The organism is Clostridium cibarium, assembly GCF_014836335.1.
In the GTDB taxonomy this organism is placed as follows: Bacteria; Bacillota; Clostridia; order Clostridiales; family Clostridiaceae; genus Clostridium; species Clostridium cibarium.
On the sequence record NZ_JACSRA010000009.1, the window covers coordinates 1 to 57671 of the forward strand.

The window sequence follows — 57671 nt, forward strand, 5'->3', positions numbered from 1 at the left end:
TTACCATTATATCAATATATAGGTGGGGTAAATGCAAAGGTATTGCCTGTACCTATGATGAATATTATAAATGGTGGCTCTCATGCTGATAACTCAGTAGACTTGCAAGAATTCATGGTTATGCCAGTTGGTGCAGGAACATTTTCAGATGCCTTAAAGATGTGTGCAGAAGTATATCATACATTAAAGAAGACTTTAAATGAAAAAGGTTATTCAACTGGAATAGGTGATGAGGGGGGATTTGCTCCTAATCTAAAATCTAACGAAGAAGCTATAGAAGTTATAATAGAAGCTATTACTAAAGCAGGTTATAAACCAGGAGAAGATATGTTCATAGCAATAGATGCTGCATCTTCTGAATATTATAAGGACGGAAAATATGTTTTAGAACATGAAGGAAAGACATTAACAGCTGCAGAGATGGTTGATTTCCTTGAAAAATGGGTAGATAAATATCCTATTATCTCAATTGAAGATGGAATGGCAGAAGAAGACTGGGAAGGTTGGAAGCTAATAACCGATAGATTAGGTAAAAAAGTTCAATTGGTTGGTGATGATTTATTTGTTACAAATACAAGCAGATTAGAGACAGGAATTGAAAAAGGTGTAGCTAATTCAATTCTTATAAAACTAAATCAAATAGGAACTCTAACAGAGACATTAAATGCTATAGAAATGGCAAACAGAGCAGGATATACAGCAGTAGTATCACATAGATCAGGAGAAACAGAAGATACAACTATAGCAGATCTTGTAGTAGCAGTAAATGCAGGGCAAATAAAAACAGGAGCTCCAGCAAGAAGCGAAAGAGTTGCTAAGTATAATCAATTAATAAGAATAGAAGAAGAACTAGAAAGTGTTGCTGAATATAGAGGAAGAAAAGCTTTCTTCAGTATTAGATAACAAGGCTACTACTAAGACAATATATTGTCTTAGTAGTTTTCTATTTTTAATATCTTTTATTAATAAACATACGGTTTTTTTTAGTTAATCATTTCTAACTCAATTTATTCAAAAAAACATTCACTACAAAATTTTCCTTAAATCCCCAACTTAAGTTTCAGCAAAAAATCACGATAATAATTTAATCAACTAAATTTTTGAAAATAAAGTGAGGTACACATGAAACTACAAGAATTAAAAAATGTCGTATTTGCAAATTTGAATAAATCTTTATTTGATTTAGCCATAGAAAACATAAAGAATGCTCTTGCAATTGATCTTTATGACAGTGACTTATATTTTTATATGGGTTTAGCTTATGCTGGAAAGAAAAATTATAATTGCGCATATTTATGCTTTGAAAATGCATTGAATTATTGTAAAACTAATGAATCTAAAGATAATATTCTATTAGAAATCAATAAGTTAAAAGATCTTAACGCAATTTCAGTAAGTGACTTTTCAATTATTATAATAACAAATAATAACTTAGAATATTCAAAGAACTGCATTGATAGCATAAAAAAATATAATACTTTGGACAACTATGAAATTATTATAATAGATAACAACTCTAGTGATGGTACATCTGAATGGTTGAAGTCTGAAGAAAGTATAAAATACATACTTAACAGTGAAAATAAAGGAATTCCTGCTGGATATAATCAAGGAATAAATCTTGCTAAAGAAACTAATGATGTATTTGTGTTAAATAATGATGTCATAGTACTTCCAAACTCAATATTTAATTTGAGAATGGCATTATACTCTGAAAACTCAATAGGTGCTGTTAGTCCAGTTAGTAATAATGTTGGATATTATCAAGCAATACCAGAAGGGTTTAATGATATCTCTGAATATATTAATTATTCATTAACATGCAACATCCCAAATGATAACCAGTATGATTTTAGATTAAAGTTAGTTGGATATGCTCTATTCCTTAAAAGAACTGTTTTAAACAAAATAGGATTATTTGATGAACAATTTAATCCTAGGAATTTTGAAGATGATGATATTTCTTTAAGGGTGCTAAAATCTGGTTATAAGAATATCCTTTGTAAAGATAGTTTTGTATTAAATTTAGGTGTTACAAACTCCCAAGTATCACTAGATATATTTAAAACTAATGAAAATAAATTTAAAACAAAGTGGGGATTTAATCCTTTTTATTCTCTCCTTATAAGAAATGAGATAATAGGGCTTTTAGATAAGCCTGCTGATACAAGTATTAATGTCCTTGAAATTGGATGCGCTTGCGGCGCTACCCTGTTAGAAATAAAAAATAAATATCCTAATGCCAATCTTTATGGTATTGAACTTAATGATAATGCTGCTGAAATAGCAAAAACTTTCGCCACCGTTACAGCTGAAAATGTTGAAACTTCTTCTCTTAATTATGATGAAGGTTTTTTTGATTATATTATTTTTGCAGATGTTTTAGAACATTTAAATGATCCATTGAGAACATTAGAAACTGCAAAAAAATATTTAAAAAGCAACGGATATATTTTGGCTAGCATACCAAATGTCTTAAACTATACAGTACTAAAAGATTTAATTAATGGTAATTGGACTTATACAGATGCCGGAATTTTAGATAGAACTCATTTAAGATTCTTTACATTAAATGAAATACAAACTTTATTCACAAAGGCACAATACAATAATCTATCAATATATTCCGTTAATAATGCACCACAAAATAATGAAGATATTGATTTTATAGAAAAGATAAGCAGTATATCTAGTAAAAAAGAAACTATAAAAGGAGAATTAACTACCTATCAATATATAGTTAAAGCTCAAAATTATGATAAGACCAATGAGTTACTAGAAAAAGCACAAAACATAAGAAACGAAGTTAACTTTTTCTTACGAAAATTGGATATAAATTCTGATAACAACAAGGTATTAACTAAACTTATCGATTTGATTAGAATTGAAAATATAAGCTTTGAATACATTATCGAAGCTGTTGAAAAAAATACAATATTAAAAAGCAAAATATTAAACTCTCTAGGAATCAAGTGTTTTGAATGTGGATTAGAAGGCTATGTAATACCTCTCTTGGAAAAAGCCTACAAGTTAGATCCTAAAGATTTAGAAATAGTTTATAACTTGGCTTGTGCTTTAAGCCTAGCAAAAGAACATAAACTTGCATTAGAATATATAAATTCTCTAGATAAAAGCAATGATAATATAGAAGAATTAAAAGCTTTTCTTATTAATCAACTTGCCTAAATGTTTAAAAAACCTACGATTTTGTTTATCGTAGGTTTCCTTATTCTAATTATTTTTCACAACTACTGCTCCTAATTTACTTACATTAATTATATGAAAATATTCATTATCCTCTAATATGAGGTACTTATCTGTTCCGCTATAATATTCTTTTACTTCCCCATAGTAAGTTAACTCAATAGCCTTTTCTGAATTATAATTAGCTAAAGTATCATATAGGTAAGCTGTTTCACTATTAATTTCATAACCATTATTGTACTTTTTTAATGTTATTGCCATTACATATTTTAAATTTATATAGTGTTTATATTCTTCACTTACGTAGAGCAAAGTATTATCCATTAATTTTACACAATTATATGAGTTGCACTCTGCTGTTACCTCTGGATTAGATTTATCATAATCAGATAGTGTCATAAATATATTCACCTCTGATACCATATCTAAAATTTCAATTTGTGAATTTGAATCATTTAAACTTTTTATATTAATCATAAATTTTCCCCTTTCCTTTAATCATTTATAGAAACTTCTTTTACTTTGTCTTTAAGAACATATACCTTATAAACATTTCTTTTAATAGTTTCTGAATCACTTAATTTATAAGTTCTCTCAAAAAAATATACTTTTCCTAACTTATCCTTATAATCTACATCTGTATTATCTGCATAATTTGTAGTACAATCAAGATCTGTTACTTCAATGTCAACGGACTCTTTATTGTCCTGGTTTATCTTAAAACGATAGTATGTCTTATCTTTTGAACTATTATATAATTCTGAAAACATAAACCCCTCAACATCAACCAAATTTGCTTCTCCTTTATACTCCTCTGTATAAGGAGGTAACTCTAAAGTTTCACTTTTCTTATGTTTATAAACACCATAGACTACAATACCTACTATGACCACAATCACACAAATTATAATATACTTCTTCTTATTTGATGTATTTTTGTTTAGCATCATATTTCCCCATCCTCCATTTCTACATAAGTAGGTGTGTACATACAGTTCACATCTGTTATCTCTGTACCAACTCTGGTATATATTCCTGCAAATTCAGTTCCACATAAATACGTACCAAACACTGGATACCTATTATCACTCGTCTCTGAAAATATATATTCCTGAAATATATAACCTTCATTAAACTCATCTATATTTATAATATTTCTAGACAAGGTGATCCCCTTCCCCTCTCTAGATAAGATTGGTTTTACTACAAAATCATTTGTTCTCATTTCACTTGCTTCTAAAGTTGTGTATGGTATATGCTTTTCTATGAGTAAGGCTTCTTTTTCATTAAAGAAATTGAATTTTAGAAGTTCGTAAATTAAAGCAAAAAACATTTTGTTTTGAGATATAATGCTACTAGTATTATTTAGAGAGATTACATTATTACTTTCTAAGGCATACTTTAACCTTGCTAAATCTTCTGTTTCTTTGTACTCTAACCAATCTAAAGGATAGTATCTAAAAATGGCATCAACTTTCTCACCATACAAAGATACCTCTCCTTTTTCACTAACCTTTAGATCATAAATATTCCCTAAAGTTATAGTAATACCATTAAGCTCTGATAAGATATTCTTTATAGTATTGATAGTATACCAATCTTCATAATATAAACTTCCTACAATAGCAATTTTCTCTATTCTTTTCACCTTAGAATATTCATCTATCATCTTATTAACTTGTTTTAATACTTTTTCTTTAAATTCACTATTAATGTTCTGTAAGTTAGATATCTTAACTTCTTTTAGTAACTCTTCTGAAATATACATTGTTTCACATATACCAGCTGGAGTTTCTGAATTAATTTCAAGTACTTTCCATACTCCATTTGTATCTAAAATCCAATCCATTCTTCCAAGTAAACAAAGTTCTTCAGTATTTGAATTCTTAATCACTTTTTCTAAGTATTCTAAATTAAATGCATCTTTATAAATAGAAATGTTATCTCCTACAAAGCTTTGAACTTTTTTAAATATTAAAGCTATTTCATTTGTAAGACTTTTCAATTCTTCATATTTGCTTTTATTTAATACTAAAGGACTGGTTTTGATATATTCAGAAATCCTGCAATAACTGCCACAAAATCCAAATCTAATTAGAGAACTAGTAAACTTTCTATAATCTATATTTGTATTAATAGTTTTAAAACATTCTTTTTTATTCAAAATAGGGGTTATCCATGTATTCTCCTCTTCTGTTAAGTAAGAAGGATTAAACCTAACACAGGTTCCTATATAATCTTTTATAGATATAAAAATCCCTAAATTAGCAAAAGCTTCTACCCTCTTTGTGAAAATACCATTGCTGTATGGAGCCATATCCTCTCTGATTTTACAAAACTTTTGCAAAATGAAAGATTTTCCACTTTTCAAAGCTTCAATCACATAATCAATACATTGTTTCCACTCTTCTTGTGAATACAATTCACCAATAAACACATCTATACTATACCTTCCATATACAGGCTTTATCACCCATCTATCCTTATCTTCAACAGCCTTTTGTATATTATCTATATTTAATAATTCAGTATAAGGCAAACTTTTATTTATTACGTCTACCTCACTTTCAGACAACCTAGAATCTTTTTCTTTTACCAACTTCCAAAGATAACTATAAAGATTTTTGCATTGCCCAATAATCACCCTCGGATCATTCAATAGTAGCAGCTTTCCATTTTCAAATAACCTTAGCATTTCAGAAAAGCAACTTACTTCCTTAAAGTATTCAGTAGGATATAACCTTAATATTACATCAATCTTTTTCTCAAAAGAATATATAGAATTATCAATATATTGAAAATTAGTATTATTACATATTACAAACTTAAAATTTTCATTTTGAAATAATTCTTTAAATAACATCATTAGATGAGTTTCTTCTGCTCTCGAAGATGAGCTTAGAAGAGCTATAGTAAGCTTATCCTTATCTTTAAAATAATCATTGCATATACTATAGAAGTTATTTTTAAGTTTTTCTATAAATCCTATATTTATATTCTCCTTACTGTTAACTAGAGATTCCATTACCATTATTTCTCTTTGTGCACAGGGCTTATCATAGTTTAATTCACTATAAAACACTCCTGAACCATCGTCTTTTACAAATCCATCATATCTTGTCCAAAGTAAAGGTGCTAGAGGATTTTTAAGTGCCAATATTTCTTCTTTATAAGGAAACTCTGGTATATAAGGAACTAAATCATTGAACTCTCCATTAATTCCTTCTATAATTCTATTAACAAGATTATTTATTTTAGTAGATGTCTCATTAAAAATATTATGATACTTATCTTCTAAATAAAAGGGCTCTTTAGTGAAAATATCATGATTCCTTGTCGAGTGGACCATATGATATTTAAATAAAAGTTCATTAATAAATTTATTATCCAATTTATCTATCTCCTAACCTGTAAAGCTAGTAGATTTTGATGAACTATAACTGCCATCTGAAGATACTACAGAAGATGCACTAGAAGGTTTGCTTGACCAACTTTTCCATCCAGAACTTGTTGAAGAATCAAAATGAGAATTACCACTACCAGGTAAATAGAAAAATGAATGTCCCATATATCCTCCTCTAAAGATATTATTATTTTGTGCTTCTTGATCTTCTTTATCTTGTTCTTTTACAACTTCTTTGAAATTATTATATTTTGCATTGCCACAGCCTGTTAATACAGCACCCCCGCTAATAGCCATAACTGTAGCCATAGTTAAAGATAGAACTTTTTTATTCTTCATTTTTACCACCCCTATATTTCTAACTTTCTAAATCAATAAAAACTATATTTATTTTTTCTCCCTTTAAATAGTCTAAGTATTTTTGTATATCTTCTTTAATTCTGTTTCTATATATGAACATTAAGCTGTCTATATTCATCATTTTCAAAACTTCGCTATGTGGTAATTCTTCCTCAGTTACTTCATATTGATTATTAAAGACAAGAGGATCTAAATAATCATCATTATCTTTATATCTTCCATTATCTAAAATAAAGCAATATCCTTTTACTTCTTCTATATCCTTGAACTTCAAGGAATAATTCACCAATTTATTATGAATTACATTGTTACCTATTAATCCATAATTATGAGCTATATGATTAATTGATAAAATAGGCTTTATACTTAAATTATTATTTAGCATTATACTAAAATCCAAATTCTCTTCTGCCTCAAGATCACTAATTATTAATACATTATCTAAACTAGTTTTTATCTTAGCCTCTAGTAATTTAAAGCTCTCTTTATTTTCTTCTTTAATATCCTTACACTTTGTAATATCTACTTTTTCTAAATCTACTGTTGATAATGATGCTAATGTTGTACTTTTTACATAACATTCAAAAATGCTGCTGTTTTTACGCCAGTTATCATAGCTTTCTATCAATCTATCCAATATTATTCATCACTTTCCTTTACATGAATTTATTAAAATATATGAAGAATATTATAGCATACTTTTCAATGTTTTACATATATTTCGAAAATTCATTCTAACTTGCCATGAATATTTTTTTTAAACCTTCTTAATTCCAAGTATTTTCTGCTGATTCTATAAAAAAAGAATGTAGCAATTTTATAAAAATCCAACTACATTCTCAAAGCAAGTATATTTTATTATAATATTATTCTTTATAAATTATTTTATTCAAACCCATTAAATCTGAAATATCAATTGCTCCATCACCATTTAGATCTGAATTTTCGTTCACTATTTTCACATCAGAATCCATAAGGTATGCCTTTAAATTATTAATATCTTTCTCATTAACAACTCCATCACCATTAACATCACCTTTTATATTGATAGTAAGCTTTTCATTTAGCTCCACCAAATCCGCAACATTTATGACATCATCACCATTTAAGTTCCCATTTTTTTGTACTATTGACTTCTCCTTTCCAGTAATATACTCTTTCAAAAGCATATAATCATCTGTATCAAGAACGCCATCACCATTTACATCACCTTTTATATTAGTATTAAGTTTTTCATATAAAAGCTGTAAGTCTAAAATATCTATAGAATTATCTCCATTAAAATCTGTATTTTCTTTTACAAATTCCACCTTTGTACCAACTAGATATTTCTTTAAACGATTAGCATCATCAATATTAACAATACCATTTCCATCTACATCACCTTTTATTTTTGTAATAACTTTAGTTTGTAAAATGGTTAAATCATTATTATCTATATTGCTATCTTCATTAATATCTCCATTATCATAAACTAAATCAATATCATCATCAGCATTTAAATATCTATTTAATAATGATAAATCATCCACATTTACAAGACCATCCCCATTAACGTCCCCAGGTAAAAAATTTGCTGTTTTTGCACAAGTGCTAATAGGACTTACAAGTACAGCACTGCATACTAATGTTGCAATAAATGCAATAAGCTTTTTCTTCATAAATAACTCCCCCACCCATAATATGTATCTATAATCAACATTTTCCTTAAAGTTAATTATATACTATATATGAGTTTAAATCAATTTTTGTAAATATATAGGGTGTGTTGTTAAATTGAAAAACCTGTTATTTTCTAAAAGATTCTTATCGATCAGATACTAAATCTGATTTATAATTTTTAATTTTATCAAGTAAAGCACTATTTACATTGTAATCAGAATCATCATATTTTGTAAAAACCCATGTAAAATCTCCACCATTGACTCTTCCTGCATAAGTGGTAACATTCCCTTCTATATCTTCTGGCGCATCTGGTGCATAGTCATACATAGCTGCACTTGTATCAAAATTATTATAAGTATTTTTCCCATTTACAGACTTAAAGGCACTTGTTACCGCCTCATTTCTTGTCGTTGCCAAGTAAGCATCAAATTCCTTAGAATTATCATTAGCATAAACAAGTCTTTCAGCACCTTCTACCTTATTGTTATATGCCTTAATCATGCCCCCTTCTTCACCTGAAAAATTTCCTCTTGCCTTGTTATAAATATCAGTCCCTTGCAAAGATGTTAACATTGGATATTTACAATTTCTAAAATAATTAGCTTCAACAAAAGCAGATGAGCCTTTAGTAACTCCAACTCCATATTTTGAATTACCATCAAAATAGTTATTATATACATGAACTGTACCAACTCTTATACGTGGATGTCTTGAATCTGAATGATCAAACCAATTGTGATGATATGTTACATGGAAATCTTCTGTATCATTCATTCCACAAAGTGAGCACTTTCCAGAATCATAGTAGTGATTATATGAAATTGTAACATAATCTGATTTTTTCACATCACTAGATCCATCACCTTTCTCTTGATCATTATCACTTCCTTCTGCTCCATAAAAAATATCATTATTATGTATCCAAATATTCTCATTGTCTGTGTCAAGTGAAATAGCATCATCTGGGAACATCATAAAACCAACATTTCTTATTTCTACATTGTGAGCATCTCTAACAAGAATTCCCCATCCATAAGCTGTAGCATCTTCTCCTACCCCTTCAAATGTAACATTATAACAACCTTTTAATTGCAAGTATCCATTGCTATTAAGACTATCAATATCAGATGACTTTACTTCTCCTATCATACGAATAATAAGTGGCCTTTTATCATAACCTTTTTGACGTTTTGCTAAAATATCAACAAGTCCTGTACAAGTAACTCTTGTTCCTTTTTTATTTGCTATAACGTCTGCTTCCACTGTATTTACTGTATCTTTTGTAATATATATTATTTGAGCATCTCTTGCTACAGTACCGTCATTATTATATCCTCCAGAGCCTGTCCTCATTGGTGACTCTAAAGAAAAAGCAAAACCTTCCCTAGTATTTGCTTTTACCTTAATACTTTGTGTAATTTCCTCCTTTGAGGTTACTTCTTCGTTATTTATTATAGGCACTATTTTTATTAAATAGTTTCCTTCTGAAAGGCCTAAAATATCTGCTCTTAAATATGTTTTATATTGTCTAACTAACTTATTTTCTATTAGTTTATACTCAGAGTCTATATCATTTGCTAATTTATAATAAACATTATATCCTGTAGCCCCCTCCACAGGAGCCCATTTAACATTAGCTGATTCTAACCATCCTTTACTATCTAATATAGAAACTGTAGGATTAACATTTCCCATTACTTCCATCAATGAAGAGCTTGTACTATAAACCGAAGCACTTGCATGTACTAAAGGAGTCATAATAATTGCAGACACCAAGGTAGTTACTATTATACCTTCTGAAACTTTTTTTAATTGAAAGTTCTTCTTCAATCTTTTTCCCATTTCCCCACTCCTTTCTTATTCTTATTATATATATTAAGCACAACCAAATTTTCACAGTTCTATTTATATTTAACCAAATTAATATGTTAATGGTATTATAATTGTCACAAATAATATAAATATTGTCAATATAGAATGACAATATTATTCCAATTGAGCTAATTATTTTCACAAAAAAACCTTAACAACGCCTCTATCTACATTGTTAAGGTTTAATAACTTAAATTATTTTTACTCTAAATCTTCTCCATTTGTATTTATAACCTTCTTATACCATTCAAAACTCTTCTTTTTCGATCTTTTCAAAGTCCCATTTCCTTCATTATCTTTATCTACATAAATAAATCCATAACGTTTCTTCATTTCTCCTGTTGATGCACTTACTAAATCTATACATCCCCAAGGTGTATATCCCATAAGTTCCACTCCATCTTCGTTTACTGCGTCCTTCATTGCTTTTATATGTTCTTTTAAATAATCTATACGATAATCATCTTCTACATAACCATTTTCATCTGGGTTATCCACAGCACCTAGTCCATTTTCAACAATAAATAATGGTTTTTGATAACGATCATATAGTGAATTCATTGTAATTCTAAGTCCTAATGGATCAATTTGCCATCCCCATTCACTTGCCTTTAAATATGGATTCTTTAATGTAGCAAATACATTTCCTTCTGTTTCTCCAATAACTTTTGGATCCGCACTAGTTAATCTAGAAGAATAGTAACTAAAAGATATAAAATCAACTGTATTATTTCTTAGAATTTCTTCATCTCCAGCTTCCATTTCTAAATTTATATTTAATTTTTCTAACATCTTCTTTGCATAGTTAGGATATTCCCCACGAGACTGAACGTCTATAAAGAAATAATTTTCTCTATCCTTCTCCATTGACCTCCATACATCTTCTGGTGCACATGTATTGGCATATGTATTTCCAGCTGCTAACATACATCCTATTTTAAATTCCGGATTAATCTTACGTGCTATTTGGGTTGCTTTAGCACTTGCAATCAATTGATGATGTGCTGCCTGATACTTTACTGCTACTTCATTTTCACCTTCTTCAAAAACTAAACCTGCTCCTATGAATGGCAAATGTAATAGCATATTAATTTCATTAAATGTAAGCCAATACTTTACCTTATTTTTATATCTATTAAATATTACTTCACATAACCTTTCATAATAATCTACCATTTTACGACTTCTCCAAGAACCGATAGTCTTTACTAAATGCATTGGAACATCAAAATGAGTTATAGTTACCAATGGTTCAATTCCATATTTTAAGCATTCATCAAATACATCATCATAAAATTTTAATCCTTCTTCATTTGGTTCAATATCATCTCCATTTGGAAAAATACGAGCCCATGATAATGAAAGACGGAAACATTTAAATCCCATCTCTCCAAATAAAGCTATATCTTCTTTATATCTGTGATAAAAATCTATAGCTTCATGGCTTGGATAATAATGCTCCTTATCACACTCTAACATTTTAAGCTTGCCCATTCCTACTGGAAAACGATCCTTTCCTGATGGCATTACATCAACTGTAGACAAACCTTTATTACCTTCTAAATATCCACCTTCACACTGGTTAGCAGCAGTAGCTCCTCCCCATAAAAATCCTTTTGGTAATTTATTTGCATTTTTCATCATAAAATTATACCTCCTAAAAAATCATACATACATTGTTGATTTCAAAAATTATGTTTTTAATCCATAGTACTTCCTATATAAGAAATCCTATGGATTTTATTAATTTTGCTTAAATATTTATCTTTTCTATTTATATTATTAAATCATTACAGTTAATAAATCTTCTTTATAATCAATAGACTTTTTATCTGTTTCAATAATATCTAAGTAATTATCTGAATTAGTTACAACTATAGGCGTTATTGTTGAATAACCTTCTTTTTCTATAGCTTTTATATCAAATTCTAATATAACTTGCCCAGCTTTTACTATATCTCCTTGCTTTGCTTTAGGAGTAAAATGCTTACCTTCTAATTGAACTGTGTCCATTCCAATATGAATTAATATTTCTGCTCCATTATCACTTGTAATTCCAAGTGCATGACAAGTTGGGAAAAGAGTTGTTAAAACTCCATCTACTGGTGCAATTATTTTGCCTTCTATTGGTTTAATAGCAATCCCTTTGCCTAATGCTCCTTTTGAAAACGCCTCATCTTTAACTTCTGATAAAGGTGTAACTTCTCCTTTTAATGGGCTTATGACTATTTCTTGTTTCACTAATGAATTTTCTTTTTTAGGCTCTTCCTTTGCTCCTTCATCTTTAAATCCTGCAAACATCATTAATAAAAATCCTAACACAAAACTTACTGAAATTGATATAACTGCTCCATAAAATGCTTTATCTAATCCATTAGGCCCTATATAACTTGGAAGAGCAAATACTCCAAGGCCACCCATCATAAGAGTTTTAGTTCCAAATAATCCTGTAATGGCACCACCTACTGCTGCTCCTATACAGCTTATTATGAATGGTTTCTTACGAGGTAATGTAATTCCATATATAGCTGGTTCTGTAACTCCGAAAAATCCTGAAATAACTGCTGGTATAGATAATGATTTTAACTTCTTGTTCTTTGTTTTAATTAAGATCGCTAATACTACTCCTGTTTGTGCAAATGATGCTCCAAGTACAGATGCTAATACAGGATCCCCACCAAGTACTGCCATATTATTCATAGCTACAGGAACTAATCCCCAGTGTAATCCAAAGATAACAAATACTTGCCAGAATCCACCTAAGAATATTCCTGCAATAATTGGACTTACATTATAAATTCCAACTGTAGCTGCTCCAAGTAATTTACCTGCCCAAGTAGCTATAGGTCCTATAACGATAAGAGTTAATGGTGCAACAACAAGTAATGTGCAAAATGGAACTAAGAATGTTTTAACAACATCTGGTATTATTTTCTTGAAAAATCTTTCAATTATTCCACCTACATATACAGCAAGAATTATAGGAATAACACTTGAGGAATAATCCATTAATATAACTGGAATATTTAAAAAAGTTACATAAACGGGTGACTCAATTATGCTTCCACCAAACAATGTAGTAAGTGGTGTTCCTGCCATTAGTGCAGTTAGCTTTGGATATACTAAAACTGCACCGATTGCCATACCAATAAACTCATTAACCTTAAACTTTCTAGCTGCTGTTAACCCTAAGAATATTGGGAAGAAGTAAAATAAACAATCTCCTATTGCATTTAAAATTTGGTATGTTCCTGATTTATCACTAAGAAGTCCTAATGCTACAAATAAAGCATTAAAGCCTTTAATCATACCAGTTGCACTTAACACACCAAGTGTTGGAGTAAATACTCCTGAAATAATATCTATAAATTTATTAAATGGACTTAATTTTTCTTCAGCTCCTTCTGAAGCAGCTGCAAATCCACCAATAGCAACAACATCTGCATAAACATCTGGTACATGATTTCCAATAACAACTTGATATTGTCCACCACTTTTTACTACAGTTACAACTCCATCCATGTTTTTAAGCACTTCAGTATTTGCTTTACTCTCATCTTTTAATTTGAAACGTAAGCGTGTAATACAATGTGTTAGACTGTTAACGTTTTCTTTGCCACCGACATTTTTTATAATGTCTTTTGCTAAACTTTCATACTTCATAATTCCTCTCTCCTTTGTATAAATAATATAATAATAATTTCGTATATAAAAAAAGCGAAACCTCAACAGATAGAATATATTTAACTTCTATCTATCATGGTCTCGCCTGCTTTACCAGTAACAATCCAAAATTTATTCATTTATTATAGATATATTGCTACATTTATCCATTAAGAAATTTATGATATAAAAAAAACCTTAATCAATAAAAAGGAATAAATAAAATCACTTTTCATTAACAAAGGTATCGCCTGATCGAATCAGTAACAATCCAAACTCTTATGAACACTTTATGTAAGCGTTATCTATGTTTTTATTATATCCCCATTATTTATAATCGTCAATAGTTTTTATAAAAATATTTTTACTTATATTTTTTTACTCTCCAATTCTAAGCACTTAACTTATCATAACTATGAATTTTAATAAATTTGCTCTTTAAAAGTCTTGATGTTATAAACGATACTAATGGCACTGTTAATATAACCCCAATACTTCCTGATATTCCTTGCATTATCTCAATTCCAATAGAATACATATTAATAATTTGATTATATTTCATACTATAGGAATATATTAAAATTAATGTATTAATAGCTCCTCCTGTAAAAGCTAAAATAAGAGTGTTAGCCATGGTCCCCATCATGTCTCTCCCTACATTTATTCCTGAAATAAAAAGCTCCTTGCTAGTTAATTTATTATTTTTATCATAAATTTCATTTACAGTAGATGCTATAGATATACTAACATCCATTACAGCTCCTAATGAAGCTATAAGTATTCCAGCAAATAATATTCCTCCCACATTTAAATTGGTTTTGGTTGATAAAAATACTAATTCCTCAACTTCTGCTACATTATATCCTGATATCTTGGCAAGGTATCCAAATAATGTTGCTGCTCCTCCTGCTGCAATTACCCCTAAAATAGTTCCCATAATAGATGATATTGTTTTTACACTAAAGCCTGCTATTAAATACATTGTAACTATAGTAATTAAAATTCCTATAATAACAGCTGCGAAGAATGGTGAGTATCCTTTATATAACATTGGTATAAATAAGAAAACTATACAAACAAATGTAAATACAAGTCCTATTGCAGATTTAAGTCCCCTTTTCCCTCCAATTGCCCAAAGCATTAACATAAATAATAGAACAAAGGCATAAATAATGGTTCCTCTATCATAACTATAAACCGAAGCCACATAATCATTTCCTTCTGTACTTAAGGAAACGATAACCTTCATATTTTGCTTACATCCAGCCCCATAAAGATAACCTGATGCACTTGTAGCATTTAATACCTCCCCTTTTTTACTTCCACTTAACATTCTAACCTTCACTTCTTGATTTCCAACACGTGAACCATCTTCTTGTATATTATCTTTTAGAACCTCTTCAACTACAGCCTTCTCATACTCAGTGCCTTTCTGATTTATCAATTCAGGCTTATCTACTTTATTAAAGAAATATAAAAATATAAAGAACCCAAAGGTTAATATCATTATAATCATTATTCTAATAATAGCTCTTCTGTCACTTAATAGTTTAGAAAACATATTTATCATCCTTTATTTCTATATTTAAATTATAAGGAGTGCATAAATACTCCTTATAATAACCATGCCTCAATTTTGTAAAAGTTTTTACCTTGCTTCTTTATGTTTATTACTTCTAATTCCATATACTAGCCCAGCAAGGGTTATAAATACTACTGCTATGAATGGATAAACATTAGCTTCATCACCGGTTTTAACCTTACCTATAGTTTTTACATTTAAACTTTTTACCTCTGGTGCATCTTTAACAACTTTTGTGCTAAAATCATTTAATACCTTATCTAAATTATTTAATGCATTATCTACTGCTAATTGATTAGAATCAGGCGAATTCATAATGCCTTTAGCTAACTCAATTGCTGCCCTTAAACTTTCTTGTGCTTCTACTGGATATTGTCCTTTTTCTGTTCCTACTGCTACACTATTTAATAGAGTTTCTGCTTTATCTATTAATGCTTTAAGTTCAGTTTTATCACCCTTAACTTCAATATTATCTATGGTGTTTTTTAAGTTAGTATATGCATCAGCAATTTCCTTAGAAGTAGCAGAAGCTTTACTTGATATTCCTTTAGCAGCTACTAGTTGATTTTCTAGATTACTAAAACTTGAAGGTGTATAATTATCTTTACTACTAACTTTATTATCTCCTATAGCTATTAACTGATTTAGTTTTGCTTTATCTATAGATTTTATAATTGAAAAAGTATTATCTATCTTTTCTCCATTATCTGTTCTATAAGTATTTATTGTAAAACTTACTTCATCAACACTTATTTTAGAGTAAGTTGGAATATCTTGCTGCCATCTTGCTGCTATATAAGATTGTTGATGTTGTATCAAATCATAATACTTGCTACCTGATGCAGAGTTAGCAGTCATATAGAGTATCCCGCTTGGATCTACAACATTTCCATTTTTATAAGTTACATCTTCCCTAACATTTTGTACTGCATTCGGATCTTCAATGCTCTTTAAATACTCTTTATATTCATTAGGCGTATCTTTCCCAGCTATCTCATCATCATAATATTTATAAAAATCAGTAGAATTCATGATTTTAGCGTTATCTGCCTTTCCACCTTTTAGTATTAAAGATCTTGAATAAGTATGATCATGTCCTGTTAAAACTACATCAATTTTATTTTCTTCTAATATAGGAATTAAACTATATCTTAAACTAACAATTTCTGGTTCATTTGAATGTTCCCCTGAACCATAAATATCATGATGTATTGTCACTATACGCCATTTAGCATCCTTATTTTCATTAATTGCTTTCTCTATAACTTGCTTATGTTCTGCCATATTTTTATTGTTAGTGTTTAAAGTAATAAATAGTGTATTTCCATATGAATAATAATAGTCTCCACCAGCTTTTGTTAAGCCTAAATCAGATGTATTGGGATTATTAAAATGATAAGAATAGTTCGGACTATTTGAATCATGATTACCAATTGTTGTTGCAACAGGCAATGATCTTAATACATCTGGTCTTAAAAAGCCAGCATATTCGATATCTTGCTCATTACTTTTTGGCTTAGATGTTTGAATTTGATCTCCTGCTGAAACCATAAAACTGATATTTGGATGTACCTTTAAGGCAGTATTTAAAGTATTATTCCAGTTAAAACTATCATTCATAACTGCTGCATATTGGCCTTGTTCTCCAGTTGCCCCAGTAGCAATATTGGAAGATGATGACCCTATTTGCGGATCCCCCACATATAAAAAACTAAAACTTTTTGTATCTTGAGTTTTAAAAGAAATAGCAGATCTCCAAAGGCCACTTACTTGGTAACTATAATAATATACAGAATTCTTTTCAAGGCCTGTTACAGTTACTTTGTTACTCTTATATCCATTGACAGCCTCCTCAGTATTTACAGCTATCTCTTTTGCATCGCTAAGATCCTGATTTTTTCCAAACTTAAACTTTGGATTTAATTCTGCATTTTTTGAGTACCAGGCAAAATTTATTTCGCTAGCATTTTTACCTGGAGTCAATGATACTCCCAAGGGATCTTTCGCATTTTCAAAGCTTTTTACCCACTTATCCCATGCTCCATCATATTTTCCTGCAGATGTTTGACTTGCCTCTGTCCATCCATCTGTAGATGATGCAAATGCATTAATACTTGTAGTAAATATCATAGTTGTACCTAATAAAAAAACCGCTATTTTCCTTTTTAACATTTTTACTCCTCCTAATTTTGGTAGATATATTTTCAAGTAAAATCACTACATTAACTAATATTTCACTTTCTTTAAATAATAACCCTGCAATGTTATAAATACATAAACATCGTGTTAAATTATGTAAATTATTTTCAACAAATTTATATTAGGATCACTATACTTACTTATAAAAAAAGAACCACAACTTACGCTATGGTTCTTACTTTATCAAACTATTCATATAGCTCTAGCTATACTAACTAAATCATATATATCTATTGCTCCATCTAAATTAAGATCTTTATTATATTGCCAACTTTCCATTTCACCTACTGCCTTCTCATTATAATGAGCTGCTACTTCAGCTAAATCAGTAATATTTACAACATTATCCTTGTTTATGTCTTCTGTATAAAAACCTGATTTTATCATATCGATAGAACGGAAAATTGACCTACTCTCACCATTTACATCTACATATTGAATATCGCAAAACAAACTATAAGTATTTTCTTGCCACTCTGCATCTAACTTATTATCTATTAATATCTTATTCCCACTAACTGTATAAGGCACATCAACTTGATCATAATTATTATTATATCTATAAAATCTTATACTTACATCCTCACTTATATCTATGTTGAATGTTAAACTTATACCATTTTTGCTATTCATATTATTAGTTGAAATTTGAAACTCTTTAGTTTCATAAAAACCTGGTCTCTGTTCATCATTGAAAGCATCCCATCCTTTAGTGTCTTTTAAATACTTCATAATCGGATAATCACTACTTATATGATTCATACCTACATAAAAATGTGGTGGATATGTACTTGTAATTATATCGCTTAAGTTTCTAATAGGTGTTAAATCTTCTATTTCGTTGGATTCCAAACTAATTTCATAAAGTTTTACAGATTTCTCTAATGGATTTAAATCTTTAATATAGTTACGTGATGCATTTATTGTTTCTAAATTTGTCAAACTCTCAATACCATTAAGACTGGTGATTTTGTTATTATACAAAGATAAGTATGTTAATTCCTTACAACCTTTAACTAAACTTATGTCTGTTATTTGATTATTTTGTAACTCCAAATATCTAAGGTTTATTAAATTTTCTATTCCTTTTATATCCTTGATATAGTTACCACCAAGATCTGCATTATATAGCTTTGTAAATTTTTCTATACCTTCTAATGTATATAAGTTACAACTATTTACTGTGAGTCCTTTCAATTCAACGTTGTTACTTAAATATTTTAAATTTATCATATTTACTTTATTTAAAGTCACATACTCTAGGTTTTGTAAATAAGTTAAATCCTTTAAGTTTTTAGATGCTCCATTTGAAGTTACATATAGATTGCTTAATGAAGTTAATAATCCTATATCTTTAAAATCAACATCCTCACCATAAATATGTAATGATGTTACTTTACTTAAATCTCCACTAGTTATTTGATTCTCTGCTTTACCAAGTTCATTAGCTATGGCTTTAGATACATCTTTAGAACTAACTGTAACAATATCCGTATCAGAATATGTATTTACAGATATACTTAAATTTTTGTCACTATCTAGACCCTTATTTACTTTATTTACAAGGGCATTTTTAGGTATTGAAAGTGTTGCATTTCCTAAATACTTTGAATTCACTTTTATATATAACCTTCTATTATCAATTCTAGTAGTTGCAAGCAATGGATTGCCATTTGCATCTTTTAATGATATTTTTGAATAATCTATTCCAGCATTTATTGAGTCATCAAATGATATATACTTCTCTTCTTTATTTATAGTATTAAAATTTGATACCACACTAAGATTGGTATTAATTGAAACATTTATACTTCTCTTTATGCTTCCACTTCTGTTACTAACAGTCATTACTGTATTTCCATTACCTCTACCTGTTACTACTCCATCTTCATCTACTACTGCAACCTTATGATCTGAGCTTGTCCAATTCAGCTCTTGACTTGTATACAAATTCCCTACTATACTTGCATTTATTTTTGATTTTTCACCAATTTTAAGCATTAATGAAGTTTTATCTACATTAATACTCGTAGCAATTTCCGCTGCTTTATTATAACTATAAACAGTTAATGGATTTGCATATTCCTTTTTAGTCAATTTATTATATGTTATTAAAAAACTATTATCTTTTCCAGCATCACTTGTAAATTCTAAGGATGGAGACACAATATCTTTATACTTCACCGCCACCATAAATCTCTTGCCTCCCTGCACCTCAATAGGGGTATCAAGCTTAATGGTATTAAGTCCTGCATATTCTAGAACTCCACTTTTTCTCTTTTTATTTAGCAAGTAGCTTATATCTCCATTTGGATAATTGGCTTCAGTATAATTTTCATCAATATAAACTTCATAAGGCGCATTTGTTGAAAAAGTAAATATAGAAAAAGCACTTAAAAGTTCATTATTCTTAGCAGTATTTACATTTGCCATAAATTGATCATTTAAATATGATGAATTATAAGTGTAATTTATAGAATATTTACCATAAGAATACCTATTGTCCACATCATTAACTGAATCTATATTTTTAGCAGAAAATATTAATCCATAACCTAAACTGGTATCATAATATGAAATATAGAAATATCCATCATCTCCCCAATTACTTCCCCATGAATTCTTTACTATAAAAGCTCCATTCCCTGAAGGTATGTTTTTAAACTTTTCTTTAGGATAATTATCATCCCATCCAACCAATGTAACAGCATGATTGCTACTTGAACCATTATTATAATAATAAGAAACCTTATCATCAGCTAAATAGGAACTTGAATCATAATAACTTATTCCAACAGCTCCATTCTTCATAATAGTTTCCTTTATTTTGTCGTTATCTAATGAACTGGCTCTTGATGGAAGTAACAAACTATCATCAACATTATAATAAGATGGAACATCTCTATCTACAGGAGTTTGTCCACTAACAAAGTATGGATCATCTTTTTCTAAAACAGGTCCAGTGCCATTTGCAAAATAACTCGTAGACATTGAGTAATTTCCTCCATTATCTACGCCATTTACTCCTAGTCTATCCACAACTAAATTACTTTCAGATAAATCCACTTCTTTACCTGTTGTATATTTTAAATTACTTTCTACTGATGACATAGATGAAAAAGCCCAGCATGTCCCAAATGGATTCTGATTTTTTATAGATGTAACACCATCTTCTTCCCTTAAATCAAATCTGCTAGGTAAAATGCCCGTAGCCTTTATTGTATTTGACGGCTGTTCAAATATTTTAATATTTGAATCTACATAACCATACTTATTTTCCTCATTAGAAGTTTCTACTGCTTTTGTTTTAATATTCCCAGGAAATATTGAAGTAAATAAACAAAAAGCAAGAAGAATATTACCCATTTTCTTTCTCATTAAATTCTCCCCCGTTTTTAAACATTTTATTACATATTATACTATATTGATTTATTAACCCAAAGAGTTTTTCTATTAATATACGAATTTAATTAAATTTTTCTTATATTTTTATAAAATGATTAAAACAGTTATCTATATCTATATTCAATTTGACACTTTTAAATAATAAAAGGTCATGTCTTTTAATAAAAGACATGACCTCAATATAGTATTATTTACTTATTGACTGTCCACCAACTCTTACTAGACTAGATTCATAGCTTTTAATTTTATCCATTAATGCACTATTCATCTTACAATCTGTATCATCAGCGCTTGTAAATTTCCATGAGAAATCTCCACCATTAACTCTTCCTGCATAAGTAGTAACATTACTTTGCACATTTTCTGGTGCATCTGGCAAATACTTATACATAGTTCCACTTATATCAAAGTTGTTATAAGCATTTCCTCCACTTACTGATTTGAAATCGCTTGAAACCACCTGATTTCTTGATGTTGCCAAGTAAGCATCAAAATTCTTAGAATCCTCACTAGCATAAACGAGTCTTTCAGCACCTTCTACTTTGTTATTGAAGGCTTTAATCATACCACCAGCTTCTCCTGAGAAATTTCCTTTTGGATTATTGTAAACATCAGTACCTTGAAGTGAAGTTAACATTGGATATCTACAATTTCTAAAATAATTAGCTTCCACAAAAGCAGATGAGCCTTTTGTAACACCAACTCCATATTTAGCATTACCATCAAAATAGTTATTATAAATATGAACTGTTCCAACTCTTATACGTGGATGTCTTGAATCCGAATGATCAAACCAGTTATGATGGTATGTCACATGGAAGTCCTCTGTATCAGTCATTCCACAAAGTGAACATTTTCCTGAATCATAGAAGTGATTATATGAAACTGTAATATAATCTGATTTTTTAACATCACAAGATCCATCACCTTTTACTTGATCAGCATCATGTCCTGCTGAACCATAGAAAATATCATTATTATGAACCCAAATATTCTCATTATCAGTATCAAGAGAAATACCATCATCAGGGAACAACATAACACCAACATTTCTTAGCTCTAAATTATGACAATCCCTAATAAGGAATCCCCATCCGTAAGCTGTAGCATCTTCTCCTATACCTTCAAATGTAATATTATAGCAACCTTTAAGCTGTAAATATCCTGTTTTATTTAATCCGCCAATATCCGATGCTTTAATTTCGCCTATCATACGAATAATAAGAGGAGTCTTGTCAAAACCTTTTTGACGTTTTGATAAAATATCACTAAGTCCTGTACAAGTAACTTTTGTTCCTTTCATATTTACTATAACATCTGCAGTTACTTTATTAACAGTATCAGCTGTAATGTATACAACTTGAGCACCACTTGCAACAGTACCATCATCATTATATCCCCCAGAGCTTGTCTTCATTGGTGATTGTGCAGAAAATGCAAACCCTTCTCTTGTATTCGCTTTTACACTAATACTTTTTGTAATGGCTTCTTCGCTTTCATTTTCTTTACCATTTATAATAGGTACTATTTTTATTACATAATTTCCTTCTTTAAGTCCTACTACATCTGCCCTGAAATATGACTTATATTCTCTAATTAAATTATTATCTAATTGTTTATACTCAGAATCTGAAGCTGTTGCTAGTTTATAGTAGGCATTATAACCAGTCGCACCTTCAACCGGACTCCATTCAACATTAGCTGATTCTAAAGATCCTTTGCTATCTAATATAGATAAGTTACTTCCAATACTGTTTATGTATCTTGCTGATAAATAACTTGTATTGTAGTTAAAAGTTGTGGCATTAGCACTTAGCATTGGACCTATAACAATTGATGATGCTAGAGCAGCTACAACTACTCCTTCTGATACTTTCTTAATATTCTTGTGATTTTTTTTCCCTTTTTTCATTTTCATATCCCCTTCTTCTTTAATTTTCCACCTAAAGTAACTATATTGAAATACTTACTCAAACTGGTATACATGTCTCTTTGATAATTATTTCAAATAATGTAAATGTTGTCAATAAGAAAAAGCACTATTTATAATAATTTTTTTATTACAAAATAGTACTTTTACTATATTTATCTCTTCATTAGTATAATTATTGTATACCAATAATTAGATTTCCTTTTATATCTTATTAAGTAGCATATTCATTATTGAATCATCTTTAAAAAACACAGGATATCTTCTATTGTAGTTTCCCCATATCAAACAAGGATATTTTGTAAAATAGAAACTACTAAAAAGCACTTCTCTTGCAGTAAGTTTAAGTAATATCTCTAATATTTCAGAATTAAGCCTAATAAAAATATCTTCTGGACATAGTTTAAAGGATTCTATTAATATAATTTCTTTTTCATCTAATATATTTTTTACAGCACCCTTCTCTTCTTCATTTAATCTTCCATAATAGAAATCAGCATAAGAATTTTCTACCCCATTTATACTAAATAATTTTCTTATAACATCATTTACATGCTCTTCGGTACCTTCAAGAATTGAATTTGGATATCTATCAAAACCTTCTTGTATATTCTTTATGTATACAACATTTTTCTTTTCTAATTCCTTTAAACTTATTTTCACTTTCATATTACCTATCCACCCTACCTTCTTTTTTACAAAAGCCCTAATTCTACTTTTTTCATGAAACTTTATTAAGACACATAATGACAACTTTATTATATCATGGGCTAAAATATATATTTAAACTCATTATCTATATTATTATCCCCTTATACATACCATTCTTAAGTAAAATCAAATTATTTATTCATTTTTATAAGTCTCTTATAACAAAACTTAATATATATTAAGCTTTTTGTATAAAATATCTTTAATTCCATTATAAAACCCCATTTACATATTATACTACTTATGGTAACTTTATATTTATAAAGCTTTGGGGCTTTACAGTATAAAATTAACTGTATAAAAAAAGGGGGTACTTAATATGTCCAAATCTAAAATTATAGGACTATTGACAGCAGGGGTAATGACATTTAGTTTATCAACAACTTTAAACGCAAAAGGCTTCACTACTAACTTACTACCTGGAAATAGTCAACCTATATTCCAAACAGAAAGTAATTGTGATTTAGCTATTGCTAATGATGAAAAATTACAAGAAATGTTGAAGAAAAATGGAACGATTCCAAAGGATGCATCTGAAGATGAAGCTGATAGAATTCTTGGAGAATACTTAAATTCTAAGAAGGGTATAAATAATACAGATCCTTCTGTGATGGATACAAAATCTCTTCAAGGATTAAAAAAATACGGAAAAGAAGCTACTAAAAAAGGTTTCTTGAAAGAATCTGGCACTAAGGAAAAGAAGAAAAAAAATGATCCTCAAACTTCTTGGGATGGAAGTGTAACAAAGGATAAGGCACTGGTACTTTTAATAGAATTCCCAGACTTACCTCATAATACATTAACTGCAAGTGATACCGATATGTATTATAAAGATTACACAAAATCTCATTATAATGATATGATATTTGGAGAAAATGGCTACACTGGTCCTAATAATGAAAATCTTGTTTCTTTAAAACAATATTATGATCAAGAATCAGGAAAAAGTTATGATATTGAAGGAAATGTCTTAGGCTGGTATAAAGCTAGTAAACCCGCAGCATATTATGGTTCAAATTCTGGAAGCAATAATAATGTAAATATTCGTGATCTTGTTAAAGAAGCATTAATAAACGCTTCTAAAGAAGTAAATCTTAAAGATTATGACTTGAAAGATCCTTATGATATTGACGGAGATGGTGACCTTAATGAACCTGATGGAATTATTGATCACCTTATGCTTATACATTCAGGAATGGGTGAAGAAGCAGGCGGAGGAAGTCTAGGAACTGATGCCATATGGTCTCACAGCTCAAAGATTTTTGATGTTGTAAATGGTGCAAGTCAGCCATGGAAAATACCTGGTACAGACATGTCTGCATATCCATATACAACTATGCCTGAAGATGGAGCTGCTGGTGTGTTCTGTCATGAATTTGGTCATGATTTAGGCCTTCCTGATGAATACGACACTCAATATACTGGTAAAGGTGAACCAATAAGTTACTGGTCTATTATGTCAAGTGGAAGCTGGGCAGGGACAATACCAGGAACTGAGCCTACAGGATTTAGTCCATATGCAAAGGAATTTTTCCAAAAAAAATATGGTGGTAACTGGTCTCATGGTAATACAGTTGATTTATCTGAATTAACTACTAAAGGTAAAAAGTATACTTTAGATGCATCAAGTATAAAAGATTCAAACAATGATGTAGTTAAAGTTACACTACCAAAGAAAGCTACTACTATAACTACGCCTGTTAGTGGACAAAACTTATATTTTAGTGGTAAAGGCAATAGCTTAAATAATTCTATGACAACTACTATAGATTTAACAAATGCAACTTCTGCTAATTTTAATTTTAAAGCTTGGTATGATATAGAAAAAGATTGGGATTATGGTTCTGTTGCAGTTCAAATAGATGGTTCAAACACTTGGACAAGCATTCCTGGGAACATTACTACAACTACTAATCCAAATAACCAAAACCCTGGAAACGGTATTACGGGAAAATCCAACGGTTGGGTTGATGCAAGTTTTGATCTTAAAGATTATATAGGTAAAAAAATTAACTTAAAAATAAACTACTGGACTGACGTTGCTGCAGAAATGTCTGGTTTATATGTAGATGATATAGCACTTAACATAGATGGGAAGGCTTCTTTCCTTGATGATGCTGAAGGTACTAGTAAATTTACAATGAATGGCTTTAGCAAAAATGATGGTAAAAAGCTTACAGATCAATATTACTTACTTCAATTTAGAAACCATTCTGGTGTAGATAAGGGATTAGATCATATTAAACGTAGAGCAAGTTTTATGTCCTATAAACCTGGTTTATTAATATGGTATGCAGATGAATTATATAGTGATAACTGGACAGGAATTCACCCAGGTCACGGTTATTTAGGTATTGTAGATGGTGATCAAAAACTATTAAAATGGAGTGATGGTTCCATTGCAGAAACTAAATTCCAAATGCATGATGCCACATTTAGTACAAATAAAGATAAAGATATGTTTATAGATTATAGTACAAAAACAAAGACACTTACTTTATCTGATACTGCAAATTCTAAAAATCCAACTTTTGAAGATGATAGAACTTACATCAATAACCAAATTCCAGATGCGGGTATGTATCTACCACGCTTTGGTCTAAAGGTAAATGTAATTGATCAAACAGATGATAGTAGCCAAGGAAATATAGTTATTAAGCTTAAATAATAACTAATATGTAAAAAGTGGTTTGGATAAAATATCCAAGCCACTTTTTTATTATGATTAAGTATCTTTTATTTTTTTCTAGATATTATATAATGTTATATATATAACACTATTGGAGGTTTAATTTATTATGAATAATACTCTTACAGAGGAAAATATAAAAAAATTAAGAGAAGAATTAGAATATAGAATGACTGTCAAAAGAGCTGAAATAGCAAAAGAAAAATTAGTTGCTGCTGCACATGGTGATAGATCTGAAAATGCTGAATATAAAGAAGCTTGTGCAAACTATCGAGAAAACGATAATAGAATTCAATATTTATTAACTATGATTTCAACAGCAACTGTAATAGATGATGAAAGTATTAATAAATCTGTACTGGGAATTAACAGTAAAGCTAAAATCAAATTTGTAGAAGATGATGAAGAAGCTATTATAACATTAGTAACCACTATGGACCTAGACCCTGAAAATATGCTTATAAGTATAGAATCTGATTTAGGAAAAGCTTTATCTGGGAAAAAAGCTCATGATATAGTTGAAGTTAATGCTCCAGGAGAAAATTACACAGTAGAAATATTAGAAATATTATAAAAGTATAGAGATTACTTAGCCATTAAAATAACCCATGGAAATCTATTGTTATCTAGATTTCCATGGGTCTTATTGGTGGAAAAGGAGTGTAATTTCAAATCCACCGCAGTCAAAAAATTTAATTTATTATTTAATTTATTATTTAATTTATTATTTAATTTATTATTTAATTTATATATTTTTATTCTTATAATTCATCTGAAAATACTCTTTCAATATGCATAGCAAGATATCCGATTTCCACATCTTTAATTTCCTTATTTAATCCATTGCCTAACTTCTTACAAATTTCTTCGGCGATTTCAAAGGACTTTGGAAATCTTTCATTAATGTAATCATTCATATCAAGCTTTATAGTCTCACCTTTTAATGTTCTAGCTACCATATACTTAATATGACTCATTAATCGATTATATGATAATGATTCAATATCAATAGTTTTTCCAGTATACTCTTCAATTGAAGTAACACATGCTCTAACAAGCATTGCTGTTTCCATAGCTTGCGCTATTTTTTCATTTCCAAGACTTGAATGAATGTGAAGTGCTATATAACCTATCTCATCTTCACCTATTTCAACACCTTCTATTTCCTTTATAATATCTTTTGCTTTACTTGCTACTTCATATTCTTCTGCAAATAACGCTCTAATATCAGGTGTTAATGGATTACTAATCTGCTCATTGTTTTTTATTCTTTTTATTGCAAATGCGATATGATCTGCAAGTGGGCATAAAATGTTCTCATCAACTTTTTCAAATTTCTTTTCTGCTTCCATAATGATGCTGCTAGCAATTTCTAAAATTTCTGGTCCAACACTATTTATTATTTCTTTAGCTGAACCTCTCTCTGTTTCTTGCTGCAATAAATATATTTTAGCATTTTCAGGTGCTTCTATACGCTCATTTACTTTTTTCCCAAAGCCTATCCCCTTACCAAGCAAAATATATTCTTGCTTGGTATCCATGTCTATAGCTAGTACACCATTATGATTTAGTCCTTTTATAACTCTGAACATTTTATGCCTCCTATTAATTGTTACTCAAATATATCAATTGCAATTAAAGCTTCTCCTGCTTTTATATCTCCTGTTTTTAGTAAACGTACTTTTTGCTTGCTGCTTAAAGCTGTGCATATACATGGCGACGCAATAGATGGGGCATTAGCTTTTACGAATTCTAGATCAAAACTTAATAGTTTATCTCCTTTCTTCACCTTATCTCCATCTTTTACAAAAGTCTCAAAGCCTTTTCCATCAAGCTTTACTGTATCTATTCCTATATGAATAAGTAATTCTAATCCATCAGTTGTTGTTAATCCTACTGCATGTTTTGATGGGAATACAAAAGTTATTTCTCCGTCTGCTGGTGCAACAACATCTCCATTAACTGGAACTACTACGGCCCCATCACCCATCATCTTATTTGCAAATGCCTCATCTGGCGCTTCTGATAATTCTTTAGCAGCACCAGTTAGTGGGCTGTTTAATATTATTGTATTAACAACTTTTCCCTCAGCTTCTTCTGCTATATTTTCCGTTACTTTTTCTTCTACTACATCCATAGCAACTTCTTCATCTGGTGCTGTAGCTAAATAGTCTTCTAAATTTGACTTTATAACTGTTACTCTAGGTCCATATATAATTTGAACACCTACACCTTTATGAACTACTCCTGATGCTCCAGTTTGTTTTAGTAAATCATCATTTACTAGTTCTGATTTATGTACTGTACAACGTAATCTAGTTGCACAACAATCAACATCTGAAATATTTTTCTTACCACCAAGACCTTGACAGATCATAGCAGAAAGTTCATCTACTTCTCCCTTGCCATCAGCATTTTTCTTAGCTTCCATATCACTTCTACGATAAAGTTTAACTTCCTCGCTATCATCACGACCTGGAGTCTTTAAATCTAACTTCTTGATTAAGAATGAGAATAATAAATAGTATACTATAAAATATACGATTCCTACAACTACAACCCATACCCAACTTGTCTTAGCATTTCCTTGTAAAATACCGAATAGGAATAAATCGATAAATCCTCCAGAGAAAGTCATACCTACTCCAACATTAAACATATGCATCAACATATATGCTAGTCCAGCAAATACACAGTGAATTCCATATAATAATGGAGCTACAAATAGGAATGTAAATTCAAGTGGTTCTGTAATACCTGTAATCATTGAAGTTAATGCTGCTGATATTAATAATCCCCCTACTTGTTTTCTCTTTTCTGGCTTAGCACATCTATACATAGCAAGTGCTGCTCCAGGTAAACCAAATATCATAAGTGGGAATTTACCTGACATAAATCTTGTTGCTGAAACGCTAAAATGTTCTATTCCTGGAGTTCCAAGTTCTGCAAAGAAAATGTTTTGAGCTCCTTCGATAACATTTCCAGCTACTGTTGCTGTACCACCAACTGCTGTTTGCCAGAATGGTAAGTAGAATACATGATGAAGACCAAAAGGAATTAATAAACGTTCCATTAATCCATAAACCCATGTTCCTGCATAACCTGATTGTAAAACAATATCTCCAACCTTATATATACCTGCTTGAACGTGAGGCCAGATATAAAACATTAATATACCAACTATTAAATATACTATTGCACTTATTATTGGAATAAATCTAGTTCCACCAAAGAACGATAATACTTGTGGTAGTTCTATCTTATAGAACTTATTATGTAATGCTGCTACTCCAAGTCCTACAATGATACCTCCAAAAACACCCATTTGTAATGAAGTAATACCAAGTACTGAAGTTGATGCACCACTTAAAAGAGCATCAGTTCCACCATTAATATTTATCATTGCACCTATTGATGTATGCATTATAAGAAATGCTATTGCTGCTGATAACGCTGCAACATCCTTTTCCTTTTTAGCCATACCTATTGCAACACCCATTGCAAATATTAAAGGTAAGTTTGTAAATACTACATTTCCTGCTGCACTCATTACAGAAAGAATTGAGTAAACAAAAGTACCAGGTCCAATTAAATTAGTAAGTCCATAAGCTTCAAGCATTGTTTGATTTGTAAATGAACTACCTAATCCTAAAAATAATCCTGCTACTGGTAAAATAGCAATAGGAAGCATAAAAGATCTTCCCACACGTTGTAAAACGCCAAAAATTTTGTCTTTCATAATTTTTTCTCCTTTTTCTATGATTATTAGTGCGAATTGAGATGTTATGAATTATTTTTTGGCACAAAAAAAGCACCAACTTACATAAACATTCTCAAATATCTATGTATAGTTAATGCCTGCTTACCAGTTACATACTATATCACTGTTTCTAATAATACCAAATCTATGATAATTAGTCAATATAATTTTATTGTTTTCTATCACTTTGGTGCTTCAACTGGTCTTTCTTTAAATAAAAGCATCCAATCCCCATTTTCCTTTAATGCTTCTACACCTAATTCTTTTATTAATCCTTTTGAAAGTTCAAGGTCATTTTTTTCTAATGCTCTTTCAACAAGCTTAATAGTTCCTCTAAATAAATGTTTCATCTTACAATACCTTTTACATTGTTCCCCCAGAGCCATTCTATCACTATAGTTTCTAGTGATAGATATTATTGCACAAGACAACCCTGTCAATATTTTGACCAGTCCTAAAAATGCTTCCTTTTATTCAGAGTATACTATTGCATTAATATCAGCTGAAACCTATGACAACCTTGGCCTCTTTTCCATAAAAGAAGATAACACTCTCCAATATGTAGAGATCTACGAAAAAGTATTAAATCTACTGAAACCATTTCTAAATGAAAAAAGAATTGATTCATCATTACTTCAATGCCTAAATCATAGTATATTTTTTCTAGGAAGGTACTATTACAGCATTGGAGAATATGAAAAATCCTATAACATCTATGATTTATTTATAAGATACATTAATCTTTTTGAGTTTGGAGACCCCTTATTAGAATCATTTTGGTTGGACATTTCTAATTTATATTTTGATGCAGGTTGTTACTATTATGTAACAAACAATTATGACAAAGCTAAAAATTCATTATTAGATGCTAAAAGATATATTGATATTTATTTCACTTCATTTGATAACCTTACAATTCAATTACTAGATAATATAAATAATCTCTTAAAAAGTATATAAATAATTTGTTAGGATGTGATATATAGTGACCTTTAATTATTTTAGAGATGAATACTTATTGATAAAAAAAGATCTCATGCTTAACTTGCTTAAAATGGAAAAGAAACTAATCCTTAAATCTAAAAAGACTGTGATAATATTGTGTATAACTCAATCTGCAATGAAATAAATGAACTTATTAGAAAAATAGAAATGCATACTTCTGATATGAAAGAACTTTTATTAAAAGCTGAAACCATTCCTTATGATGAAGCTATGATTAAAATATTTAATAATGTCATGTTAGCTGAAACTGAAATTAGGCTTATTGCAAAAATATTAATCGACAATAACTTTAAAGATTTCATAAATACTAGCTATCAACTTGTTGTTGAATTTGGCAATATTGGTGAAAGACATTCTAAATTAGGTTACAGCTTTGCCTCAAGTTTGGGACTGGAAGATTCTTTTATGAATGCAATTAAGTATTAAGCAAATATGACATAAAAAAATAATATAAAAAACCGTTTATAAATTTGTTTGACAAATTGTGACTGTGAAACTTTTTCTGCAAATAACTTTCTATATAAATTTTAAGTATATTTTACCTATGGTAAATAATATTATTAATATATACTTTTGTTAAATAGGGGGTATTTCATGTCAATAAAAAAAAATAAGGCAAACATAGCTTTAATAGCTATTCTAACGGTATCAACGGTAGCAAAACCCACTTCTTTTATGGCAAATGCAGCTGAAGAAAGTATGGTTACAGTTTATCCTACAATAGAAACTACATCAGTGCATCATCCAGGAGATTATGCAGATGACACGTGTATTTGGGTTGATCCAGAAGACAAAGATCTCAGCCTTATAATTGGTGATGACAAACACGGGGGTATTTGTGTATGGAATTTAGATGGAACTGAAAGACAATATATTGATGGCAAAAGTTATATGAATAATCTTGATATTCGTTATAACTTTAAGCTAGGAAATCAAGTTACAGCATTGGTTGGCTCAATTAATGAAAGTGATCAATGTATTAGTTTTTATAAAGTAAATCCTGTTACTAGACTTCTAGAATCAGTAGGAAATATAAAATTAGATAAAGAAAAGCCTTATGGTGGATGTATGTACCATAATCCTTATACAGGAAAGTTTTATTTTTTCGCTAACTGGAAAGATGGAACAGTAGAGCAATGGGAAATAAATGGTGAAAGTGGTTCTATTGACGGCACAATGGTTCGTGAATTTAATGTTGGAAGTCAAGTTGAAGGTTGTGTTGCCGATGATGAATTGTCTACATTTTATATTGGTGAAGAAGATGTAGGTCTTTGGAAGTATTCGGCTGAACCAGATGGGGGCAATAGTCGTACAATGATTGATTCTACTGACTCATCAATAGGAGGCCATTTAACTGCAGATGTGGAAGGGGTAACCTTGTATCATGGCAAAGAGAAAGATAAAGGGTATATAATTTGTTCTAGTCAAGGAAACAGTACTTTTCAAGTATATGAAAGGAAAAATAATAAGTATAAAGGTTCATTTACTATAGGAGCAACTCTTAAAATTGATGAAGTGACTGAAACTGATGGCTGTGATGTTTCCAATGTTAATTTAGGCGGGGAATTTTCAAAAGGTGTTTTTATTGCACATGATCATAGTAATGATGGAACAGAGAATTCAAATCATAAACTAGTTCCCTGGAAATATATAGCAGACAAGTTGAATTTAGATGTATCTACAGATTATGATCCAACTGATGGGGCTAATCATAAGCCTAAAATAAAAGATGTTGATGATAAAGAAGTTAATGTAAATGAAAAACTTAAATTTCAAATATCTGCAAAAGATAAAGATAATAACACCATAGATTATTATTGTATTAACTTGCCATATGGAGCAATATTTGATATAAACACACATGAATTCACATGGAAGCCTAATGATACACAAAAAGGAACTTATTATGTGACATTCTATGTTACAGATGGATATAACATTGATAAAGAAAAGGTAAAAATAGAAGTTAAGTAATGAAAGAATAGAAAACTATAAATAGGCCATAAAATTTAAATTTCCTTTAATAAATTTTTCATTGTTCATTCCTCTATTCCTAACATGTCAATTTTACACGCTAACATAATAGTACTATACAATTAATTATTAACACTTATGTCAGAAAATTAAAATTTAAGTTTTTTATACCATAAACGATAAAAAAATATATATAATTGTACAGGGAGGGATAAGCAAAAATGAACAACATAAACACTTATAATAATATGGCTAGCTTAAATATTAAAAATAAATCAGTTACTAATGCTACGAATCTTACAACTAAAAATCAAACTAATAAGACTGATAATAAAAGCTCGAATACTTCAGATACTATTGAAATAGAACAAAAGAACAAAACTATAATTAATACTAAAAAAGCATACGATGCTCTTCAAGAAACTTGTAAGGAATTTGGCACTGTAGAATGTGGGGGAGATATTTGTGGTACTATGCAATTTTATGTAAATACAATAATGGATTTAATGAAAACAAATGGAATGTCTGTACCTGATTTTAATTTATCAGGAGAAAATATTAATAATAATGACTTTTCAGGATTTATAGATAAACTAAAAGAATTTACTAAAAAAGCTATGGAAGATAAAAATAGTATAAATATCGCTCCTGATAACTTCTTTAATTTTTGCGATGTTTGGAAAGAAAAACTTATCCAAAATGGTTGTAATTAAATAATTAAAGTCTCAATTTAGCTAAAAGTTACTTTGGCAAAATTAAAAAGCAATGATTTAAAATCATTGGTTTTACTAATTAAATTATTTATTTATTTATTTTTAAAATACATTTTCCTTATGATGATGATAGCATTAAGGAGAATAAGTGCCAAAAGCACTACAGAAATAGCAACATATCCCACCTTTAATTGGAAAGCCATTGTTTTTCCAAGTAGTATATATAAGAAACATATAAAAATAAAAACTTTAGTTCTACAAAGGGGTAAAGCCGAACTTATAAATAATAAAACCGGTAACTTGATGTGATTTTATTCCATCAATTTACTATTTCTTACAAGTACCTCGGTGTGTATCCTACAGTGACAGATTGATATAAACATACATAATCATCGTTTTCTTCTGATATCTTATATCCAGCACTTTTTAGTAATTTTATTTCTTTTTTAAAATTTTCAATTGAAGAATTTTCTCTATATATTTCGATTGTTTCCTTAATTATCACCCCAAGCCCCACCTTTATATAAAATATTGTTAATTATTTGTATTCAGTTGTTCTTTGTATACCTAAATAGCATATGTATATTAAAATCAAACTTCTCTTTTCATACTCATGTTTATATATCTATCTAAATTTCTACTGGCAATTATCACTTCTTTAGAACTCCGTCCATATATTTCAATTGATTTATGTAGATTTGCTCTAGCTTTTTCCATAGCTTGGTCAAACTTAGAAATAGCTTCATCTTTTTTCAAATTTAATTTCCTCATTTTCCCTCGTATATTATCTCCTTATTTTTCTTAAATTCTTACTACTTAATCAATTATATAGAGATATTTAATTTCTCACAAATTTAAAAAAGTTTAACCAAATCCACTTGAATTTAGTTAAACTTTTACCATATATTTCTATTAAGTTTTGCGGTGTTTTTTGTTACTTTTATTACTATTAATGTGCGTCTTGTGTATTTGTATGATATACATTATTTTGTGTCACGCTAGACACTATGCTATCTTTAGTATTCTTAGTACGTGTAGTTTTTGTTGAAGCAAACACAACATTTGTTAATAACATTGATGTTGCAAGAACTGCTAGCACAATTTTTTTCATAAACTCACCCCCTTCAATAGTTAAAGTAAGTCGACAAATCCTTTATTTAATATTGTAATATAGTAATAGAATTTGCGATAAAAAAAATTTTTTTTAAATTCCTTTAATCTGTTTTATTTTTTTTCTTGATTTCTTGCTAAAATATATGCTTTTTTCCTCATTTCGACCTCTATAATATTCTCCAATTTCTGCATAGATTAAAGAATAATCTATATTTAATTCTTTTGCTTTATCTGCTAATAGCATTAACTTCTCTTTATCTTCTTTTTTTATATAAATAAGCACCAAATCATAGAGTATTTTTTCAACTAAGCTTATATTCTCATTATCATTTTTCTCACATACTTCTAATGCCTGTAAAAGATACTTCTCAACATCTTCATTTAAATTTTGTAATACTTTTGATGCAAAATATAGAGTTTCTGAAATATCCTCATTATTAGGATTATATAGTAAAGATTCTTTAATATGCATTGCAGCGTGCTTGTAATCTTTTTTATTAAAGTATAATTCAGATAAATTTCTATAAGCTTGAGCTATGAAGTCTTTATAATCATATTTCATAGCAATACTTAAAATTTCCTTATATTCTTTTTCTGCTTCGTCAAACTTATGATAATCATTCAAACAATTGGAATGATTCATTTTTGCCCTTAATAACATCTTATAATCATTAATTTCAAATTGCTTTAGTATTTTAAAACATTCTAAAGCCGTATCATACTCACATAGCTTTTTATATGTTAGCGCCTTATAATACAATATCATTATAGAAAGCTCATCATTCACTATACTATCATTTAATTTTTCAGCGTATCTTAATTGTTGTAATGCTTTAACATAATTCTCGGTAAATATATTATTTCTGGATTTATATATAAAAAAAGTCACTTCCTCCAAACTATTTTGAGAATTAATACTTATCTTTAATCCAATATCACACATAAAATCACTTTTAGCATACCTATGTTTATAGTAATAAAAATCAGCAGTTAATTTATACATCTCTATTTTATTATTATCTGTAATGTTATACTTTTCAATTAGTTCTTCAGCCTTCAATAATTTTCTATCAAATAAATTTATTTCTTTAATTTCTTTTAATTCATTCATAATGCTATTTGTGAAAATATAATTTGCTTGCTCATCTTCATCTTGCATAAGTTCCTCTGGCGTAATTAATTCAATCTTTATTCCTTTCTTTTTTGCAATTTTATTAAAATTTTTAGCAATTCCAGTAGCTAAATTTATCGTTAGATTCCGTTTATTATTTTCAATATTACTCAGCCAAATTGTTGTACAGATTCCGTCAGCGATTTCCTCTTGAGTTACTCCAAGTATATTTATTCTGTATTTCTTTATTCTTTCATATGGTGGCATAATCTCATTATTAAACATTTATGTTTTCCTCTCTCTCTTTACAGAGATGCTAAAAACTAAATGAAAAATTTTTACATTACGTAATTATATTCCATATCGTGGACAAACTCGCATAAATATACTATAATTACATTGCTTGCATTCAATTGTTAGCATTGCAGGGTATTTTATTCATTAATAAAATACAATTCAATTTTTAACATATATTTCTATATTCAATATATTACATTAATTTGGATTAATATTCAATAAGTCTCAAGTTATTCTTCGTATTAATAGAATTTGATTCTAATGTCAATATGTTTTTCCTTTTAAAATGAGTGCGATTTATTTACTTAATGGATAAATTGTATTTTTACCTTAATTTCGCTAAATCACATTTTAATGAAATAAAAGCCAATGACTTTAGATCATTGGCTTTTGATTTTTATATCCTATTTAATATAATTTTAAATTTTTACTACATTCTTCACAAACATGTATTCCTTTAAACTTTGGGATATTATCCATATCACCACAAAAAGTACAACCGGGAGAATATTTTTTAAGAATAAAGTATCATTTTCTATGAAAATTTCTAAAGAATCCCCCTTATTAATAAAAAGCGATTTCCTTGTTTCTTTACGAATTACTATTCTACCAAGTTCGTCAGCTTTTCTTACAATTCCTGTTGCTCTCATATTGTCATTCCTTTCCAATTCATATCTTGTAATATTACTATATAAGTTCCAAAAGTGAGTTGTAAGGCTGATATCTTTAAGTTATGGTAAATCAAAACCTATTCTGCTAAAACTTTAATGAATATAAAAAATATGATTTTCTTATATATCTAAATATATTATTAAAGCCTTCAAAATTAGTACTCCCAATGCTTTAGAATATTAAAAAGACTACTTAATTTTCACAGACAACAGTTGATATATTAAATGTATCTTTTTCACTTTTTATTGTCCTTTTAGAATGAATCGTTGCTGTTCTCTGAAATGGGCTGTCCATCCTTACAAAAAATACATTTTATTCAACAAATCTATTCGATATAATAAATAGGATTTATAATAGTTTTATGATCACTTACTGAATCTTTTGAAACAATAATATTGCTATTAGGTCCAATGAAATATGTTTTTTCTTGGTCGTTTATTTTTACTACCATTAAAAATCCTCTTGAATCAGTACGATCCCAAGTGTCAGTATGATTATTTTCCATTTTCCAAAAATCAGTTGATCCACTTTTGCCCCATTTATTAATTGCAACTTCAATTGGAACACCTGCATTATTGCTAACCTTAATTGCTGCAAAAGCTTTTGTACCAATTCCACAAAACATAAAACCTAATAAAAGAGAACAACTTACTATTAATCTTTTTATTTTCATTAAAACTCCTCCTTTTAGTTATAAAGTTATTCTATAATTTTACCATATTACCAAATTTATGAAAATAGTATAAATATCCAATAATTACTGGAGTATAAACCAAAATTTAGGTCCTACTAAATCACACTTTAGTAAATAAAAAAGCCATTACTTAATATCAATGCCTTGATTTATTAATAAAAATTTTTTATATAAACTTATTGATTTTTATGTGATATAAATATTTTTTCTAAATTTTATAGACTTATTAAATAAAAAAGATGTTATTACCACCGGAATGGAAACAAAAAAATAATCCTTGTACCATTTGGCGCTAACCCAATAATATAATAAATTATATTTGATTCTGAAAAATACATAAAAACAACATTAAATATTATAAAAACTAGAGGTAACAATATCATATAAAGACTATTTTCAATAAAATTTTAATTAAATAGATTATATTCTAAATTTATAAAAAAGAAAAATTATAGTTTATTAGTACTCTTTTAACTTCCCTAAATGGTATTTTTGCAAAATTAAGAAAAGCACATGAATATATATCTGAATACAATCCACATCTATAATCTTTCAATTTAAAAGCTTCTGCTAGTTTCAAGGAATTCTGGATCCCTATTTCACTTTCTCCCACAATTAGTATAACTGGTATATCTATATTAGTATCCTCTTTTACCTTACTATTAAAACATTTATATAGACTACCCCTTTCCCATAATTAAATAAATTCTCAGCGAAAAAATTCAAATTAAATTTATCATTATAATCCTTTATTACTACGGTATCATAATCTTTTAAATTCTTTTTATTTAACATTTTCTGTCAATATATATTGATAATATTGTAAAATTAACAACTTTATTGCTACTTCTTCTTTCTTTTAAATAGTAATAAGTTGAAAAATATTTTTTTTATAACTAATATAGGGGTTGTCCTAAAATACTTATCTATGTATTTTAGGACAACCCCTTCTATAATAATCTTCTCTATTCACCATATTTTTTAATATATTTTATCTGCACATCTATATTGGGATGTTTTTTACAAAACTGACTAATTACAAAGCAGCAGCTTGGACACGGCTCCCATTTACTATATAATATAAGATTTCCTTCATTATTTAATTCTTTAGCTTCTATTTGCTTATGTATTTCTTCAAATATCTTTTTTTCACTATCATTAACTCTATTATACCCTATCCCTAATTTACCTAATTTATTAACTTTGCTACTTTTAAAAAACGCATCATCTTCTGATGGTGCAATGCAATAATCACTTATATCATTACTTCCACTTATAGCTTTAAACTCCTTATTATCATATACTGCCACTGCAATATTAATAGAATCTTGTAGTGTTTCACTCTGATCTATATTAAATGTTGTTTTTTCATTCTTATGTACTGTCATATATTTGTTTATGTTTCTTCTCAAACGGCGTATTCTAGGTATGTTAGTAGTTAGATGATCATGATACTCAACAGTTCCTTTCTTAGCTTTTATATAAGAACAATTTATATCTCCAATTATTTCAATAGATATTGTTTTAGTTCTAGTCATAGAATTATATTTTTCTTGTGTAACTTCTTTTTTAATAAGGAGCATTTTCTTTAGCAGTTCAATATCTTTGGCATAAAGATATTCCTTATCTAGTTCATTTTCTATTCTTACTAACTTCTCTTTCTCTCTTTCATCTATCATTCTAGATACATTCCCTTTTATTTTTTCGATATCTTTTATAATATCTTCAACATTATCCTGAATTGTAGGTTCTCTTTCATATTCAATTCTATCTATATTTAGTCTTTTTACTCCACTTATCTTCTTACACAATTTATTATGTTCATCTTCAAATAACATTATCTTTTCTATATAATCTATAAAGTCTCTGACATCATCTGCTTTATAAGTAATTTCTGTATTACTAATACATCTATAAAGCCTATCTGTTACACTGTTATCTACTTCAAAAATTTTTGCAACTTTTTCTTTGAATTCTTCTTCATTAGATTCATCTATTTTATATCCTTCTCTTTCTAAGGCACACTTAAATGAATTTATATCATTAATTCTTATTCGTTCCTTCTTTTTCTTCCTCAACAGAGTATCTTTTTCTATCATTTTTACCTCTCATATTTATAGTTCACATCTTTCTACCATTAACTAATTTAACATATAGTTTAATTATGTACAAATCGAACACTTGTTCTTTTATTTCTCATGAGTTATACTTAACTTATAAAAATGTAAAGATTGGTGATGTAACATGGAATTAAGTGAAAAACTAAGGATTTTAACTGGTGCAGCTAAGTACGATGTGTCTTGTTCTTCTTCTGGCTCAAGTAGAAGTTCAAAAAAGGGAAGCATTGGCTCAACGGCTACAAGTGGTATATGCCACAGTTTTACTCCAGATGGAAGATGTATATCTCTACTTAAAATACTTTTAACAAATTATTGTATATATGATTGTTCATACTGTATTAATAGAAGATCTAACGATATTGAAAGGGCTTCTTTCACTGCTGAAGAAATTGTAAATATAACTATGAATTTTTATAGACGTAATTATATAGAAGGTTTATTCTTAAGTTCTTCAATTATCAAAAGTCCTAACTTTACTATGGAACTCCTTACAACAGTTGTTTACAAATTAAGAAATGAACATAATTTTAGAGGCTATATTCACTTAAAGGCAATTCCCGGAGCTGATGAAAATCTTATAAAAAAAGCTGGCTCATTAGTTGATAGAATGAGTGTAAATATAGAGTTACCTTCATCAAGTTCTCTTAAATTATTAGCCCCTGAAAAGAATAAGGATGATATTTTTAAGCCTATGGGAGATATCAAAAATAATATTATTGTAAGCAAATATGAACGTGCAAAATATAAAAATTCACCTATTTTTGTTCCTGGAGGTCAAAGCACTCAACTTATTGTTGGTGCTACAAAAGACAGCGATTTAAATATCTTAAACTTAACAGAAAACTTATATAACAAATTTGATCTAAGAAGAGTTTACTATTCAGCCTATATTCCTGTTAATAATGGTGAAAATCTTCCTGCTTTAAAAAATCCGCCAACCCTTAGAGAGCATAGACTCTATCAAGGTGACTGGTTACTCAGGGTTTATGGATTTAAGGCAAAGGAATTACTAAATGACAAGAATCCAAATTTCGATATTAACTTTGATCCTAAGACAACTTATGCTTTAAACAATATTGACCTATTTCCTGTAGAAATAAATAAAGCCCCTTATAACACGCTTATAAGAATTCCTGGCATTGGAATACGTGGTGCCCAAAAAATAGTAAGTGCACGTAAAATTAATTCACTAGACTTTTTTGATTTAAAAAAACTTGGAATAGTTATAAAGAGAGCTCAATATTTCATTACCTGCAAGGGTAAATATTATGGTTCAGTATCCTTTGACCATATGAAAATAAAAAAGGCTCTTACTCCTAAATTTGATTTAAATTTAATAGATGACGATGCAGAGCAATTAACCTTTTTTAATAACAATATGAATAATTTAATTCTTCCCATGAATTCTAAAAATAACAAATTACTTTTATTAACTGATAAATCCACTTCAATTACAGGTGAATTATAGGAGGCTTATTTTGAAAGAATATGTATATGATAATACTTTTGAAGGTTTATTTACTGCCATTTTCTATGCCTATAGCTTTAAAGAAGATAGCATAATAACTAAATCCAAAGACTATATCCCCTCATTTCTTAATGAAATCATAAATATTAAAACTGAATATGATAAATTTGAGAGAGTTTACAAAAGTATTATAGAAAAACTTAGTGACGATGTATTAAGAAATATTTATTACCTATATCTTAGTGATATTTCAGAATCAGATTCTCTCTCTTTAAAATACCTAAGGCTTTGCTATAGTATTGGAGTAAATATTAACTTGGCTAAGAATAATGATATTATAATTTCAGTTGATAAATATGTAAGAAAGGTTACTCATGAAGCTCATAGATTTACTGGATTCGTTAGGTTTAAAGAGGTAGGTCCATTAAGCTTTTACGCTTCTATTGAACCTGATCACAATATTTTACCTCTAATACTTAGTCATTTCACTAGAAGATTTTCTGATCAAAACTTTATAATTCATGATTTAAAAAGGGAACTTGCAATAGTATATAATAAAGACTCCGCTGTTATAACTGAATTGAAAAAGGAAAATTCTAAAATTCTTGTTTCCTCCAATAACGATGATGAATTTGAAGCACTTTGGAAGACTTTTTATAAAGCAGTTAACATAAAAGAACGTAAAAATCATAGATTGCGTAATCAACATATGCCTAAGAGATATTGGGATCACCTCACAGAACTTATATAAAAACAATAAGCAAAAAGGGCTGCACTAGACTCAGTTTCAAAAACTTCATTCTAATACAGCTCCTTCTTACTTTTCATTATAATCACTAATTATTACTTATATCAATCTCTTGAAAAAATTTATCTTCTTTTATATATGTATCTAAAGTTATATTTTTATATTGGCTCACGATATCTTTTAAGTTCCCCAAACCTAACCCTCTATTCTGACCTTTAGTTGAAAAACCATCTTTAAATAACTTACTGAGTGGAGGCATTTCTCCTTTGAAAGTGTTTATAACAACAATAATTACAGATTCTTTTTTCTTTATCAATCCTATATTAACTGTTTTTTCTTCACTTTCTAATGCTGCTTCAATAGCATTATCAAATATTATTCCTAAACATCTGCTTAATTCTATAATATCCATATTAATCTTAGTTATTGGCTCAATTACATCGATTATAATATCTAATCCTAATTCTTGAGCACGAATAACTTTTGCTGATATAAGACTTTTAATTTCAGATATTTCTATATTTTTCAACAAACCTAACTTATAATTATTCCTATTTATTTTTCTATTTAACGGATATATATGCTCATTGAAATAGCCTTCTAGAGCATCGATATCTCTATCTTCAATAAATCCCCCCATAGTTGAAATCATATTTATATAGTCATGCCTAAATTTACGCATATCCATATACAATTGCTCCAAGTTTTCAGTATATTCTCGAAGCTTGTCCATTTCCATTTGTTTATATCTAAATTTCTCTTCTTTTCTCATTATTAAAAATATTGAAATACAGATACAAACCATTATAAACCCATATACTGTAAACACAGCGCCATTTACTTCTGTCAAATAAACAGGATTAGAAGATTTGTTCCAATTTATATTTACATAAAATAATATAAAAGTTGCTAATAATATTATATATACTAAAGCAAAATGTTTAGAATTATAACTGTTAACTATAAATCTCTTATACTTTACAAACAATTTTCCTACAAATTTGCTAATAGGAAATAATACTAATGCTATGATAGTACAAGCTATATAATATCCTACTCCAGTTTCTAGAAATTTATCTGACATCAACTTTATAGTAAGAGTTCCAATAAAACTATCTACTACTACTATGGTCAATGTTATAACTATTCCCAAAACTAAACTTTCTTTTACTTTATGACATTTTTTATAAATAAAAAACATTGGAATAATATATGAAGATACTGAAGCAAATTTAGAATTAAATAAAAATATCGTCATATAAGTTACTACAATCAAAAGCATCATAACAATATATTCCTTAACCTTAAGCTTATAAGGATTAATATTTACAAATGCTATTAATAGCGCAATTACAGAAATTATAATTGAAGTTAATATATTAATACTATACATTACATTTCCTCCTTACATACTTCTCTATATCAGTATAAATCAAACTTAATTTACAATAAATAAAAAAATATATATTATGGAAACTTTTCTATAATCGCACTATCCTTTTAATCAATCCATCTCTAAACAACTTCATATTTTTTGTAATTATTATAACTTGCCTTAAATAACTTATAACTCCAAGGTAAAACGCTTAAAGTTTCAAGAATTAATGCAAACATTGTTAAATTAAATATACTTTTGTTTAGTAATAACAAATTTATTAGTATTAAAATAGATGACATTATTGTTGTTTGAATTTTAAGCTTTTTTCTATGTTTTGCACCTAAAATAGGACGTTTTTCTGTATCAGCTGGAGAATACTTACATAAAAGCACTGCACAAATAACACATATAATGCAAGCTAAAGAACAATTTATAGGATACTTCACAGAAATATATGAAGCTCCAATATAAGATGTTAAAGTAATAGCCATGCATGCTAAGTTGTTTTTACAATGCACACCTGCTGCTGTACATCTTATTGATGCAAACATAATAAAAAATAATAAAGCTTCTTTTATGACTCCAATATAAAATGCTACAACAAATACTACTACAAATTCAAGTACATTAAACATTATAACCATAATCCCTAAATATAGCTTTTCTAATTGTAGCGGATCTAAATTTAACTTTTTCTTAAAATAATTAAACATTCTCATACATATAAAATTACAAGGATTAAAATTTCGTAATAATTCTTTCATCTAATGACTTCCTTATTTTTCATCTGAATTTGTATTTTCTAATAAACTAAGAGATACCTCAGGTTCATAATAATTTAAAATTATTGAATATTCCTTTGCATGTACATCTCCTATCTTCATAAAAGTTTCAGCTATCTTTCCTGTTAATGTTGATTTAGAATTATTGTTCATATTATAAAACCACCTTTTTAAAATATTTATTTTATATTTTTAGTATAGCTCGTCTTTTCATCTTTAAATAAAAACAGTAAAAACGTATACACTTTATATAAAAAACGTAATTATTTAACACAAAAATGTAATATCTGCGCATTTTTTAATAAAATCTTCAAATTATATACATACATTGTGTTAAAATATTGTAGTATACTAAAATATATGATGTTTTGTTAAATTATAGGACTGGGTGGGATAAAAATGCTAAAAATTTTTATATGTGAAGATGACAAAATCGAAAAAGAAAGGCTCGAAAAAATTATAAAGAACATTTTAATTATAGAAAACTATGATATGGATATAGAACTAAGTACTAATGATCCTTTTAAAATAATAGATTATTTAAAATCTATTAGTGTTTCCGGACTATACTTTTTAGATGTTAACTTGCATTCTAAAATTAACGGAATCCAACTAGCTGAAAAAATAAGAGAATTTGATCCTAGAGGATTCATAGTTTTTATAACTACTCATGCAGAAATGAGCTATTTAACCTTTCTTTATAAAGTTGAAGCCATGGATTATATAATAAAAGATAATTATAACAATGTTGCCCAAAGGATAAGGGACTGCATAATTAATTCCAATAGTAGATACACATGTAAATCTCCAACCATTCAGGAGGTATTCTCCATAAGGGTTAATGATAAAATAATTAACGTTGATTTTAATGACATAATTTTTTTCGAAACTTCCTCAACTATTCATAAAATCACATTACATTCTACCAGTAGATTGATTGAGTTTTATGGAAAAATGAAAGAAGTAGAAAATATGCTCTCTGATAATTTTTGTAGATGCCACAATTCATTTATAATTAATAAAAATAAAATTAAAGAAATAGATAAGAAAAATCGCATTGTGTATATGATAAATGATGAAGAATGTCTTATCTCAACCCGCGGCATAAAAAAATTATTATCTAAATAAGTACTTAATTCCCTATTGCTAGTACTTCATGAAATATTAAGAAGCCCCGACACTTATTTGGGGTTTCTAATGATAAAATATTTTCTAATATCAATCTTGATTTATAAATATACAATAATCACAAGTGAATTCTTTTCCAACATCTAAAGAAATTACTCCTGGTTTCTCTCTATAATCTCCATTAAAATCAACAGGATCAGCATGTCCAACCCAAGGTTCAATGCATATAAGAGGAGCTTCATTTGGCTTTGACCATATTCCAAGGTAAGGAAACCCTTCAAAGTTCACAGAAATACTCTTACCATTCCTAGCACTTTTTAAAGTTACCTCATTGGAATTTAAATTCTCGAATATTAATGCATCTTGGATAAATAAGTTTTTAGATAATTTTAAAATGTTTGTATTATCTAAAACAAGTTCACTTTCTCCTGTAAATAGAAGAGACTCTTTATCAAGTAATTCTCTTCTGGCATTTTCATTCTTATTAAACTCTAAATAGTAGTCTTCAAAATCTTCTCCTTTAATTAAAGGACAATTAAACCCTGGATGTGCCCCTATAGTAAAGTAAATTTTTTCATTATCTATATTTTTAACCTTATACGTTACTTTTAACATATTTTTATATAACTTATATTCAATATCTAATTGAAATTTATAGGGATACTTTTTTAAACTTTCCTCACTACTTACTAATCTGTACACAATAGTATTATCTTTATTCTCTAATAGATCAAATTCATAGTCTCTTGCAAATCCATGTTGCCCAAGCTCAAATTCCTTTTCTTCAACCCTATATTTATTATCTTTAACTCTTCCTACTATAGGAAATAATATAGGTGCATGCCTACCCCAGTATTTTGAATCAGCTGTCCATAAATACTCTACATTGTCCTTCTTTCCCTTTATACTTATAAGCTCTCCCCCATGACTTGATGATAAAACTTCTAAAAACTCATTTTCAAATTTTACAATCATAATTTTCTCCTATCTATTTGGGTAATTTTTACAATATAAATATTATAGCATAACTATTTAAAAATGCTATTCTTAAATTATATATTAACCTACCTTATGTTTACTGACATAGATATTATCAAATCGCTTAGTTCTAAGTAAAATTAAAAGCGCCACTATAAATGCAGTAGCACATATCATGAATATCATATAGCTATTACCATATTCATATACAACGCCAAAAATATATCCGAAGAAAGCTTTACCTATGGATGTAGATGCATTAAATAAAGTAATTGCAGTACCCAACATTGCTGTATTAACAGAATTTCTAATATAAGTTAGACTACCAACTGTAGAAATCGAAACTCCTAAACAATGAAAAATACTTGCTGCTAAGAATGCATAGGAATTGCTAGTTACTGAGTAGATTCCAAATCTTAATATCATTGAAAGTACAACTAAAATATAATATTTTTTAAATCCTATTTTTTTAATTATCTTAATAGCTATCATTAGGAATACTACTTCAGGCAACACTGTGATAAAAGTCATCCAGCTGATTAAAGATTCAGAACCTCCTAAGGTAGATACTAAATGATTTCCCGCATAATTAGTTGAAGAATCAACAATCACTGTTGTTAATATAGTAATCCCTAAAATAAATCTGTAATTTTTATTAGTTATTAATTCTTTGAGGTTTCCTTGTTTTACTTTATCCTCTTTATTTTTGTCTTCTCTTGAATTCTTAGGGAAACTAAAGGTAATTGGCAACGCGATAATTAATAGCCAAGCATAGCTAATAAATAGTGGTCCGTCTAACCCAATCTTATCTGCCAAAAAGCCAACAATCATACTAGATAACATATATCCTAAAGATCCCATCGCCCTAATAGAACCATAATTACCACCAATCTTGTGACAGTAGCTAGTAGCTAAAGTATCTGACATTGGTGTGGTACCTAACCGTAACATCTCTAATCCTATTGCACATAAAATTATTTCTAAGTAGGTTGATGCATTGTAATATAAAACAACCATTACTAATGCGCCACCAAGAGAAATTTTTAATAAAGCATTATACCCTTTAGTCTTATCTCCAATTATCCCCCATATAGGAGTAACGCAAAATCCAAATATTAAACTTAACGCTGTAATTACTCCAATTTGAGACCCACTTAACTTAGCACTTTTCTCTAAATATACATTTATATATGGCATAAATGACCCTATTGCTCCATAATATATTAGATAAAATAGCTTAAATTTAAAACTGTAGCTATCTTTCATTATTTTTACTCCTTTTATTTAATTTAATAGTCCCACTGACCATAACATCATATCACCTTATTTAATATCATGTCTAGCTAAGTGGGGCCTATTTTATGTACTCCATTAATCTGTAAAAATACAACTTTCTAATCTATTTATGCCACATAGTTGTATGTTAATTTTCCTTACTAAGTAAATGATATGCTTTATTTAATCATAATAAAAGAGAGATTTTTTCCTATTCTATAGGAAAAAATTCTCTCTTTATCTATAAGATTATTTATTTTTACTCTAAAATCATCAAAGCCTGCCCTGTTTTTACTTGTTGACCTTCTTTTATAAGTAACTTTTTAACAGTTCCTGGGACAGAACTATTTATTATTGTTTCCATTTTCATAGCCTCAACAACTATAACATTTTGATTTTCCTCTACCTTATCCCCTTCTTTAACCAGCACATTTACAACAGTACCTGGAATACTTGATCCTATTTCATACTTATTATTTGGATCTGCCATTGGAACCTCAATAGTTTCTGACTTAACTGCACTTAACTTATCTTGAATCTTAATTTCTTTTCTATTACCATTGATTTCAAATTCAACATTTCTCTTTCCTTCACTATCAAGTTTTCCTATTTCAAGTAGCTTAATAATAAGTACTTTTCCTTCAGCTACCTCAACTTCACATGTTTCTCCTTCTTTTAACCCGTGGAAGAAAATATCACTACCCATCCTTTTTAGGTTTTCATATTCATTAACATTTTTCAAATATTCTTCAAAAACATCTGGATAAAGTGCATAACTTAAGATTTCCTTCATAGAAGAATTTATTTCATATTTTTCATCTAAATATTTTTTTATTCTTTCAAAATCTTCTGATGGAAGAAGTTCTCCTGGTCTACAAGTTATTGGCTCTTCATTTTTAAGCACCAACTTTTGTAGATCTTTTGGAAAACCACCCATAGGTTGCCCCATCATACCTTTAAAATAAGCTGTAACAGAATCTGGGAAAGCCATGCCCTTTCCTTTTTCAACGATATTTTCAGGTGTTAAATCATTTTTTACCATAAATATTGCCATATCTCCTACCATCTTTGAAGAAGGAGTAACTTTAACAATATCTCCAACCATACCATTTACTTTTCTGTACATCTCTTTTATTTCATTAAATCTATGCCCAAGTCCAAAACTTTCAACTTGTGGCTTTAAGTTTGAATACTGTCCCCCTGGTATTTCATACTTGTATATTTCAGCACTACCTGACTTCAAATCAGATTCAAACTGTTCATATACAGGTCTAACCGCACTCCAATAATCTGATATCTTTTGAATACCTTCTAAATTAATTTCTGTATCTCTATTTGTATTCTTCAAAGCTGCAACTACAGAATTTAATGCAGGCTGACTTGTTAATCCTGACATACTGTTAAAGGCTGTATCCACTATATCAACACCTGCTTCAGCAGCCATTAATACTGTAGCCACGCCATTTCCTGTTGTATCATGAGTATGAAGATGAATAGGCATTGAAACTTCTTCTTTTAAAGCTTTAATTAACTTAAATGCTGCATAAGGCTTTAATAAAGCCGACATATCCTTTATTGCAAGTATATGAGCTCCAGTTTTCTCAATTTCCTTTGCCATCTTAACATAGTAATCTAAATTATACTTATCTTTTTTATTATCTAAAATATCTCCAGTATAACATATACAAGCTTCTGCTATCTTACCATTTTTGATGACTTCATCAATTGCAACTTCCATTCCCTTTATCCAGTTTAAAGAATCAAATATTCTAAATACATCTATACCTGAATTAGCTGACTCCTTAATAAATTCTCTAATAACGTTATCTGGATAATTCTTATATCCAACTCCATTTGCTCCTCTAATTAACATTTGGAATAATACATTAGGAATTCTTTTTCTAAGCTCTGTAAGCCTTTCCCAAGGATTTTCCTTTAAGAATCTATAAGCTACATCAAAGGTAGCTCCTCCCCACATTTCATATGAAAATAAATCCTTTCCATGTAATGCTGAAGCCTCTGCAATTTTAATCATATCTGTACTTCTAACCCTTGTAGCCATTAACGATTGATGAGCATCTCTCATTGTTGTATCTGTAAGAAGTAACTTATTTTGTTCCTTTATCCACTTTACAACTCCATCAGGACCTTCTGAATCTAATATTTGCTTAGTTCCAATTAAAGGTTCGGTTAATTGTATTTTTGGCACTTTAGGAACGTCAAAATCCTTCTTAACACCTAAAGTTTCATTTACAACCTTGTTTCCAATATATTTAAGTACTGTTAATTCACTATCTATCTTTGGTGTTGTTAAAAATAATTCTGGATTATCTGCTATAAAGTTTGTATCACATTGGCCACTTAAAAATGTAGGATGATTTAATACATTAATTACAAAGTCTACATTTGTTTTTACTCCATTTATAACAAATTCCTGAATTGCACGAATAGCTTTTCTTGCAGCATCATTAAATGTTCTTGAATAAGCTGATGTTTTAACTAATAAGCTATCATAATATGGACTAATAATTGCACCTGTAAAGCCATTTCCACCATCTAACCTGACTCCAAATCCTGAACCTGTTATGTATTCTTCAATTTTTCCTGTATCTGGTGCAAAATTGTTAGCTGGATCTTCTGTTGTTACTCTACACTGTATTGCATATCCTCTTGTTTTTATATCATCTTGGCTAAATAATCCTATTTCATCAGATTTTAAACCATAACCTTCTGCTATTAATATTTGACTTTGTACAAGGTCAACCCCAGTGACTAATTCTGTTATGGTATGTTCAACTTGTATTCTTGGATTCATCTCTATAAAGTAGTGATTACCATGCATATCTACTAAGAACTCTAATGTACCTGCACTTCTATATTTAACGTGTTTTGCAATTTTTAATGCATCTTCACATATTTCTTTTCTTTTTTCATCAGAAATAGCAAAAGCTGGTGTAAATTCTATTACCTTTTGATGTCTTCTTTGAATAGAACAATCTCTTTCATATAGGTGAACTATATCACCATTTTTATCTCCTAAAACTTGAACTTCTATATGCTTTGGTTTTTCAATATATTTTTCTATAAATATATCATCTATTCCAAAAGCTTTTTTAGCTTCATTTTTTGCACTATTGAAAGATTCTAATAAATCTTCTTCTTTTCTTACGATTCTCATACCTCTGCCGCCACCACCAGCAGCAGCCTTTAACATTACTGGATATCCACAGAAGTTTGCATATTTTAATGCTTCTTCTTCAGTATTTATAGGCTTTTCAACTCCTGGTATAGTTGGAACTCCAACTTCTTTGGAAACTAGCTTTGATTTTATTTTATCCCCAATCATTTCTATCATTTCGCCAGTAGGTCCAATAAACTCAATACCTGCTTCTTCACACTTTCGTGCAAATTCAGGATTTTCAGATAAGAATCCATACCCTGGATGAATTGCATCTACACCCTTTTTTAATGCAACTGCAATAATCTCATCAATATTCAAATATGCTTCAATAGGTCCTTTGTTTTTGCCAATTTCATATGCCTCATCTGCTTTTGTTCTAAATAAAGCATACTTATCCTCCTTTGAGTAAATTGCAACTGTCCTTATTCCAAGCTCTTTACAAGCTCTAAATATTCTAATAGCAATTTCTCCTCTATTAGCAACTAAAACTCTTTTAAATTTTTTCAAGATTGTGCCCCCTTCTTCATTCGGTGTTTTTTACTCATATTATTATACCATTAGATATAATATTGAATACAGTATTTTTCAATATATTTTGCTGAAAATTGCAATTTAATTATAATGAAAATTGCAATTATTAGCGAAATCATTAGATTTATATCAATATAATGCATACTTTTCTACTTTTAACAACTCAAAATCTTTATAATCTAGTGAAAAAAAGGAACTTGAATCCAAGTCCCTTTTCAAAATACTTATTCTTTAAATATATCTTCTAATTTTATTTTTAGCTAGCTTCGCTTACTTCTTCATCATCCGCAATTTCTTTATTTTCATTTTTAGCCAGTCCAAATCCATAGTAACAACAAACTAAAATTAATAACCATACTGGTCCAACAATAACTGCTATTAAAGTATCTGGACTAAAACACATAACCACTAATACAAAAAATAAGAAAGCCATACTTATATAATTAGTTAGTGGATATAATGGCATTGGAAATTTTAATTTAGATACTTGCTCTTTATTAAGCTTCTTTCTAAATTTCATCTGTGCTAATAGAATTATAAACCATACAAAGATTCCTGCAAAAGTTGCAACACTTGTAACATATGAAAATACTTTACCTGGAACAACATAGTTAAGGAAAACTCCTATAAGCATACAAAATGATGAAACCAAAATTCCGTTCTTAGGAACTTGAGCTTTGCTAAGTTCTCCAAACATCTTAGGCGCTAAACCTTCACGAGATAAGTTATAAAGCATACGACCTGTTGTGAATATTCCACTATTACAAGCTGACAATGCAGCAGTTAATACAACAAAGTTAATAATTCCAGCTGCAGCGCTAATTCCAAGATTACTAAATATTAAAACAAATGGACTTCCAATTGTTCCTATCTTGTCCCATGGATAAATAGACATCATAACAGCTAATGCTCCTACATAGAATATCATAATTCTCCAGAAAACCTTGTTTATAGCAGATGGTATAGTTTTATCTGGATTTTTTGCTTCACCTGCTGTAACACCAATAAGTTCAATCCCAACAAAAGCAAAAGCTACCATAGCTAATGCGCTAATAGGTCCACTAAATCCATTTGGAAAGAAACCTCCATTAGACCAAAGGTTTGAAATTCCTGTAGCAACACCACCATTACCAAATCCAGTTGTAATCATTACTACTCCTACAACTATCATTGCAATAATGGTTACAACTTTTATAAGTGCAAACCAAAATTCAAATTCTCCAAAAGCTTTTACTGCAACTAAATTTACAAGTGTCATACAAATAACAGCTCCAAGGGCTGATAGCCATTGTGGAATAGATGGAAACCAAAAGTTAATGTAAACACCTACTGCAGTAACTTCTGCCATACAAGTTACAATCCACATAAACCAATAAGTCCATCCTGTTAAATATCCAGCAAGAGGAGATATGTAGTCATTTGCATATGAACTAAAAGAACCAGCTACTGGTTTTTCTACTGCAACTTCTCCAAGGGCACGCATTATGAAAAACAATATAGCTCCAGCAACTATGTATGTTAACAACAAAGCTGGTCCCGCTTTATTTATAGCACCTGCAGATCCTAAAAACAATCCTACTCCAATGGCCCCTCCTATGGCCATTAATTGAATATGCCTTTCTTCTAAACCTCTATGCAATTCTTCATTTTCTACTTGTTTTTCTTCTTTCATAGTATATACTCCCAAAATTTATTTCTTCAAATTAAAATTGTAATGTGAATATTGTATCACTCTTAGGAAATAACTACAATTAACATGATATGTTTTAAACATATCTAATAATAAAATTCTTTTACCCTTTTAACCAAAAAAAGGTACTTTGTTATATTCAAACCAATGGATTAGCAAATTTGCATTTTCAACGATTTCGATTTTCATTTTTGCAGTCTTTTCCCCATAAACAATAAAAATATTTTTCCCACACTTATCTATCTTTTTAGGATTTAAAATAACTTGTTTTAACATCTCCTCTGTAAAATGGGCCCTTCTAACATCCCTTGTTGCCCTTTCAGTATACCTTATAGGATTTTCCACTGTTGGCTTTACTAATTCTTTAAATTCATTAATCATGGGTACTGCCACCTCCCTGCACTTAACTTTTATCATTTTAATTAAATCACCATAAATGTGAAAACATTTGACACATTTGTATTTTTTAAAGATCTTGTGTACTATAAACACACATCATATTGTTTATAAATCTACGTAATTTTCGTTAAAACATCTTTGCCTTGTCCAACCAAGACATTAAGACTTCCATCTTTTTCATAAGGCATTTCAGGAAAATCAAAAGGATTATATGGTTCTAACCCACTTACTGTTACTTTAATCGGTGGGAAAGTTATCTTTTGGAAGGATGACCTCCATCTTGCGTTCCATATAACTCAACCGTAATACCACCACTATGAGATAAACATACGAATCCAACTTTATCTGATAAATAAAATTGCTCTGTATCACTACTTGCCTTTTTAGCCGCATCTTCTTCTTCCTTATTTTTCTTTAACTGTTCTTCTTGCTTAATATTAGCTAAGTCCTCTTCCAAAGCATATCTGTAAGGCATATATGTTTTTTCTTTTCCTGGTACGTATAAGGACGCAAAGTATCCAATTAATTCTGTAGGTGCTTTTGTTGCTGCCTTCACATTTCCATCAGTATTATATCCAAAGCTCTTCTTTCCATAATAAAGAATTCCAAAATGTTCTTCATTCCAGTATTCTATGGAATCCTTAATTGGAAGACCCTTCATCGTCTCAATAAATGGATCTAAAAGTTTTTCTTCGTTATAATCTTCATTAACATACCCATCTAAATTTACTATTATCTCATCTGACTTTTTACTATCATAATTTACTATAAATGACTTTATATTTTGAAAATATACTTTCATCTCCTTATCTTGTTCTTGTAGAATCTTTACCCCAAACTCATCAAAATCATATTTATCTATTATCTACTTTGGTATATTTATTGGTTTTCTCATAAATTTAGTTATTACAATTATAAACCAAATTAAATAAAACAGCATACAAGCAAGCAGTATATAAATATTACTGTTCATTTTTCCATACTTACATAAGGTATATAATTCATAAAATAAAATCCAATATACCATCATAAATAAGGGATTAATTATAGAAAATAAAAGTATTCTTCTTAGTTTAATTAGCATGTATTTCTTCATCTTTGCCTCTTCTCAACTATTTTGTTAATATATATAAGCTATACAACAAAATACTATTACTTCACCATTGTTGCCATGAAATAATTTTTCTTCAAAATTAGTCATTTAACATGATGCTTTAGTCATAAAAGAGAATAAAGAATATACTTATTCTTATTTGTTTATGATAATTATAATGTCCCTTTCAAAATTACTCATATAATCTGATAAATCCTTTTGAATTTCACATTTGTATTTATAAGAACTGTAATAATTTTTTCTATTAAAATGCTACAAAATTCAGCATATCAACTTAGGAAATGCTTTTTCCCCATTCATTTATAATTTCTAATGCAGGCATAAGCCCCTTGCATTTCTCTGTTAATGAATACTCAACATGAGGAGGAACCTTGTTATATTCTATCCTTTTTACGAGTCCATGCTGCTCTAAAGACTGTAAAGACCTGGTTAGCATAATGTTAGTTATTCCAGGTATACTTCTTTTAAGTTCATTGTATCTTAGTATCTTGTCTGTATATAAATTCCAAATGATTGGAATTCTCCACTTTCCCCCAATAACTTCAAGAGCATCAACAACTGGACATTTGCCATGACATATGTGTATTGTTTTTTCTAACTTTTCTTTCATAAAATAATCCCCCCAATTTAAGGCACAAAAATGTGCGTACTTGATATTTTGTTCCTATATAAAATATACTAATACCATATCAAATTATAGGTTTAGTGTAAATCATTAATAAAATGGGAGTGTGGAATTTTTGAAAAAGCTATTTTCAGAATTTAGTATTAAAAATGTAAAAATTAAAAACCGTATTTGTGTACCTCCAATGGTAGTTGGATTTTCTCCTGATGGATATGTAGCACCAGAAAATGTTGAACGTTATAAAAAATTAGCTCAAGGTGGTGCTGGATTAATAATTCAAGAAGCTACATGTATTAATGCTGATGGAAGATTATCTTCAAAACAACTTGGAATATGGGAAGATGGACAAATTGAAGGATTAAAAACTATAGTTGATACAGTTCATAAAGAAAACTGTGCTATATTTATTCAAATTCATCATGCAGGAGTTGTTGGAATATCTGAAGCTCCATTATGCCCAAGTGCCTATGAATATAAAAATCCTTTAAAAACTGTTGTTGGTCGTGAAATGACTATAGAAGATATAAAATCTATACAAAATGACTATATTAAAGCTGCCAGAAGAGCTTATGAAGCCGGCTATGATGGAATTGAACTTCATGGTTGCCATGGATATTTAATTAGCCAATTCTTAAATAAGAGAGTAAATAAAAGAACTGATGCATATGGAAAGAATCCTGAAAACTTTGTAACAGAAATATTAGAAGGAATTAGAAAAGTAACTCCTGAAGAATTTGTTGTAGGAATACGTTTAGGTGGATTTGAACCAACAGTTGAAGATGGATTGCATCATGCTAAAGTATTAAAAGCTAATGGCATAGACTTCCTTGACATTTCTTATGGATTCTTTAATGAACTAGAAATGAATGCGCCTGAAGGATATAAATTCTCTAATGCAGTTTATGCAGCTGAAGAAATTAAGAAAGAAGTTTCTGTTCCAATATTTGCAGTTGATGGTATCTATTCAGCCGAGAATGCAGAAGATATATTAACTGAAACAAATGTAGATTTAGTGGATATTGGTAGAGGATTCCTTATAAATCCTAATTGGGCAAATGATGCTAAGGAAAGCAAAGATACTGGTAAGTGTTTAAAATGTGCTAAATGTATGTGGTTTAGCCAATCTAAAGTTTGTGCTGGTAAAGTTGTATTTGAACGAAATAATAAATAATTATAATACTTTTACTTATTAGAAAAGCTGATTTCTGTATTAAACAGAATCAGCTTTTTTGTACAACTTTTGCGCTTGATAAAAACTGATGATACACTGGTTGTGCCCTTGATTGAGGGGCATTTTTAACAACCTTTGCAGATTGTATTCTTACTATAACAGCACGTGAAAAACTATATTCAAGGATTGGAACATATTCTATTAATAATTCTATTCAGATAATAGAGTTTCAAATAGTTCCTTATTAAAGGAATAAATTATTTACTTCTAACACATCTTAAAATTTATATAATCTATATGCTTATTTTTTACTCGGTAACTTCATTATTCCATTATTCTTTTTTATCATGTTATATATTTTAGGGTATTTTTTTATTATTTTATTTTGATAACTCATACCAAATGTTAGTTTTACAAAGTAAAATAATAAAATCTCACTAATTAGATTTGCAATAGCAGTTAGCATAAATGATTCTAATAGATTAAATAAAACTCCTCCAATAATTATAAAAACTGTGCATGGAATTAGAGTAAAAATTCTTAATGATGCAATTCCATATATCCCCTGCTAATAATGGTCATTCATAAGTAGTTAACTCTATCTATATCCCTATGATAAATGGTACAGTTGACTTTATGTCAATATATTATTCTTTCTAAATCACCTTAAAAAACATAACCACTTGGAACATCTCATTCTATTCTTTTAAGTTTTATGGAAATTTAATTCATCACTCGCCATATACCTCTTTAGCTAATGCAAATGCTGCCCATGCATTAGGCCATCCTACGTAGAACGCAAGATGAGTGATAATTTCTGATATTTCCTCAGCAGTAACACCATTATTCTTTGCATTAGCAATATGATATTTTAAGGAATTATCAAATATTCCCTTTGTTATTAGTGCAGTTACAGTAATGATACTACGATCTCTTAATGATAATTTATCTTCTCTTGCCCATACCTCTCCAAAAAGAACATCATCATTTAATTCTGCAAATTTAGGTGCAAATGATCCAAGAGCATCTCTACCTGCTGTTTGTTTTTTCATAATTATATT

Annotated in this window: 46 protein-coding genes and 1 pseudogene; 12 read left to right on the forward strand and 35 right to left on the reverse strand. The window is 29.0% G+C overall.

Annotated elements, in window-relative coordinates; translation table 11 throughout:
• Both eno and H9661_RS07165 read left to right on the forward strand, forming a co-directional pair.
• A partial coding sequence (eno, locus tag H9661_RS07160; protein ID WP_191768005.1) for a phosphopyruvate hydratase occupies positions 1-903 on the forward strand: 903 nt, incomplete at its 5' end.
• A gap of 219 nt (positions 904-1122) precedes the next feature.
• Positions 1123-3186, forward strand: a complete 2064-nt coding sequence (locus tag H9661_RS07165; RefSeq protein WP_191768006.1) for a bifunctional glycosyltransferase family 2 protein/class I SAM-dependent methyltransferase — start codon at positions 1123-1125, stop codon at positions 3184-3186.
• 45 nt (positions 3187-3231) lie between these two features.
• Here H9661_RS07165 and H9661_RS07170 read toward each other — a convergent pair whose 3' ends face one another.
• From H9661_RS07170 to H9661_RS07235, 14 genes are all read right to left on the reverse strand, one after another.
• The gene (locus H9661_RS07170) at positions 3232-3681 is read right to left on the reverse strand and encodes a hypothetical protein (RefSeq protein WP_191768007.1); all 450 of its coding nucleotides are present in this window, start codon (positions 3679-3681) and stop codon (positions 3232-3234) included.
• A 17-nt stretch (positions 3682-3698) separates the two neighbouring features.
• On the reverse strand, positions 3699-4154 hold the full coding sequence (locus H9661_RS07175; protein WP_191768008.1) for a hypothetical protein: 456 nt from the start codon (positions 4152-4154) through the stop codon (positions 3699-3701).
• Positions 4151-6595: a glutathionylspermidine synthase family protein gene (locus H9661_RS07180; protein ID WP_191768009.1), complete on the reverse strand. Its 2445-nt coding sequence runs from the start codon at positions 6593-6595 to the stop codon at positions 4151-4153. The genes H9661_RS07175 and H9661_RS07180 overlap by 4 nt, the downstream gene beginning before the upstream one ends.
• 12 nt (positions 6596-6607) lie before the next feature.
• Positions 6608-6946 carry a hypothetical protein gene (locus H9661_RS07185; protein ID WP_143318264.1) on the reverse strand — a complete coding sequence of 113 codons (339 nt, stop codon included), beginning with the start codon at positions 6944-6946 and terminating at the stop codon, positions 6608-6610.
• 19 nt (positions 6947-6965) lie between these two features.
• Positions 6966-7604, reverse strand: coding sequence for a hypothetical protein (locus tag H9661_RS07190; RefSeq protein WP_143318263.1), 639 nt, complete (start codon positions 7602-7604; stop codon positions 6966-6968).
• A 229-nt stretch (positions 7605-7833) separates the two neighbouring features.
• On the reverse strand, positions 7834-8628 hold the full coding sequence (locus H9661_RS07195) for a dockerin type I domain-containing protein (RefSeq protein ID WP_191768010.1): 795 nt from the start codon (positions 8626-8628) through the stop codon (positions 7834-7836).
• Between the two features lie 145 nt (positions 8629-8773).
• On the reverse strand, positions 8774-10474 hold the full coding sequence (locus tag H9661_RS07200; RefSeq protein ID WP_191768011.1) for a pectate lyase family protein: 1701 nt from the start codon (positions 10472-10474) through the stop codon (positions 8774-8776).
• Positions 10475-10705: 231 nt separating this feature from the next.
• Positions 10706-12148: a 6-phospho-beta-glucosidase gene (locus H9661_RS07205; RefSeq protein WP_185966888.1), complete on the reverse strand. Its 1443-nt coding sequence runs from the start codon at positions 12146-12148 to the stop codon at positions 10706-10708.
• Positions 12149-12286: 138 nt separating this feature from the next.
• The gene (locus H9661_RS07210; RefSeq protein ID WP_143318260.1) at positions 12287-14167 is read right to left on the reverse strand and encodes a beta-glucoside-specific PTS transporter subunit IIABC; all 1881 of its coding nucleotides are present in this window, start codon (positions 14165-14167) and stop codon (positions 12287-12289) included.
• 391 nt (positions 14168-14558) lie between these two features.
• A complete protein-coding gene (locus H9661_RS07215; RefSeq protein WP_143318259.1) occupies positions 14559-15728 on the reverse strand; it encodes a YibE/F family protein in 1170 nt (389 codons plus the stop codon).
• A gap of 87 nt (positions 15729-15815) precedes the next feature.
• Complete coding sequence (locus H9661_RS07220) at positions 15816-17921, reverse strand: purple acid phosphatase family protein (RefSeq protein WP_191768012.1); 2106 nt, start codon at positions 17919-17921, stop codon at positions 15816-15818.
• Between the two features lie 219 nt (positions 17922-18140).
• A complete protein-coding gene (locus H9661_RS07225; RefSeq protein ID WP_191768013.1) occupies positions 18141-21326 on the reverse strand; it encodes a C1 family peptidase in 3186 nt (1061 codons plus the stop codon).
• Between the two features lie 214 nt (positions 21327-21540).
• The gene (locus tag H9661_RS07230; protein ID WP_243240356.1) at positions 21541-23265 is read right to left on the reverse strand and encodes a pectate lyase family protein; all 1725 of its coding nucleotides are present in this window, start codon (positions 23263-23265) and stop codon (positions 21541-21543) included.
• A 222-nt stretch (positions 23266-23487) separates the two neighbouring features.
• On the reverse strand, positions 23488-23952 hold the full coding sequence (locus tag H9661_RS07235) for a hypothetical protein (protein WP_191768015.1): 465 nt from the start codon (positions 23950-23952) through the stop codon (positions 23488-23490).
• 361 nt (positions 23953-24313) lie between these two features.
• Between H9661_RS07235 and H9661_RS07240 the strand changes: the two genes are divergently transcribed.
• Complete coding sequence (locus tag H9661_RS07240) at positions 24314-26662, forward strand: immune inhibitor A domain-containing protein (RefSeq protein ID WP_143318254.1); 2349 nt, start codon at positions 24314-24316, stop codon at positions 26660-26662.
• Between the two features lie 130 nt (positions 26663-26792).
• Positions 26793-27257, forward strand: a complete 465-nt coding sequence (locus H9661_RS07245; protein WP_143318253.1) for a GreA/GreB family elongation factor — start codon at positions 26793-26795, stop codon at positions 27255-27257.
• 187 nt (positions 27258-27444) lie between these two features.
• Here the strand turns inward: H9661_RS07245 and H9661_RS07250 are convergent, their stop codons facing one another.
• From H9661_RS07250 to H9661_RS07260, 3 genes are all read right to left on the reverse strand, one after another.
• Positions 27445-28275, reverse strand: a complete 831-nt coding sequence (locus H9661_RS07250; RefSeq protein WP_143318252.1) for a PRD domain-containing protein — start codon at positions 28273-28275, stop codon at positions 27445-27447.
• 20 nt (positions 28276-28295) lie between these two features.
• Positions 28296-30422 carry a PTS sugar transporter subunit IIABC gene (locus tag H9661_RS07255; protein WP_143318251.1) on the reverse strand — a complete coding sequence of 709 codons (2127 nt, stop codon included), beginning with the start codon at positions 30420-30422 and terminating at the stop codon, positions 28296-28298.
• Positions 30423-30625: 203 nt separating this feature from the next.
• Positions 30626-30793 carry a hypothetical protein gene (locus tag H9661_RS07260; RefSeq protein WP_185966887.1) on the reverse strand — a complete coding sequence of 56 codons (168 nt, stop codon included), beginning with the start codon at positions 30791-30793 and terminating at the stop codon, positions 30626-30628.
• A 55-nt stretch (positions 30794-30848) separates the two neighbouring features.
• Between H9661_RS07260 and H9661_RS07265 the strand changes: the two genes are divergently transcribed.
• The 4 genes from H9661_RS07265 to H9661_RS07280 all read left to right on the forward strand — a co-directional run bounded on the left by H9661_RS07265 (position 30849) and on the right by H9661_RS07280 (position 34135).
• Positions 30849-31403 (forward strand): hypothetical protein, encoded by a 555-nt coding sequence (locus tag H9661_RS07265; protein ID WP_191768018.1) that lies wholly within the window; start codon positions 30849-30851, stop codon positions 31401-31403.
• A 141-nt stretch (positions 31404-31544) separates the two neighbouring features.
• Positions 31545-31874 carry a hypothetical protein gene (locus H9661_RS07270; protein WP_191768020.1) on the forward strand — a complete coding sequence of 110 codons (330 nt, stop codon included), beginning with the start codon at positions 31545-31547 and terminating at the stop codon, positions 31872-31874.
• 168 nt (positions 31875-32042) lie between these two features.
• On the forward strand, positions 32043-33422 hold the full coding sequence (locus tag H9661_RS07275; RefSeq protein WP_191768022.1) for a phytase: 1380 nt from the start codon (positions 32043-32045) through the stop codon (positions 33420-33422).
• A gap of 221 nt (positions 33423-33643) precedes the next feature.
• A complete protein-coding gene (locus tag H9661_RS07280; RefSeq protein WP_143318247.1) occupies positions 33644-34135 on the forward strand; it encodes a hypothetical protein in 492 nt (163 codons plus the stop codon).
• Positions 34136-34469: 334 nt separating this feature from the next.
• Here H9661_RS07280 and H9661_RS07285 read toward each other — a convergent pair whose 3' ends face one another.
• The 7 genes and pseudogenes from H9661_RS07285 to H9661_RS07315 form a co-directional block, all read right to left on the reverse strand.
• Positions 34470-34640 carry a hypothetical protein gene (locus H9661_RS07285; protein WP_191768024.1) on the reverse strand — a complete coding sequence of 57 codons (171 nt, stop codon included), beginning with the start codon at positions 34638-34640 and terminating at the stop codon, positions 34470-34472.
• Positions 34641-34726: 86 nt separating this feature from the next.
• Positions 34727-34906 (reverse strand): aspartyl-phosphate phosphatase Spo0E family protein, encoded by a 180-nt coding sequence (locus tag H9661_RS07290; protein WP_143318246.1) that lies wholly within the window; start codon positions 34904-34906, stop codon positions 34727-34729.
• Positions 34907-35084: 178 nt separating this feature from the next.
• The gene (locus H9661_RS07295) at positions 35085-35246 is read right to left on the reverse strand and encodes a hypothetical protein (protein WP_185966886.1); all 162 of its coding nucleotides are present in this window, start codon (positions 35244-35246) and stop codon (positions 35085-35087) included.
• A 93-nt stretch (positions 35247-35339) separates the two neighbouring features.
• Positions 35340-36644 carry a helix-turn-helix domain-containing protein gene (locus tag H9661_RS07300; RefSeq protein ID WP_191768026.1) on the reverse strand — a complete coding sequence of 435 codons (1305 nt, stop codon included), beginning with the start codon at positions 36642-36644 and terminating at the stop codon, positions 35340-35342.
• A 420-nt stretch (positions 36645-37064) separates the two neighbouring features.
• A pseudogene (locus H9661_RS07305) lies at positions 37065-37306 on the reverse strand (AbrB/MazE/SpoVT family DNA-binding domain-containing protein).
• Positions 37307-37653: 347 nt separating this feature from the next.
• Positions 37654-38001 (reverse strand): hypothetical protein, encoded by a 348-nt coding sequence (locus H9661_RS07310; protein WP_143318244.1) that lies wholly within the window; start codon positions 37999-38001, stop codon positions 37654-37656.
• Positions 38002-38987: 986 nt separating this feature from the next.
• Positions 38988-40121, reverse strand: a complete 1134-nt coding sequence (locus H9661_RS07315; RefSeq protein ID WP_143318243.1) for a deaminase domain-containing protein — start codon at positions 40119-40121, stop codon at positions 38988-38990.
• 145 nt (positions 40122-40266) lie between these two features.
• Between H9661_RS07315 and H9661_RS07320 the strand changes: the two genes are divergently transcribed.
• Positions 40267-41610 carry a putative DNA modification/repair radical SAM protein gene (locus tag H9661_RS07320; protein WP_143318242.1) on the forward strand — a complete coding sequence of 448 codons (1344 nt, stop codon included), beginning with the start codon at positions 40267-40269 and terminating at the stop codon, positions 41608-41610.
• Positions 41611-41620: 10 nt separating this feature from the next.
• The gene (locus H9661_RS07325) at positions 41621-42361 is read left to right on the forward strand and encodes a TIGR03915 family putative DNA repair protein (RefSeq protein WP_143318241.1); all 741 of its coding nucleotides are present in this window, start codon (positions 41621-41623) and stop codon (positions 42359-42361) included.
• A gap of 85 nt (positions 42362-42446) precedes the next feature.
• Here H9661_RS07325 and H9661_RS07330 read toward each other — a convergent pair whose 3' ends face one another.
• The 3 genes from H9661_RS07330 to H9661_RS07340 form a co-directional block, all read right to left on the reverse strand.
• On the reverse strand, positions 42447-43751 hold the full coding sequence (locus H9661_RS07330; protein WP_191768028.1) for a sensor histidine kinase: 1305 nt from the start codon (positions 43749-43751) through the stop codon (positions 42447-42449).
• A gap of 122 nt (positions 43752-43873) precedes the next feature.
• Positions 43874-44500 (reverse strand): accessory gene regulator B family protein, encoded by a 627-nt coding sequence (locus tag H9661_RS07335; RefSeq protein ID WP_191768030.1) that lies wholly within the window; start codon positions 44498-44500, stop codon positions 43874-43876.
• A 12-nt stretch (positions 44501-44512) separates the two neighbouring features.
• Positions 44513-44671, reverse strand: a complete 159-nt coding sequence (locus tag H9661_RS07340; protein ID WP_185966885.1) for a hypothetical protein — start codon at positions 44669-44671, stop codon at positions 44513-44515.
• Positions 44672-44917: 246 nt separating this feature from the next.
• On the opposite strand from H9661_RS07340, the gene H9661_RS07345 reads away from it, so the two are divergent.
• The gene (locus H9661_RS07345; RefSeq protein ID WP_143318238.1) at positions 44918-45646 is read left to right on the forward strand and encodes a LytR/AlgR family response regulator transcription factor; all 729 of its coding nucleotides are present in this window, start codon (positions 44918-44920) and stop codon (positions 45644-45646) included.
• 90 nt (positions 45647-45736) lie between these two features.
• Here the strand turns inward: H9661_RS07345 and H9661_RS07350 are convergent, their stop codons facing one another.
• The 7 genes from H9661_RS07350 to H9661_RS07380 form a co-directional block, all read right to left on the reverse strand.
• Positions 45737-46621: an aldose 1-epimerase family protein gene (locus tag H9661_RS07350; RefSeq protein WP_191768032.1), complete on the reverse strand. Its 885-nt coding sequence runs from the start codon at positions 46619-46621 to the stop codon at positions 45737-45739.
• 84 nt (positions 46622-46705) lie between these two features.
• Positions 46706-47890 carry an MFS transporter gene (locus tag H9661_RS07355; RefSeq protein WP_191768034.1) on the reverse strand — a complete coding sequence of 395 codons (1185 nt, stop codon included), beginning with the start codon at positions 47888-47890 and terminating at the stop codon, positions 46706-46708.
• Between the two features lie 268 nt (positions 47891-48158).
• Positions 48159-51587, reverse strand: a complete 3429-nt coding sequence (locus H9661_RS07360) for a pyruvate carboxylase (RefSeq protein WP_191768036.1) — start codon at positions 51585-51587, stop codon at positions 48159-48161.
• Positions 51588-51867: 280 nt separating this feature from the next.
• On the reverse strand, positions 51868-53283 hold the full coding sequence (locus tag H9661_RS07365) for an amino acid permease (RefSeq protein WP_191768038.1): 1416 nt from the start codon (positions 53281-53283) through the stop codon (positions 51868-51870).
• A gap of 129 nt (positions 53284-53412) precedes the next feature.
• Entirely contained in the window at positions 53413-53682 is a 270-nt protein-coding gene (locus H9661_RS07370; protein ID WP_143318281.1) for a hypothetical protein, read from the reverse strand.
• Positions 53683-53953: 271 nt separating this feature from the next.
• On the reverse strand, positions 53954-54502 hold the full coding sequence (locus H9661_RS07375; RefSeq protein WP_191768040.1) for a hypothetical protein: 549 nt from the start codon (positions 54500-54502) through the stop codon (positions 53954-53956).
• 586 nt (positions 54503-55088) lie between these two features.
• The gene (locus tag H9661_RS07380; protein WP_143318282.1) at positions 55089-55424 is read right to left on the reverse strand and encodes a winged helix-turn-helix transcriptional regulator; all 336 of its coding nucleotides are present in this window, start codon (positions 55422-55424) and stop codon (positions 55089-55091) included.
• A 121-nt stretch (positions 55425-55545) separates the two neighbouring features.
• On the opposite strand from H9661_RS07380, the gene H9661_RS07385 reads away from it, so the two are divergent.
• Entirely contained in the window at positions 55546-56610 is a 1065-nt protein-coding gene (locus tag H9661_RS07385; protein WP_341480412.1) for an oxidoreductase, read from the forward strand.
• 731 nt (positions 56611-57341) lie between these two features.
• Here the strand turns inward: H9661_RS07385 and H9661_RS07390 are convergent.
• Positions 57342-57662, reverse strand: a complete 321-nt coding sequence (locus tag H9661_RS07390; RefSeq protein ID WP_143318284.1) for a carboxymuconolactone decarboxylase family protein — start codon at positions 57660-57662, stop codon at positions 57342-57344.
• Positions 57663-57671 lie beyond the last annotated feature (9 nt).

Excerpts from the sequence above, each read along its gene's own strand:
- H9661_RS07165 (WP_191768006.1), top strand. The coding sequence starts at position 1,123 with ATGAAACTACAAGAATTAAAAAATGTCGTATTTGCAAATTTGAATAAA.
- H9661_RS07170 (WP_191768007.1), bottom strand. The coding sequence starts at position 3,681 with ATGATTAATATAAAAAGTTTAAATGATTCAAATTCACAAATTGAAATT.
- H9661_RS07175 (WP_191768008.1), bottom strand. The coding sequence starts at position 4,154 with ATGATGCTAAACAAAAATACATCAAATAAGAAGAAGTATATTATAATT.
- H9661_RS07185 (WP_143318264.1), bottom strand. The coding sequence starts at position 6,946 with ATGAAGAATAAAAAAGTTCTATCTTTAACTATGGCTACAGTTATGGCT.
- H9661_RS07195 (WP_191768010.1), bottom strand. The coding sequence starts at position 8,628 with ATGAAGAAAAAGCTTATTGCATTTATTGCAACATTAGTATGCAGTGCT.
- H9661_RS07200 (WP_191768011.1), bottom strand. The coding sequence starts at position 10,474 with ATGGGAAAAAGATTGAAGAAGAACTTTCAATTAAAAAAAGTTTCAGAA.
- H9661_RS07205 (WP_185966888.1), bottom strand. The coding sequence starts at position 12,148 with ATGATGAAAAATGCAAATAAATTACCAAAAGGATTTTTATGGGGAGGA.
- H9661_RS07210 (WP_143318260.1), bottom strand. The coding sequence starts at position 14,167 with ATGAAGTATGAAAGTTTAGCAAAAGACATTATAAAAAATGTCGGTGGC.
- H9661_RS07215 (WP_143318259.1), bottom strand. The coding sequence starts at position 15,728 with ATGTTTTCTAAACTATTAAGTGACAGAAGAGCTATTATTAGAATAATG.
- H9661_RS07220 (WP_191768012.1), bottom strand. The coding sequence starts at position 17,921 with ATGTTAAAAAGGAAAATAGCGGTTTTTTTATTAGGTACAACTATGATA.
- H9661_RS07225 (WP_191768013.1), bottom strand. The coding sequence starts at position 21,326 with ATGAGAAAGAAAATGGGTAATATTCTTCTTGCTTTTTGTTTATTTACT.
- H9661_RS07230 (WP_243240356.1), bottom strand. The coding sequence starts at position 23,265 with ATGAAAAAAGGGAAAAAAAATCACAAGAATATTAAGAAAGTATCAGAA.
- H9661_RS07235 (WP_191768015.1), bottom strand. The coding sequence starts at position 23,952 with ATGAAAGTGAAAATAAGTTTAAAGGAATTAGAAAAGAAAAATGTTGTA.
- H9661_RS07240 (WP_143318254.1), top strand. The coding sequence starts at position 24,314 with ATGTCCAAATCTAAAATTATAGGACTATTGACAGCAGGGGTAATGACA.
- H9661_RS07245 (WP_143318253.1), top strand. The coding sequence starts at position 26,793 with ATGAATAATACTCTTACAGAGGAAAATATAAAAAAATTAAGAGAAGAA.
- H9661_RS07250 (WP_143318252.1), bottom strand. The coding sequence starts at position 28,275 with ATGTTCAGAGTTATAAAAGGACTAAATCATAATGGTGTACTAGCTATA.
- H9661_RS07255 (WP_143318251.1), bottom strand. The coding sequence starts at position 30,422 with ATGAAAGACAAAATTTTTGGCGTTTTACAACGTGTGGGAAGATCTTTT.
- H9661_RS07260 (WP_185966887.1), bottom strand. The coding sequence starts at position 30,793 with ATGAAACATTTATTTAGAGGAACTATTAAGCTTGTTGAAAGAGCATTA.
- H9661_RS07275 (WP_191768022.1), top strand. The coding sequence starts at position 32,043 with ATGTCAATAAAAAAAAATAAGGCAAACATAGCTTTAATAGCTATTCTA.
- H9661_RS07280 (WP_143318247.1), top strand. The coding sequence starts at position 33,644 with ATGAACAACATAAACACTTATAATAATATGGCTAGCTTAAATATTAAA.
- H9661_RS07290 (WP_143318246.1), bottom strand. The coding sequence starts at position 34,906 with ATGAGGAAATTAAATTTGAAAAAAGATGAAGCTATTTCTAAGTTTGAC.
- H9661_RS07295 (WP_185966886.1), bottom strand. The coding sequence starts at position 35,246 with ATGAAAAAAATTGTGCTAGCAGTTCTTGCAACATCAATGTTATTAACA.
- H9661_RS07300 (WP_191768026.1), bottom strand. The coding sequence starts at position 36,644 with ATGTTTAATAATGAGATTATGCCACCATATGAAAGAATAAAGAAATAC.
- H9661_RS07310 (WP_143318244.1), bottom strand. The coding sequence starts at position 38,001 with ATGAAAATAAAAAGATTAATAGTAAGTTGTTCTCTTTTATTAGGTTTT.
- H9661_RS07315 (WP_143318243.1), bottom strand. The coding sequence starts at position 40,121 with ATGATAGAAAAAGATACTCTGTTGAGGAAGAAAAAGAAGGAACGAATA.
- H9661_RS07320 (WP_143318242.1), top strand. The coding sequence starts at position 40,267 with ATGGAATTAAGTGAAAAACTAAGGATTTTAACTGGTGCAGCTAAGTAC.
- H9661_RS07330 (WP_191768028.1), bottom strand. The coding sequence starts at position 43,751 with ATGTATAGTATTAATATATTAACTTCAATTATAATTTCTGTAATTGCG.
- H9661_RS07335 (WP_191768030.1), bottom strand. The coding sequence starts at position 44,500 with ATGAAAGAATTATTACGAAATTTTAATCCTTGTAATTTTATATGTATG.
- H9661_RS07340 (WP_185966885.1), bottom strand. The coding sequence starts at position 44,671 with ATGAACAATAATTCTAAATCAACATTAACAGGAAAGATAGCTGAAACT.
- H9661_RS07345 (WP_143318238.1), top strand. The coding sequence starts at position 44,918 with ATGCTAAAAATTTTTATATGTGAAGATGACAAAATCGAAAAAGAAAGG.
- H9661_RS07350 (WP_191768032.1), bottom strand. The coding sequence starts at position 46,621 with ATGATTGTAAAATTTGAAAATGAGTTTTTAGAAGTTTTATCATCAAGT.
- H9661_RS07355 (WP_191768034.1), bottom strand. The coding sequence starts at position 47,890 with ATGAAAGATAGCTACAGTTTTAAATTTAAGCTATTTTATCTAATATAT.
- H9661_RS07365 (WP_191768038.1), bottom strand. The coding sequence starts at position 53,283 with ATGAAAGAAGAAAAACAAGTAGAAAATGAAGAATTGCATAGAGGTTTA.
- H9661_RS07370 (WP_143318281.1), bottom strand. The coding sequence starts at position 53,682 with ATGATTAATGAATTTAAAGAATTAGTAAAGCCAACAGTGGAAAATCCT.
- H9661_RS07375 (WP_191768040.1), bottom strand. The coding sequence starts at position 54,502 with ATGAAAGTATATTTTCAAAATATAAAGTCATTTATAGTAAATTATGAT.
- H9661_RS07380 (WP_143318282.1), bottom strand. The coding sequence starts at position 55,424 with ATGAAAGAAAAGTTAGAAAAAACAATACACATATGTCATGGCAAATGT.
- H9661_RS07390 (WP_143318284.1), bottom strand. The coding sequence starts at position 57,662 with ATGAAAAAACAAACAGCAGGTAGAGATGCTCTTGGATCATTTGCACCT.